Genomic DNA, 56,479 nt, shown 5'->3' on the forward strand with positions numbered 1-56,479 from the left:
GGGACGGCCCGGTCGAGGCCCTGCTGCGCTACCTCGGGCGCTCCCCGTCCTGGACCCCCTGAGACGAGCCTGACGCGCGCAGGAGGCCGGGGTCGTCGTGACCCCGGCCTCCTGCGCGCTTCCTCAGCGTGCGATCAGCTGGCGGTGCAGGTCACCGCGGTCGAGGAGCTCGGTGCGGTGCCGCTGCCCACGAAGCCGTAGGTGGTCGATGCGCCGGAGCCGAGCAGCCCGTTCCAGGCGGCGTTGGACACCGTCACGGTCGAGCCGGACTGCGAGTAGGTGCCCGACCAGCCGCTCTGGACCGATCCGCCCGAGGGGAGGGCGAAGGAGGTCTTCCAGGTGCTGATCATCGCGGTGCCGTTCTTGACGGTGACGGCGGCCTGGTAGCCACCGGGCCAGGTGTTGCTCACCACCAGCGCCGCGGTGCAGCCCTTGCTGGGCGGCGTGGTCGGCGTCGGGGTGGCGGTGGGTGTGGGGGTGACGGTCGGCGTCGGCGTCGGGGTCGCCGTCGGGGTGGGCGTCGGGGTCGGCTGGACGCCGCCGTAGATCTTCGCGGTCACGGCCGTCGACTTGATGCCGTTGGTGCCGTTGAAGATCCGGGTTCCCCAGGACGTCAGCTGCGACGCGTTGAAGCTGGTCACCATGTCGAGGTACTCGACACCGCCACCGTTGCCCGACCAGGACCAGCCGTAGTAGCCGAGGCCGCGCTTCACCGACTCGGACATGATCGTGTCCTCGTCGGGGTCGCCGTCGGAGTGCATGTTGCCGAACTCGCCGATGACCAGCGGCAGGCCCTTCGACTTGAACGCGTCGAGGTAGGCGTTGATGGTCGACGCGTTGTTGTAGACGCCGTACATGTGGACGGAGAACAGGACGTTCTTGTCCGGGTCCGACGCGGCGACGGTCGCGGCGTTGTCCCGCATGATCCCGGCCCAGTCCTGACCCCACGAGGGAGCGTCGATCACGATGTTGTGGTGCAGCCCGGCGTTGCGCAGCTTCTGGATGGCCGCGGAGCTGGCGGAGGCCCAGGTCGCGTTGGTCGTCGCGTTGTTGCCGAAGGGCTCGTTGCCGATGTTGATCTGGACGTAGTCCTCCTGACCCTGCAGGGCCGAGGCGATGCTCACCCAGTAGTTGGCCGCGGTGTCGAGCGTGACGGCACCGCTCTGCTCGCCGTAGCCGGTGGTGTCGTGGTTCTCGAGCATGCAGATGAGCTTGTTGGCCTTGCAGAGGCTGATGATGTTGGCGACGTCGGCGGCGTCGTTCTTGGTCCAGCGGTCACCGCCGGACAGCACGACGCGCAGGGCGTTGGCGCCCGCCGCGCGGATCGCGGGGATCGCGGTCGCGGTCTGGGACGTGTACCAGGTGTGGGCGTGGCTGACGCCGCGCGCGACGAAGGGGGTGCCGTCCTTCTCCACCAGCTGGGTGCCGGAGACGTGCAGACCGGGTGGCGTCGCGGCGTGCGCGGCCGTCGAGATCAGCGTCGTCGCGCCGAGCGCGACGACGGCGGCAGCCAGGGCGGCGCCGGACAGCAGGGACAGTCGAGACCTCATGGGACGTCCTCGTTCCTGGGGCATCGAGCCGGTCGCGGGCACGCGGCGGCCTCGAGGGGTTCGTGTGGTGGAAGCACCCGCCCGCCGTTCCGCCGGCCGGCCGACGGGCGGGTGCGTGGTCACACAACCAGGTCAGGGAGGCGCTCTCCACGGCCCGAAACGCTTCACACCGCACGCGAACCCCTGCCTGACCTCACGACTTGTCGGCGAGGTGCGCCGACGCGAACACCAGGCCGTAGGGGATCGCCTGCCGGGCGAAGTTCAACGTGTGGTCCAGGCCCTGCTCCTCACGGACCACGACGTCCTCACCCCGGGCACGCAGGTCGGCGGCGATCGAGGTGAGGTCGGCGCGGGGCTGGCCGTGGTTGGCGCCCGCGATGTCCACGAACAGGGCCACGGGGTGGGGCAGCGGGACGGTCTTCGCGTACGTCGTGACGTCGTGCTGGTCCCACTGCGCCTGCGTCGCGAGCATCGCCTGCCCGCCCGTGCCTGGGTCGCCGGTGGTGTCCAGCGCCAGGATCGCGCCGTAGAGCTCCGGGTGGCGCAGGCCCTGGTCGAGCGCGCAGAACCCGCCCGACGAGAAGCCGCCGATCGCGCGGTGCCGCCAGTCGTCCGCGGTCCGGTACCGGGCGTCGACCCAGGGGATCACCGTCTCGGAGATGTAGGTCTCGACCTGGGAGCCGCCCGTCGTCGAGTCCAGGCACTCGGTGTCCTCCGCGCTGGGTCCGGTGCCGTTGACGTCCATCCCGACGACGATCATGGGCTCCACCAGGTGGTTCTCGAGGAGCACGTCCATCGCGTGGGGGACGTTCCCGGCCGCGAACCAGTCGCCACCCGCGCCCGGGCTGCCGTGCACCAGGTAGACGACCGGGTACCGGGTGGAGCCGGCCTCGTACCCCGGCGGTGTGTAGATCCACGTCAGGCTGCTGCCCGGCATCCGGTCCGCGGCGGGAGCGGGCACGTGGACGGCCTCGACGCGGCCCGAGCCCGCGCCGCCCGACCGGGCCTCGGCGGAACCGTGCTCCAGCGGCGGAGGCGGGGACCCGATGCCCCAGCTGGCCAGGGACACCCGTGCGGCGGCGACGTTCGGGACGTAGCCGACGATGACGTTCGCCGCGATCCCGAGCGTGAACGCGACCCCCAGCGCGGTGACCACCCACAGCGGCCACGACCAGCGGTCCGCCCGGTGCCTCCGGACCGCCCAGAGCACCACCAGCCCGGCGAGCGCGAGCGCGACGGCGACGGTCCACCACGAGCTGATCCAGTCGCCCCCACCGGCCAGCTGGTCCAGGACCCTGGGTGGGATCGTGCTGCCCGGTGGGTCCTCGGCGCCGACCATGGACACCCCCGTTGCGCCCGACAGCTGTGGGGAACAGCGTCCCATCGACGCGGCCCTCCGGCACGAGAGCGGGCAGACTGGACCGATGACGGGGAGCAGCGTGCGCCTACCGCGCACCACGGGGGCGTCGGCGATCGAGGAGCAGCGCAGGCGGGGGCGGGTCCGCGAGATCGCCTCCCGGGCGACGCTGATCCTGGCGGTGCTCAGCCTGCTGTCGGCGACGATCCACCCGCTCTGGCAGCGGATGGGTCTGGTGCGCGACGTCGTCCCCGAGCTGGTGGTGCACACCGCGCGTCCCTCCCTCGCGCTGGTCTCGGTGGTCCTCCTGCTGACCGCGCGAGGTCTGCGGCGCGGGAACCGGCTCGCGTGGCTGGGCACCCTGGTCGTGCTGGCCTTCTCGGTCGTGATCCACCTGGCCAAGGGTCCCGACGTCCTCCCCGCCCTGGTGATCGCCGTCGGCATCGTGTGGCTCGCCGCGCAGGGCAACGCGTTCCCGGTCCTGCCGACGCGCCGCGCCGTCCGGTGGGCGATCATCTGGACCGTCGCCGCCGTGGTGTTCGTCGTCGTGCTCGTCGTCGGGCTGGCCGTCTGGGCGGTCGCCACGGACGCGACCGACGCGGAGATCGAGCGGCTCGGCCGCATCCTGGTCCCCGTCACGTACGCGCTGACCCTGGTGTTCGTCGCCGCCCTGCTCTGGTCGCTGCTCTCGCCGCGCCGACCCCGCCGGCTCAGCCCCGAGGACCATCGGGACGAGCGGGAGCGCGCCCGGCTCGTGGTGCAGAAGCACGGCAGCGGCACGCTCGACTACTTCGCGCTGCGGGACGACAAGGACTGGTTCTTCACCGGCTCGACGGTGGTCGCGCACTCGGCGCGCGGGGGCGTGTGCCTGGTGTCCCCGGACCCCATCGGCCCGCCCGATGAACGCGGGCTCGCCTGGGCGGAGTTCCTCGACTTCGCCGACGACTTCGGCTGGTCGGTCGCCGTCATCGGAGCAGCCGCGGACTGGCTGCCCGTCTACGAGTCGAGCGGTCTGCGGACGGTCTACCTGGGCGACGAGGCCATCGTCGACTGCCCGACGTTCAGCCTCGAGGGCCGGTCGCACAAGTCCTTGCGGCAGGCGGTCAACCGCATCCAGCGCGCCGGCTACACGACGACCTTCCACGACCCGTCGGCCATCGAGCCCGAGCTGCGCGCGCAGATCGAGGCGATGAGCGAGGAGTCCCGGCACGGCGAGGCGGAACGCGGCTTCTCGATGACGCTGTCGCGGCTGTTCCAGCCCGAGGACACCGGTCTCCTGCTCTCGGTCACGCGCGATCCCGAGGGACGCGTCGACGCCTTCTGCCAGTGGGTCCCCGCGACCGCGATCGGCGGCTGGTCGCTCGACGTCATGCGGCGACGCACCGACACCGAAGGGCTGCCCAACGGCCTCATCGACGCCAACATCGTCGCGACGATCGCTCGCCTCGCCGACACCGGGCAGCGCGGGCTCGGGCTGAACTTCGCGATGATGCGGGAGGTCCTCGAGGGCGATCCCGCCGACGCCTCACGGATCGAGTCGCTCACCCGACCGATACTGCAGCGGCTCTCTCAGGGCACCCAGATGGGCACGCTCAGCACGTTCAACGAGAAGTTCGACCCCGGCTGGGTGTCGCGCTACGTGGTGCTCGACTCGGTCGAGCTCGTCGCGACGCAGGCGCTCGTGCTCGCCGGTGCCGAGGGGGTCACGGAGATCCCGGTGATCGGGCGGTTCCTCGGGAACATCGGCGCGGCCTCGTGACCGTCTCGCTGCTCTGCGCGATCGGGTCCGCGCTGGCCTACGGCGCCAGCACCCTCATGCAGGCGGTCGCGACACGACGCACGCAGGGGCTCGCCGCCGTGATGACGCCGCTGGTCATCGGCGCGTTCGTGGTCGACGGGCTCGGGTTCGTGCTCTCGCTGCTGGCGCTGAACAACCTGCCGCTGTTCGTCGTGCAGTCGATCATGGCGTCGATGCTCGTGGTCGTCGTCATCGGGGCCCGGTTCATCCTGCACGCACGCATGCGGCGCCTGGACGTCGCGGCCGTCGTCGTCGTCATCGCCGCGCTCGTGCTCATCGGCCTCGGCTCCGGCGAACAGCCGGCCGTCGCGCCCCCGGAGTCGTTCGAGCGGGCGATGCTCGTCGCGACCGGCGTGCTCGCCGTCGTGGCCCTCGCGTCCTACCGGTCCGGACCCGGCTGGCTGCTGGCGGCGATCGCCGGTCTCGGCTTCTCCGGAGCAGCGATCGCGGCGCGCGCGTCGCACCACCACGACGGGATCTGGGCGACGATCTGGCAGCCCATGACGGTCTGCATCGTGGTCGGCGGGATCATCGGCGCGCTCTGGTACCTGCGCGCGCTGGAGCGGCTGGCCGTCGGACCCAGCGCCGCGATCCTGTCCGTGATCGAGGTCGTGGTGCCCGGTGCCGTCGGCGTGCTGGTGCTCGGAGACACGATCGCGAACGGCATGCTGCCCGGCGTCCTCGTCGGGCTCGTCCTGGCGGTCACCGGGTGCGTCGTGCTCGCGATGAGCCCCGCCAACCAGGCGGCAGAGGGAGAGCCGGCTCCGCGGGCGGAGCCGGCTCCCGCGTAGACCCTGAGTCTCAGTCCTCCTGCTTGGCGCCGGGCGCGGACAGCCCCCGGGCGATCAGGTCCATGACGGAGGAGTCCGCGAGCGTCGTCGCGTCGCCCACCTGGCGGTTCTCGGCGACGTCCCGGAGCAGGCGGCGCATGATCTTGCCGGACCGCGTCTTGGGCAGCTCCGCGACGACGAGGATCTGCCGCGGCTTGGCGATCGGGCCGATCTCCTTGGCGACGTGGTTGCGCAGCTCGGTCTGGACGGCGTCGGCCTCCTGGTCGCCACCCCCCGCGTCACCGCGCAGGATGACGAACGCGACGACGGCCTGGCCCGTGGTCTCGTCGGCGGCACCCACGACCGCCGCCTCGGCGACCCACGGGTGCGAGACGAGCGCCGACTCGATCTCCGTGGTGGACAGCCGGTGGCCGGACACGTTCATCACGTCGTCCACGCGGCCGAGCAGCCAGATGTCGCCGTCGGCGTCCTTCTTGGCGCCGTCGCCCGCGAAGTACAGACCCTGGAACCGGGACCAGTAGGTGTCGACGTAGCGGTCCGGGTCGCCCCAGATGCCGCGCAGCATCGACGGCCACGGCTCCGTGAGGACCAGGTAGCCACCGCCGCCGTCGGGCACCGGGTGGGCCTCGTCGTCGACGACGTCGGCCGCGATGCCCGGCAGCGGCACCTGCGCGGAGCCCGGCTTGGTCTCCGTGACACCCGGCAGCGGGCTGATCATGATGGCGCCGGTCTCGGTCTGCCACCACGTGTCGACGATGGGTGCGCTGTCCCCGCCGATGACCCGGCGGTACCACATCCACGCCTCCGGGTTGATGGGCTCACCCACCGACCCGAGCACCCGCAGGCTCGACAGGTCGAACTGGTTCGGGATCTCCTCGCCCCACTTCATGCAGGTCCGGATGGCCGTCGGGGCGGTGTAGAGGATCGAGACCTTGTACTTCTGGATGATCTCCCACCAGCGCCCGCGGTGCGGGGTGTCGGGCGTGCCCTCGTAGATGACCTGCGTGGCGCCGTTGATCAGCGGCCCGTAGACGACGTAGGTGTGCCCGGTGATCCAGCCGACGTCCGCCGTGCACCAGTAGACGTCCGTCTCGGGCTTGAGGTCGAACACGTTGCGGTGCGTGTACGCCGCCTGGGTCAGGTAGCCGCCGGTGGTGTGGAAGATGCCCTTCGGCTTCCCGGTGGTGCCCGACGTGTAGAGGATGAACAGCGGGTGCTCGGCCTCGACCGCGACCGGGGTGTGCTGGTCGCTGGCCGCGTCGACGACGTCGGACCACCAGACGTCGACCTCGTCGTTCCAGGCGACGTCCTGGCCGGTCCGCTTCACGACGAGCACGTGCTGCACCGACGGGGTGCCCTTGGTCAGCGCCTCGTCGACGGCCGGCTTCAGCGCGCTGGCCGCCCCGCGGCGGTACCCGCCGTCCGCGGTGACGACGAGCTTGGCCTCCGCGTCGTTGATCCGGGTGCTCAGTGCCTCCGCGGAGAACCCGCCGAACACGACGGAGTGCGGGGCGCCGATGCGCGCGCACGCCAGCATGGTGATGACGGCCTCGGGGATGAGCGGCAGGTAGATGGCGACGCGGTCGCCCGTGCCGACGCCCAGCGCGGTGAACGCGTTCGCGGCCTTGGACACCTCGCGCTTCAGGTCGGCGTAGGTGACCGTGCGGGTGTCGCCGCCCTCGCCCTCGAAGTGCAGGGCGACCCGGTGGCCGTTCCCGGCCTCCACGTGCCGGTCCACCGCGTTGTACGCGGCGTTGAGCGTGCCGTCGGCGAACCAGCGCGCGAACGGCGCCTTCGACCAGTCGAGGACCTCCTCGAACGGCTGCTCCCAGCTCAGCAGCTCCCGGGCCTGCTCCGCCCAGAAGCTGGGCCGGTCGGCGTTGGCCCACGCGTACAGCCCCCGCTGCGCGTTGGCCTGGTCGACGAACTCGGGGCTCGGCGGGAACCGGCGGTCCTCGGTGAGCAGGTTCTCGAGGCCGGGCTCGTGGGTCTCGGGCGTGGTGTCGGTCACGAAGGACCACCTCCTGTGCAGCGACGTCGATGCAGGTGGACCAGGGGTCCGGAACCGCACTCTAGCCGGAGACCCGGCGTGCCCATGCTGGCGGCTCAGACGCGGTGGCGCTCGCGGAACTCCCCGAGCCGGGCCCCGCGACGACGGGCCGACCCGGCGACGATGCCCGCCAGCAGGAGCAGGAATCCGACCGCGAGGACCATCCCTGACGTCCCGGCGACGGTCACCTGCGTGACCGTGAGCCGCCAGCCCGACGACGTGAGGATGTTGAGCGTCTGCTCGCGGGCGATCGACGGCAGGTACAGGTAGACGATGCCCGCGAGCGTCAGCACCGCGCCGCCCGTGATGGGGACCGCCGGCGTCCAGAGCGCCAGCAGCAGCACGCACCCGAGGATCAGCAGACCGAGCGAGACCAGCACGATGCCGAGCACCTCGGTGGACGCGTCCCAGCCCTTGACCTGCGCCTGCAGGATCCGGGACTCGCCCAGCAGCAGCACCGCGACGCCGATCGGGGCCAGGATCAGGCCGACGATGACGCCCAGGATGTGCGACCCGACCGACGTGCTCCGCGGGGCATTCGGGTCCGGGAAGAGCCGGTCGTCCTGCTCGGCCCCGGGGGGCGTCGGCTCGGTGGGTGCGGGGACGGCTGCGACGGGTGCGGCGGCCACGGGTGCGGCGGCGACGGGCTCAGCGGCGGGCTCGGGTGCCGTCGGCGTCGTCGGGGACCGGACCGGGTCCGGCGGGGTCTCGACGGGTGCCGCAGCGGCCGTGGTCGGCTCGTCCGGGGGCGTGGGGGCCGGTCGGACGATCGCGTGCCTGCCGGTGTCCGCGACGGGCTCGCTCGTGCTCGTCGTCCGGGCGGCACTCGCCGCGGTGCCGGCAGCAGCCGCGGTTCCGGCGGTCGTGGCCGCGGGCAGCTCGGCGTCGATCGTGCCTGCGACCGGCTCGGGCTCGGAGGCCGTCGACTGCTCAGCCGTCGCCGTGGCCGGCGGCGGGACGGGAGAGGTCTCCGGCTCGCTCGGCGCCGGCGGGTCGAGGGTCTCGACGGTCGGCGCGACCTCGTGGGTCTGGGGCTCGTCGACGGCGGGTGTCGTCTCCTCGATGGACGTGGTCGGCTCGGTCGTCGCGGCAGTGTCCGCGTCGGTGTCGGGCGTCTCGTCCGGGCGGTCTGTTGCGCCGCCGGGACGGTGCGGGTCGGAGGTGCTCATGCGTGCTCCTCGAAGGGGGCCTGGTCGGGCGCGGTCGGGCGGCGCCGACTGACGCCGCTGTTCCGAGTCACCGTATTGCCAGCAGCTCCCGGTCGCCGTGCAGCGCGCCCGAGCCGGACTCGTCCACATCTGTCTTCCGCGACGCCGGCCTGCTGCCGTACGCGTAGGCCGCGCCGACGAGGAGGGCACCACCGACGAGGTTGCCGAGGCCGACGAGGGTGAGGTTCCTGGCCATCTCGATCAGGTCGGCGCCGGGCAGGCCACCGTAGAGGCCGAGCGAGAACGTGGTCATGTTGGCGACGACGTGCTCGAAGCCGGACGTGATGAACACCATCACGCACCCGAACACCACGACCAGCCGCGCACCCTCGCTGCGCAGTCGTGCCGCGCCCCAGACGGCCAGGCAGACGAGCAGGTTGCACAGGATCCCGCGCGTGAACAGCTGGATCGACGTCGCGTCGGCCTTGTGCTCGATCATCCCCGCCAGCGTGGTCCCGCCGGGGGTGCCGGGCGCGACGACCCCGGAGACGTGCACGAGGAACGCGAACAGCATCGCGCCGAGCAGGTTGCCGCCGAGGCAGGCGAGCAGCGTCAGCCCGGCTCGCCCCCAGCCGATGGCGCCGCGCAGCGCACCCTGCGTGAGGATCATCATCGCGGAGGTGGCCAGCTCGGCCCCCGCGACCAGGACCACGGTCAGCGCGACCCCGAACACCAGCCCTTGGACCAGGGGCGCGAACGGCGACCCGGCCACGACCAGCGGACCGCCCGCGGTGGCCATGATGAGCACGCCGATGCCGATGTACGCGCCGGCGAGCATGGTGCGCACCAGGAACAGGCCGGGCGTGCGCAGGAGGTCGACCTTGTGGCGCGCGCCTGTCGCCTGGGCGTCGACCGTGTCGGGGATGCTCAGCACCTGTCCATGGTCGCGTCCGCCCGCGGCCCGCGTGGAGGGCCGAAAGGCCCAGGGAATCCACGGCACCCCACCGCGGTTGCGACCGCACGTGACCCTTCTCTTCTCGCCGCTGACCATGCGCGGCACCACGTTCCCCAACCGTGCGTGGCTGGCGCCGATGTGCCAGTACTCGGCGGTGGACGGCAGCCCGAACGACTGGCACCTGGTGCACCTGGGTTCCCGGGCGGCCGGCGGCTTCGGCCTGCTGATCGCGGAGGCCACGGCGGTGGTCCCCGAGGGGCGGATCTCGCCGCAGGACACCGGGCTGTGGCACGACCTGCACATCGCCGAGTGGCGCCGGATCACCGACTTCGTGCACGAGCGCGGCACGCTGATCGGGGTGCAGCTGGCGCACGCGGGCCGCAAGGCGTCCACGTTCGCCCCGTTCGCGGCCGGGCGGGGCTCCGTGCCGGTGGACCAGGGCGGCTGGACGACGGTCGGCCCGTCGGCCACCGCGTTCCCCGGTCTCGAGGCGCCCCACGCGCTGACCCTCGACGAGATCGCGGGCATCCCTCGGGCCTTCGCCGCGGCCGCCCGCCGGGCCGACGACGCGGGCTTCGACGTCGTCGAGCTGCACGCCGCCCACGGCTACCTGCTGCACCAGTTCCTCTCGCCGCTGTCCAACGACCGCGACGACGAGTACGGCGGCTCGCTGGAGAACCGCGCGCGGCTGCTCGTCGAGACGGCCGATGCGGTCCGCGCCGCCTGGCCCGACCACAAGCCGCTGTTCGTCCGGCTCTCCGCGACCGACTGGGTCGAGGGTGGGCTCACGGTGGACGAGGTCGCGCAGGTGGCCAAGGAGCTGGGTGGCCACGGCGTGGACCTGGTCGACGTCTCCACCGGCGGCAACGCGCCCGCGGACATCCCCGTCGGCCCCGGTTACCAGGTGCCGGCCGCGCGCGAGGTGCGCGCGACGTCGGCGCTGCCGGTCGCGGCCGTCGGTCTCCTCACGGACCCGGCGCAGGCGGAGGCGGTGCTGGCGGACGGATCGGCGGACGCGATCCTGCTGGGCCGCGAAGGGCTGCGTGACCCGTTCTGGCCGCTGCGTGCCGCGCACGAGCTGGGTGTCGCCGACTCCGCGGCCTGGCAGCCGCAGTACCTCCGGGCGACCTGGGCCTAGAGGCTCAGCCCGCGCGCGATCGGGACGCCCGGGCGGTACGCCAGGTGGCGGTAGCTGGGCGCGTCGAGCACGGCGAGGTCCGCGCGGGCACCGAGGTGCAGGTGGCCGACGTCGTCGCGCCGCAGCGCGTGGGCGCCGCCGAGCGTGGCCGCCCGGAGCGCCTCGGCGACGGTCATCCGCATCTCGCGGACGGCGAGCGCGATCATCAGCGGCATCGACGTGGAGAAGCAGGTGCCGGGGTTGCAGTCGCTGGCCAGCGCCACCTCGACCCCGGCGTCGAGCAGACGGCGCGCGTCGGGGTACGGGGACCGCGTGGAGAACTCGACGCCGGGCAGCAAGGTGGCGACCGTGTCGGAGCCGGCCAACGCGTCGACGTCGGAGCCGCTCAGGTAGGTGCAGTGGTCGACGCTCGCGGCACCCAGCTCGACGGCCAGCCGCACGCCGGGACCGGGCGTGAGCTGGTTGGAGTGCACGCGCAGCCCCAGGCCCGCCTCACGGGCAGCGACCAGCACCGACCGGGCCTCGTCGCCGTCGAACGCCAGCGGGCTGCCGGGCTCGCAGAAGACGTCGGCCCAGCGCGCGTGCGGCAGGCAGGCCGCGAGCATGGGGCCGGTGACCAGGGCGAGGTAGTCCGCGCGGTCGATGCCGGGTGGGACGACGTGCGCGCCGAGGAACGTGGTCTCCGTCGTGACCTCGCGGGCCAGCCGGAGCAGGCGTTCCTCGCCTGCGACGTCGAGGGCGTAGCCGCTCTTCACCTCGATCGTGGTGGTGCCCTGGGCTCGCGCCTCCGCCACGAGTGCCACGAGACGTCGGCGCAGGTCGTCGTCGGACGCCGCGCGCGTGGCTGCGACCGTCGTTGCGATGCCCCCGCCTGTGTAGGTCTGGCCCGCCATCCGGGCCTCGAACTCGGCCGCGCGGTCGCCCGCGAAGACCAGGTGCGTGTGGGAGTCGACGAAGCCCGGGACCACCGCGGCGCCGCCGAGGTCCGTGCGGGTGTCGGCGGCGGGCTGCCCCGACGCCGGTCCGACCCAGACGACGACACCGTCCTGCGCGACAAGTGCCGCGTCCAGGAGCGGCCCGTCGAACCGCGGGTCGTGGGTGACCAGCTCGCCGATGCCGGTGACCAGGTGGGACGTCATCGAGCCTCCTCCCATGCCGCGCGGACCGCCGAGCCGAGCATCGCCCCGACGTCGCCCAGCACGTGCCGGCCGCCCTCGACCCGCACGACGCCGCCGATCACGACGGTGTCGACGTCGGCGCTGCCCGCGACCAGCACGAGCTGTGCGGGGTCCGCGCCGGCGGTCCGCGGGGTGTCGGTGCGGACGGCGACGAGGTCGGCCGGGGCGCCTTCTACCAGACGGCCACCCGTCGGGTCGCCCAGGCTGGCGTGGCCGCCGGAGGTGAGCAGCTCCATCAGCTCGGCGGGGGCGAAGCTGCCGCGCTCCTCGCTCGCCAGCCGCTCGTGCAGCTCGACCGAGCGGGCCTCGGCGAGCAGGTCGGTGCGGACGTGCTGGTCGCTGCCGACGCTGAGCCGGGCACCCGCCGCGTGCAGGAGGCCGCCGGGCGCGATCCCGTCGCCCAGGTCCTGCTCGGTCGAGGGGCACAGGCACACGCCCGTGCGCGTCGAGCCCAGGATCGCGACGTCCTCCGGGGTCAGGTGGACCGCGTGGATCGCCGTGGTGTCGGGGCCGAGCGCGCCCGCGTCCTCCAGGAGCCGGGTCGGGGTGACGCCGAACGTGGCCAGCGACTGCTCGTTCTCCAGGCGCTGCTCGGACAGGTGCACGTGCAGGGGCCGGCCAGTGGCGTGCGCGGTGATGACCGGGATGGCGTCCAGCGGGACCGCGCGGACCGAGTGGATCGCGGCGCCGACCGTCAGGGTGTCGTCGGGGCGGATCGCGGCCACCCGGTGGGCCCAGGCGTCGGCGTCATGGTCGCCGAACCGGCGCTGCGCACCCTCGAGCGGGGCGTCGATGCCACCCGTCAGGTACGCGGTGTCCAGCAGGGTGATCCGTAGGCCGGCGTCCCGGGCGGCCGTGCGCAGGGCCTCGGCCATGACGTTCGGGTCGTCGTACGGGGTGCCGTCCGGCCCGTGGTGCAGGTAGTGGAACTCGCCGACCGCCGTGACGCCCGCGAGCACCATCTCGGCGTAGGTGGCGCGCGCCAGATCGAGGTACGTGTCCGGGGTCAGGGTCGCCGCCAGCGCGTACATGCGCTCGCGCCAGGCCCAGAACGTGCCGCCGCCGTCGTGGGTGCGGCCGCGCAGCGCCCGGTGGAAGGCGTGGGAGTGCGTGTTGGCGAAGCCGGGCAGGACGACGCCGGGGAGGCGGTGGTCGTCCGGCTCTGGGGGACCGACGGTCACGGCGGAGATCCGCCCGTCGGACACGGTCATCCGGACGTTCTCGGCCAGGCCGTCCGGCAGCCAGGCGTGCGCCGCCCAGTACGTCGTCACGTCAGCAACCGTTCCAGCACCGTGGCCAGCGCGTCGATGCCCGCCAGGCAGTCCGCCTCGTCGGCGTCCTCTGCGGCGGCGTGCGAGATGCCCGACGGGTTGCGCACGAAGAGCATCGCGGTCGGGATGCCCGCGGCGGCGAGGATCCCGGCGTCGTGGCCGGCACCGGTGCTCATCGTCGGCGGCCCGCCGAGCGCGTCGACCACCGTGTCGGCCAGGTCGGCGTCGAGGACGGTGACCGGGGTCCACGACTCCTCGGCGGGCGCGTACTCCTGCAGCGCCCTGAGGACCGCGCGGACGGCCGACTCGTCCTCGGCGCGGACGTCCAGCCAGGCCGTGACCTGCGACGGGATCGCGTTCACACCGTTCGGGTCGACGCGCAGCTTGCCGACGGTGGCGAGCGCGCCCGCGTCATGGGCGGCCCGGCGCACGTGCGCGATGAACGCCGCGAGGTCGAGCATCGGGTCGTGGCGGTCGGCCAGCGGCGTGGTGCCGGCGTGGTTGGCCTGGCCCCGCAGCTCGACGCGCCAGCGGCCGTGCGGCCAGATCATCCGGCCCACGCCCACCGGGTCGCCCGTGTGCACCAGCCCGCGGCCCTGCTCGACGTGCAGCTCGACGAACGACGCGATGCGGCGGAGGGTCTCGTCGTCCCTGCCCAGCGACCTCGGGTCGCGACCTGCGCTGGTCAGGGCGTCGGCCATCGTGGTCCCGTCGGCGTCGCGGAGGCCGCGGGCCTTGTCGGCGTCGAGCGCCCCGGTGATGAGGCGGGAGCCCGCGCAGGCGATGCCGAAGCGGGCTCCCTCCTCGTCGACGAAGCTCGCGATGCCGAGCGGCCGTCTCGGAGCGACGCCCTTCGCCCGGAGCGCGTCCAGCGCCGCGAAGCCGCTGACCACGCCGAGCGGCCCGTCGAACGCGCCGCCGCCCGGCACCGAGTCGAGGTGACTGCCGGTGACGATCCCTGGTTGCGTGTCGGGGTCGCCCCACCAGGCCCACTGGTTGCCCGCGCGGTCGGTCGTCAGCGCGAGCCCGCGGGCCGCCGCCTCGCCGGCGAACCACTCGCGCAGCACGTGGTCCTCCGCGGTCCACGCGAACCGGCGGTAGCCGCCGTCGGACGCCCGGCCGACAGGGGCGAGGTCCGACCACATCCGGGCGAAGGTCACGCGCCGCCCTCCCGCATCGGCACCCGCAGGCCGTTGGCCGTCGCGACCTCGTCGGCCCGCGGGTAGCCGGCGTCCACGTGCCGCAGCACGCCCATGCCCGGGTCGTTGGACAGCACCCGCGCGAGCTTGCGCGCGGCGAGCTCGGTCCCGTCGGCGACGGACACCTGCCCGGCGTGGATCGAGCGGCCCATGCCGACGCCGCCACCGTGGTGGATCGACACCCAGGTGGCACCCGACGACGCCGCGACCAGCGCGTTCAGCAGCGGCCAGTCGGCGATGGCGTCGGACCCGTCGGCCATGCCCTCGGTCTCCCGGTACGGCGACGCGACCGAGCCGGCGTCGAGGTGGTCGCGGCCGATGACGAGCGGCGCACTGACCTCGCCGGACGCGACGAGCTCGTTGAACCGCAGCCCCGCGCGGTCGCGGTCGCCGTGCCCGAGCCAGCAGATCCGCGCCGGCAGGCCCTGGAACGCGACCCGGTCCTGGGCCGCCCGGATCCAGCGGTGCAGGTGGTCGTCGTCGGGGAACAGGTCGAGCACCGCCTGGTCGGTCACCGCGATGTCGTGCGGGTCGCCCGAGAGGGCGGCCCAGCGGAACGGGCCCTTGCCCTCCGCGAACAGCGGGCGGATGTACGCGGGGACGAAGCCGGGGAAGTCGAACGCCCGGTCGTAGCCGCCCTGGCGGGCCTCGTCGCGGATCGAGTTGCCGTAGTCGAACACCTCGGCGCCCGCGTCCATGAACCCGACCATCGCCTCGACGTGCCGGGCCATCGACTCGCGCGCGCGGTCGGTGAACTCCTCCGGCTTCGCGGCTGCGTAGGACGCCCAGTCGGCCACGTCGACGCCGACGGGCAGGTAGGACAGCGGGTCGTGCGCGGAGGTCTGGTCGGTGACGACGTCGACCTCGACGCCACGGCGCAGCAGCTCGGGGAGGACCTCTGCCGCGTTGCCGACGACGCCGACCGACAGGGCGGTCTTCTGGGCTCTCGCTTCGCTGACCAGCGCAACTGCTTGGTCGAGACTCGTCGCCACCCGGTCCAGGTAGCGCTCGCGGACCCGGCGGTGCAGGCGGTCGCCGTCGACGTCGACGATCAGGCACGCGCCCCCGTTGAGCGTGACGGCGAGGGGCTGCGCGCCACCCATGCCGCCGCAGCCGCCCGTCACCGTCAGCGTGCCTGCCAGCGTCCCGCCGAACCGCTTCGCGGCGACCGCCGCCAGGGTCTCGTAGGTGCCCTGGAGGATCCCCTGCGTGCCGATGTAGATCCACGAGCCGGCCGTCATCTGCCCGTACATGGTCAGCCCGAGCTGCTCGAGCCGACGGAACTCGGGCCAGGTCGCCCAGTCGCCGACCAGGTTCGAGTTGGCGATCAGGACGCGCGGCGCCCACTCGTGCGTCGTCAGCACGCCGACCGGCTTGCCCGACTGGACCAGCAGCGTCTCGTCGTCGCCCAGCGTCGTCAGCGTCCGCACGATCGCGTCGTACGCGTCCCACGACCGGGCCGCCTTGCCGGTGCCGCCGTAGACGACCAGGTCGTCGGGCCGCTCGGCGACCTCGGGGTCCAGGTTGTTCATGAGCATGCGCAGCGGCGCCTCGGTCTGCCAGCTGCGGGCCGTGAGCGTGGTGCCGCGGGGGGCGCGGACGGGGCGGGGGCCGGCGGTCATGCGCGTGCTCCTGTCAGGACGGCGGCGATCTGCCCGTCGCGGACGGCGTCGGCCGCCGTCTCGAGATCGGGGGAGAGGTACGTGTCCGGGCCGGGACCGGGGATCCCCGCCGCGCGCAGCAGGTCTCGGACGGCCCCGGTGACCGGCGACGGTTCCAGGGGGGCACGCAGGTCCATCGCTCGGGCAGCCGTCAGGATCTCGATGCCGAGCACCCGGGTCAGGCCGTCGATGGCGCGACGGAGCTTGCGGGCCGCGTGCCAGCCCATCGACACGTGGTCCTCCTGCATGGCCGACGACGGGATCGAGTCGACGCTCGCCGGGACCGCCAGCCGCTTGAGCTCCGAGACCAGCCCGGCGGCCGTGTACTGCGCGATCATCAGGCCGGAGTCGACTCCGGGGTCGTGCGCCAGGAACGGGGGCAGGCCGTTGCTGCGCGCGACGTCGAGGAACCGGTCGGTGCGGCGCTCGGACATGCTCGCGACGTCCGCGACGGCGATCGCCAGGAAGTCGAGCACGTAGCCGACGGGGGCGCCGTGGAAGTTCCCGTTGGACTCGACGCGACCGTCGTCGGTGATCACCGGGTTGTCGATCGCGGCGGCCAGCTCGCGCTCCGCGACGGCCGTCGCGTGCGCCACGGTGTCGCGCGCGGCTCCGTGCACCTGCGGGGCGCAGCGCAGCGAGTAGGCGTCCTGCACGCGGGTGCACTCCGGCGTCTGGTGGCTGGCCATGATCCCCGAGCCGTGCAGGACCGCGCGGATGTTCGCGGCGGACTCTGCCTGGCCGGGGTGCGGGCGCAGGCCCTGAAGGTCTCGTGCGAAGACCGCGTCGGTGCCGAGCAGCGACTCGACGCTCATCGCGGCGGCGACATCGGCCGTGTCGAGGAGGTTCGCCAGGTCGTGCAGGGCCAGCGCGAGCATGCCGAGCATGCCGTCGGTCCCGTTGATGAGGGCGAGGCCCTCCTTCTCGGTCAGCGTGTACGGGGGGAGGTCGTGGACCAGAGCCCCGCTGGCGTCGCGGACCTCGCCCTCGCCCATGAGCGCCAGCGCGCAGTGGGCCAGCGGCGCCAGGTCGCCCGAGCAGCCCAGCGAGCCGTACTCGCGGACCACCGGCGTCAGGCCGGCGTCGAGCAGCGCGGCGTACGCGCTCGCGGTCTCCGATCGGACGCCCGTGTGGCCCGTGGCCAGCGTCGAGAGGCGCAGGAGCATGAGGGCGCGGACCACCTCGCGCTCGACCTCCGGGCCCGTGCTGGCGGCGTGCGATCGGACCAGGCTGCGCTGCAGGTCGCGACGCTTCTCCGCCGGGATCGACAGGGTGGCCAGCGCGCCGAAGCCGGTCGAGATGCCGTAGTGCGGCGCGGTATCGGCGGCGAGCTCGTCGACGACCGCACGGCCTCTCGAGATCGCGGCGAGGGCCTCGTCGGACAGCCGGACGCCCGCCCCGTGACGGGCCACGGCCACGACGTCCGCGATCGAGACAGGACCGGTGCCCACGACGACGGTGGCGGTGGTGGTGCTCATGGTTCATGACACCGCCTCACGCGCGCCGCTCCTAGGGTGTCCGCGGCGATTCTGTCTGGTATCCCAGACACCATGAGCACCGTCCCCGCCGCCGACGCGACCCTCCGGCTGCTGCACCACCTCTCGCGGACCGGCCCGCTGCCTGCCGGTGCGCTCGCGCTCGCGCTGGACCTGCCGCGGTCGACCACGTATCACCTGCTCACCGTCCTGACCGAGCACGGCTTCGTCGTCCACCTGCCCGAGGAGCACCGCTACGGCCTCGGCCTCAGCGCCTTCGAGCTGGGCTCCGCCTACTCCCGGCAGGCACCGCTGGCTCGCGCTGCGCGACCGGTGCTGGCCCGGCTCGTCGACCACGTCGGCGAGAGCGCGCACCTGGCCGTCCTGCACGGGCGCGACGTCGTCTACGTCGTCGAGGAGCGCGCCGCCGGCCGGCCGTCGCTGGTGACCGACGTCGGGGTCCGGCTGCCCGCGCACCTCACGGCGAGCGGGCGCGCGATCCTCGCCGGGCTGCCGGCGGCGCAGGTGCGAGCACTGTTCCCCGGTCGGGAGGCGTTCGTCGACCGCACCGGAGTCGGCCCGCGGCGGCTGTCCGAGCTGCGCGCGATCCTCACCGAGGTCCGCCGCGTCGGGTGGGCGTCCGAGCGCGGGGACGTCACCGCGGGGTTCGCGTCCGTCGCGTCGGTCGTGCGCGACCGCACGGGCCACCCCATCGCCGGGCTCGCGGTCACGTTCGCCGACGGGCCGGCACCCGACGGGCTGGTCCGTGCGACGCAGCGCGCCGCTCTCGAGCTGTCCCGGCGGGTCTAGACCTCGATCGGGGTCTGCGCGGCCTTGGTCACCGCGGCGGCGACGACCGTCGTGACCTCCGGGTTGAACACGCTGGGCACGATGTACGTCGGGTTGAGCTCGTCGTCCGTGACCACCGACGCCAGCGCGTACGCCGCCGCCAGCAGCATCGCGCTCGTGATCCGGTGCGACTGCGCGTCGAGCAGCCCGCGGAACACGCCCGGGAACGCGAGCACGTTGTTGATCTGGTTGGCGAAGTCCGAGCGGCCCGTGCCGACGACCGCCGCGTACTGCGCCGCGTCGTCGGGGTCGACCTCGGGGCGGGGGTTGGCCAGCGCGAACACGATCGCGTCCTTCGCCATCGTCGAGACGTCCTGGCCCGTGATCACGTCGGGGGCGGAGACGCCGATGAACACGTCCGCGTCCCGGAGCGCGTCCGGGATGCTGCCGGAGATGCCGCGCGGGTTCGTCATCGACGCCGTCCAGAACAGTGACTCGTCCAGGCCCGGCCGGTCCGCGCGCACGACGCCCTCGATGTCCGCGACGACGACGTCCTTCGCGCCCGCCGCGAGCAGCAGCTTGAGCACCGCGGTACCTGCCGCGCCCGCGCCCGACAGCACGATGCGGACCGTCGCCAGGTCCTTGCCGACGACCTTCAGCGCGTTGGTCAGCGCCGCCACCACCACGATCGCGGTGCCGTGCTGGTCGTCGTGGAAGACCGGGATGTCCAGCCGCTCGCGCAGCCGCCGCTCGATCTCGAAGCAGCGCGGCGCGGAGATGTCCTCGAGGTTGATCCCCGCGAACACCGGGGCGATCGCGCAGATCGTCTCCACGATCTGGTCCACGTCCGTGGTGTCCAGCGCGATGGGGAACGCGTCGATCCCCGCGAACCGCTTGAACAGCACCGCCTTGCCCTCCATGACCGGCAGGCTGGCCAGCGGACCGATGTTGCCGAGCCCCAGCACCGCGGTCCCGTCCGTGACCACCGCGATCGTGTTGCGCTTGATGGTCAGCCGGCGGGCGTCCTCCGGGTGGGCGGCGATGGCCTCGCAGACGCGCGCGACGCCCGGCGTGTACGCCATCGACAGGTCGTCGCGGTTGCGCAGCGGCACCTTCGACTCGATCGAGAGCTTGCCGCCGATGTGCATGAGGAACGTGCGGTCGCTGACCCGCTCGACGACCACGCCGTGCAGACCCTTGAGCGCCTCGACGATGTCCGCGGCGTGCTGCTCGCCCCGCGTCGCGCACGTGACGTCGACCGTCATCTGCTCGTGGCCCGACGCCGTGACGTCCAGGGCCGTGACGATGCCGCCGGCCTTCTCGATCGCCGTGGTGAGCTCGCTGACGGCGGTCGGCCGGGCCTGCACCTCCAGGCGCGCCGTGATGGACGAGGAGACGCTGGGGGAGACCATCCGGACATTGTGCCGCGCTCACTAGGGTGACGGCGTGACCGACGCCCTGGCCCCGCTCCTCGACCTGCCGGGGGTGGCCGATGCCGTCGACCGCGCCCGGGTCGCGTGCGAGGAGCTCCGCTGGCACGAGGCGTACCGGCGGCGGTGGCGCGAGGTCCGTGCCGAGGCGGGCCTGCGGGCGACCCGCGCGTCCTGCGAGATCGAGGGGGTGCGCGTCCCGCTGTCGTTGGTGCGGTCGCTCGCGACCGGCGGCGGGAACGAGCCCGTCGTCGTCGGTGCGCTCCGCGCGACCGCCCTGGTGGAGCGCTGGATGCCCGCTCTCGGCGACCGCGGGTCCGTGGCGCTGCCCCCGCTGGGCCAGCTGCTCGCTCAGGTGCACGTCGCCGCGACCGGTGGCTGGCTGCCCGACGCCGCCGTCGGCCGGCTGCGGTCGACCGAGCAGCCCGGCGACCTGCGCGGTCTCGGTCCGGCACCCGTCGCCGACGAGCTGGCCGCCCGCGTCGAGCTGCTCGGCCGGACCGTGCGGGAGTCCGCGGCGCCCGCCCTCGTCGTCGCCGCCGTCGTGCACGGTGAGCTGCTCACCCTGCGGCCGTTCACCGCCGCGAACGGGGTGGTCGCCCGCGCGGTGGCGCGGCTGCTGCTGACCGCGCGCGGCCTCGACCCGACCGGGTCGCTGGTCAGCGAGTCGGCCTGGGCCGCCGCGCTCAACCCGTACCTGGGTGCGGCTGCGGGGTTCGCGACGGGTTCACCGGAGGGTGTGGCCGCCTGGGTGCGCGCGTACGGCGCGGCGGTGGAGGTCGGGGCGGCGGAGGCGCGCGTCATCGCGGACGGGGTGCTGGCGGGCTCGTTGGGGTCGTCGTAGCTCAGCCTGCGCGTGGCGCGTCGCATCGTGTCGTGTCCCGCGTCGTCGCTCGTCGAACAAGCCCTCAGCGACGTCTCGTGGCTTCCGTGCGTCACCCATGGCTTGGTCGGCGCCGGGCCGGTCCGTTATCCCAGGACGAACGACGGCGCCCCTGGGGGCGCCGTCGCCAACAGCCGACCGAGAAGGTGATCAAGCGTGCACCGGTGTCGGTCGCGACGGGTCCAGCCCGGTCGACCTGCCCATAGGTGGGCTCTCCTGCGCGTGGGTGCCTTCTCGGTCATGCAGTTGTGACCCCTGTCGTACCCCACATCCCGGACCAGCGAAACCCGGCGCGACGACACCGCAGGCCACGTCGGTGGGCCCGCCGGATGCTGGGACAGATGTCCGTGATGCGGGACAGGTTCACGCGCCCCGGCGGCGCCGTCGCACGGCGACCCAGGTGACCACCACGGCCACCACGACGACGGTGACGACGCCCGCCGTGGCGATGCGTGCCCGGCGCGGGAACAGCGGCACGGGGCGGACGAACGACAGCGTCCCCCACCCGCGCTCGATCGCGAGCCTGCGCAGCGCCCGGTCCGGGTTCACGGCGAACGCATGGCCGACAGTGCCGAGCATCGGGGCGTCGGTGATTGAGTCCGAGTACGCGTAGCTGGCCCCGAGGTCGTAGCCCTCGACCTCCGCGAGCTCCCGGATGGCCGACGCCTTGTTCTCCCCGTACGCGTAGAAGTCGATCTCCCCGGTGTACCGGCCGTCGACCACGGTCATGCGCGTCGCGATGACGCGGTCCGCGCCGAGGATCGCGGCGATGGGCTCGACGACCTCGGCGCCCGACGCGGACATCACCACGACGTCCCGGCCCGCCGCGTGGTGCGCCTCGATCAGTGCGACGGCCTCCGCGTACACCGTCGGGTCGATCGACTCGTGCAGGGTCTCGGCGACGATCGAGGACACCAGCGACACGTCCCAGCCGGCGACCATGCGGGACAGCTGCGCCCGCAGGCGCTCCGTCTGGTCCTCGTCCGCGCCGCCGACCAGGTAGAGCAGCTGCGCGTACGCCGTGCGCAGGACCGAGCGCCGCGTGAGCAGGCCCCGGGCCAGGAACGGGCGAGAGAAGGCCGTGGCGGACGACGTCGCGATGATCGTCTTGTCGAGGTCGAAGAAGGCAGCCTCACGCGGCACGTCGTGCTGCGTCGGGTCCTCGTCCATGCTGCTCCGGGGCGGTCGTCGTCGGTGGAGGCGTGCCCGTGTCTGGGGTGCCTGGCGGCTCGGCGCGAGCCTAGTGGGCGGGGCCGACAGGACGGGGGCCGACGGGGCAGTGCTGATTGCTCGGATGTCGACCGGGCGGGGCGGACGGCGCCGGGCCCGGTGGAGCTGGCTACCGAGCCGCCCACAGCCCCGTCGAGCGGGGCGATGTCCACCGAGCACGCTGCTGGTCGGTGTCGAGCCCGCGGTGCGCGGCAGTGTTCGTCGTGCGCCGGCGGTCAGGTCGGCAACGACGGAGAGGCGACACCGATGACCCCCCTCGCCGGTACGCGTCCCGTCCATCCGACCTGGCCGTCGGTCGCCTCACCCCCGCAGCGCGCCCTCGTCGTCGGCGTCGTGGCCGGGCGTGGTGGCGCGGGGGCGTCGACGCTCGCCGCGACCATTGCCCGGCACCTCGCCCGACGCACGGCGACCGTCCTGGTCGACCTCGACCGGGCGTCCGCGGGGATCGACGTCCTGCTCGGGCTCGAGGCCGCCGACGGCGTGCGGTGGCCGGACCTGGCGGACGCGCGGGGCGAGGTGTCCGGCGCGGACGTGCTGGCGCTGCTGCCGCGCTGGGGATCGTGCGCGGTGCTGAGCGCCGACCGGGCACGACCCGGCGCCCCGGAGCCGGCCGTAGTCGCCGACGTCCTGCATGCGCTGACCGTGGAGGCGGGCGCCCTCGTTCTTGACCTCGACCGTGCCGCGGTCGTGGCGGGGGAGTCGCTCGTGGGTGCGTGCGACGCGGTGCTCGTCGTCGCGCCCCGCGACCTGCGGACGGTCGCGGGTGTCCTCGCGATGCGACCCCACCTCGGCGAGCCGGACGTCCCGACGTGGCTGGTCGTCCGCGGCCCGGCACCCGGCGGGCTCGGCTCGACCGAGCTCTCCGACGCGGTCGACCTGCCGATCCTGGTGTCGCTCTCGACCGACCGCACCCTGGTGGCCGCCCTCGAGCGCGGCGGGATTCCAGAGGCCGGGCGAACGGCCCGCTCGGCGGCCCGCGTCGTCGGCGCCCTCCAGCGGGTCCTGACATGAGCACCCTGGTGCGGGGGGTCGGACCGGACTTCCTCGACGCCGTCCGGACACGGCTCGGCGCGCACGGCGCGTCCGACAGCTCCCTCGGCGTCGCCGTCGAGGGAGCCGCGCGGGACGCCGGCGCGGTGCTCGGCTCGAGCGCGCTGCGCTCCGTCACCCGGACCGTGCGCGACGAGCTCTTCGGGGCCGGCAGGCTGCAGGTGCTCCTCGACGACCCCGCCGTCACCGACGTGCTGGTCAACGGTCCGCGTGACGTCTGGGTGGAGCGCGCCGGGCGGCTGAGCCGCGTCGACGTGGACCTCGGCGGTGCCGACGACGTCCGGGCGCTCGCGGTCCGGCTCGCGGCCGCGGGCGGGCAGCGGCTCGACGATGCTTCTCCCGCGGTTGACGCCCGGCTGCCGGACGGCACCCGGCTGCACGCCGTGCTCCCACCGGTGGCAGGAACCTGCGCGCTGATCAGCCTGCGGGTGGTCCGGTCCCGCGCGTTCACCGTGGAGCAGCTGGTCGCGTCCGGGACGCTCGCGCCCGCGGTCGTGCCCGTGGTCCGCGCGCTCGTCGCCACCCGCGCGAACCTTCTCATCTCAGGGGCGACGGGCTCCGGCAAGACGACCCTGCTCGCGGCGCTGCTGTCACTGGTTCCGCACGACGAACGGCTCGTGATCGTCGAGGAAGCCGGCGAGCTCGCCCCGGCGCACCCGCACGTCGTCCGGCTGCTCGCGCGGCACGCGAACGTCGACGGCGCCGGGCGGGTGGACCTGACCGACCTCGTCCGGCACGCACTGCGCATGCGACCCGACCGCATCGTCCTCGGGGAGTGCCGCGGCGCCGAGGTCCGCGAGGTGCTCGCCGCGCTCAACACTGGGCACGACGGTGGGTGCGCCACCGTGCACGCCAACGCCGCCGCCGACGTGCCCGCACGCCTGGAGGCGCTCGCGGCCCTGGCGGGGCTGTCCCGGGAGGCGGTCGCCGCGCAGGCCGCGAGCGCGTTCGACGCCGTCCTGCACCTGCGCCGGGCGGACCATCGGTACGTCGCCGAGGTCGGAGTGGTTCGCCGGGGACACGCAGGCGACCTCGAGGTGGCGTGCGCGATCCGGGTCGACCCGTCCGGTGCCACGGTGCCCGGCCCGGCGTGGTCGGCGCTCGCCGATCGCCTCGGTCTGCCAGGGGCGCGCGCGGAGCTCGGACCGTCTCGGTGATCCTCCTGGTCGGAGCGCTCGTGGCGCTCGCGGTCGTCGCGGTGGCCGGGACCGGAGGTCGCCCGGTCGGCGGGGGCGCGCGTGACCTGGAGGTCGGCCGGCCGGCGACTGCGCGGACCGCGCCCGACCTGTCGGCTGTCCTCCTTGCTGTCAGCGCTCAGCTTCGTGCCGGGGCGGCGCCCGGTGAGGCGTGGTCCCGGGCACTCGGCATGCCGGGTGCCGGACCGGCGCCGAGCGTCGACGCGCTGCTCACAGCGACGGGCCGACCGGCACGGTTGCGGTTCCCCACACTGTCCGAGCTCCGCGGGCGCACCACGTCCCGAGGGCGGCGGGCAGCGTTCCGTGGATGCGCCGAGGACGGAGCCGTGCAGCGCGCTCGTGCGGTGCTGGCGGCGACCCGGCTCGCCGACGAGCTCGGCGCACCCCTGGCCGGTGTGCTCGACCGGATCGCGTTCGCCGTCGCCGCCGACGAGGAGGCGGACGGAGAACGGCGGGCGGCCCTGGCCGGACCGAGGTCGACCGCGCAGGTGCTCGCCTGGCTCCCGCTGCTCGGGGTGGCGCTCGGCGCGCTCCTGGGCGCCGATCCGGTGGCGGTGGTGCTCTCCGGCGGCCTCGGGACGGCGTCCGCGGTGCTCGGCGTGACCATGCTCCTGCTGGGCCGCTGGTGGACGGCCGCGCTCCTGACGCGCGCAGGTCGGGCCGGCGACGAGCGAACCAGCACGACTCGGTCGGGTGCGGTGCTCGACGCCGCATTTCGCACGTGTGCCGCTTTCACGGGTGCGTCCCGAGCGGGTGGTGCCTCTCCTGCGGATCCCCCTCGTGCTCGTGCCTCCCGAGCGGGTGTGCCTCGTACGGACGCCTCGCGTCCGGGCGCTTCTCGTGCGGGTGCCTCCCGCGCGCGTGCCACGCGCTCCACGGTCACCACAGACGACGCCGCCGGTGAACGAGCGTGACGCCCGCTGGACTCGCGGTGCTCGTCGCACTCTCGTGGGGTGCGGCGACCAGCCCGTGGTGGTGGAGACCTGTGCCGCGGGTCCGGGAACGAGCGCAGCCGGATGATCCTGCGCTGGTGCCCGGACTGATCGACGCCGTGCTTCTGCTCGACCTGCTCGACGTCGCCATCGGCACCGGTGCGCCCCTCCCGCGGGCGCTGTCGGCAGTAGGGGCGGCCGTGGGTGGTCAGCAGGGCGACGAGCTGGCGCGGGGTGGGGCCGCGCTGCTGCTCGGCGCGTCGTGGCAGTCGGCGTGGGCGGGGACCGCGCTGTCGGCTGTCGTCGGCGCGCTCGAGGCCAGCTGGAGCACCGGGACAGCGCCCGGACCGGCGCTGCGCGCCCGCGCGGACCAGCTGCGACGGGACCGCCGCACCCGCTCCCGCACCGCGGCGGGAGCGCTCGGGGTGCAGCTGGTCCTGCCGCTCGGGCTCTGCTTCCTGCCGGCGTTCATCCTGCTCGGCCTCGTACCGATGCTCCTCAGCCTCGCGGGAGACCTGTTCGGGTGACGCGGTCGCCGTGAGCGACCTACCCGAGTCCCGCCCAGTCCGCGGCGCCCCCACCGCCTCCGACGCGTCCGCGATCGCGTGCCGCCCGATTCGCCGTCGACTCGAGCTGCTCCGCTGCCGTTGCCTTCGCTGCGGGGGCGAGCGCCTCCGCCCAGTCACTGCTTCGCCCCGCCAGCCGTAGCTCCGCAACGTCCGCGCATCGGGGGTTGGCGGGACGCGCGGGCGTGCGGACGTTGTTGCCCGCGGAGCGTGACGTCCGCGCGATCGGTCGCTGGGACGACCGGATGTGCGGACGTCGTGGGGGTCCCTCCAGACGCAGGACGTGCACCTGACTCGTGCGGCGGACGTGGCGTCCGAGGCGTCCACAGCCCCGCCCGTCAGCGCCCGTCCCACTGATCCGCCGGAGGGCCGTCGGCGCCGCGACCGCGCGGTCGACGCTGGCGGGGCGCCGGACAGTCCGCGCCACATGAGAGGAGAGGTCATGAACCAGCACGCCACGGTCCCGGGGCCGGACCGCACCAACCGGCAGGACGATGACACCAACCCGCAGGACGATGGCAGGGGTCCCGCGGACGCCGCAGGTGCCGCTACATCACCCGCCAACCTGAACCGGGCGGTCGGTCGCTCGGTGGTGCTGATGAGCGATCGGCCCGACGGTCGGCGCCGGTCCGGCGCTCGTGGACGCGGCCGGGTCCCGGGGGCGGTCCTGGCGTGGCGCGAGCGTGGCCGGCGCGCTCGCGCCGAGCTGGCGGAGGTGGGGATGGCGACCGCCGAGTACGCCATCGCGACGCTCGCGGCGGTCGGCTTCGCGGGGCTGCTCGTCGTGATCCTCAAGGGGAACGAGGTCAAAGGGCTGCTCCTGGGGATCGTCCGCCAGGCGTTGTCGCTGTGACCGTCGCGAGCCGGTGGGATCGCGGCAGCGTCACCGCCGAGCTCGCGATCGGTCTGCCGGCGGTCGTCCTCCTGGTGGTCGCGCTGCTCACGGTCGCGTCGGCGGCCATCGCGCAGACGCGGTGCACCGACGCCGCACGGGCGGGGGCCCGCGCGGCCGCCCTCGGGGAGCCGGACCGGGAGGTCGCGACGACGGCTCGGCGGCTGGCCGGTGCGGACGCGTCGATCTCGGTGTCACGCGCCGCGGAGTGGGTGACCGTCGAGGTGTCGTCGCCGGTCGTGTCGGCGTCGTGGGCCGGTTCGGTGCTGCGCGCCCGAGCGACCGCGGTGGCTCGGGTGGAGCCGTGAAGGTCTGGCGTCACCGGGTTGCCGGGCGCAGGTCCGACCGGGGTTCGGGCACGGTCCTGCTGCTCGCGCTCGTCGCTGTCGCACTGGTCGTCGCCACCCTGCTCGGGCTGCTGGCCTCCGCGCAGCTCGGTCGCGGCCGCGCGCAGACGGCGGCCGACCTCGGCGCGCTCGCCGGGGCGGCACGGTTGCTGGCGGGGCAGCCGGGCGACCCGTGCCCGACGGCCGCGGAGGTCGTCCGCCGCAACGGAGCGAGGCTCTCGTCGTGCACGGACGAGGGTGCAGGGGTGGTCACGGTGCGGGTCCTCGTGCGGGGTGCTGCCGGATCCGCGACGGCGTCCGCTCGGGCCGGTCCGACGTCGGCCCGCCGGTGACCGGTGTCCCGCTGGTCGGCGACGGACCGGCCCAGCGGGCCGTCGGCGCGTGGGGCGAGGACCACGCAGGTGACGAGGCCTCGACCCGTGAACGCCTCGCGCTACGTGGCCCGTCGCGACTCGCTGGTCTGCCCACGGACCCCGGCACCTGCCGAGCGCCCGCGTGGACCCGGTACCAGGGCATTTGGTCCCTATCACGTCGTGTCCGACCGGCGGACCGTTGGTCTGGGAGGAGCCATGGGCGGACCCCGAGCGGCACGAGCAGGTAGCGGGCTCGCGCTCGTCGTGGGAGATGCCGCCCCGGGGAAACGGACGCTCCGAGGTCGACTCGTCGACGTCCCGGCAGCCGCCTCCATGACCAGGGACGAGACCCGCGTGCGGTGCAACGTCACGCCGTGGCTCCGTCGTGCTGCGGCTCGAACGACACGGTGAGCAAGGAGAAGGAGAGAAGGAGAAGGACATGGTGCGCAAGATGACCCTCGGATTCATCGCGCTTCTCGTGGCAGCGATGTCGGGGCTCGCGGCTCAGCCGGCTGCAGCGGTGCCAAGACAACCAGTGGCTGTGTGACGATCCTGCCGACAGCGCACCTCACCGACGGAGGGGCTGCGATCACCGTCCGGCTTCTCGTCCGGTGCCGGCCGGTCGACGGTGTCCAGTGGGAAGGCTTCGTCAATGTCACTCAGGGCGACGTCGTCGCCTGGGCGGAACTCCCGCTCGTCTGTGACGGACGTCGGCACCTGGTGCACGTCGTGCTCCCGGTCAGCGGGCCTCCCGGCACTGCGTGGTTCACGGGTGGTGCGGCTGAGGTGTCCGCCGTGATCATGGACGAGAACACTCTCGTCGAGTACGCCGACGACGCGCGCTCGGTGAAGGTGTTCGCGATGTGCCACCGCATCGCCTGACAGACGCTCGTCGACCGGGACCGGACCGACTCTAGGAGTGCCGTGGACTTCACCTACGACGACCAGCCGACCGCGTTTGTCGCCGTCGTACGCGAGCGGGTCGCCTTGGACGCCCTGGCGGCCTTCTACGACCGCGCCTACCGTGCGGTGCTCGAGGAGGTGGCGGCGGCAGGGCTGGCCGTCACCGGCCCTGCGTTCGGCTGGTACCGCGACATGCCGACGGACTCGGTCGACCTCGCCGCGGGCTTCTGGGTCGACGCGGATTCCGTCAGCTCCCTCGGGGGCGGAGTCGAGGTCGTCGAGCTGCCGGGCGGCCCCGCCGTGGTCGGGACGCACGTCGGCAGCTACGACGGACTTTCTGGAGCGTGGGCCGAGCTCCGCACGTGGATGTCGGACCACCCCGCCCAGATGCGTGGCGACTTCCTCGAGGTGTACGTCACGGACCCGTCGGAAGCAGCCGATCCGAGCCAGAACGAGACGCGCCTCGTGCTGCCGATCGTCCCGTGAGCTGACGGGACACCGCACCGTCGCTCCACCCGTCGGCCGGTGCGACGTCCGCCCCAGGTGACCGGTCGCTCGGACGGCCGGGCGCATCCTGGCTCAGGAGGCCGTCGGTGCGTGGGCGAGGACCGCGGTGAGCAGGCGGATCGCGGCCGCCTTGTCGAGCGGGTTGTTCGCGTTGCCGCACTTCGGTGACTGCACGCACGCGGGGCAGCCGGCGAAGCAGCGGCAGGCGGCGATGGCGTCCCGCGTGGCCCGCAACCAGGTCGCACCGAGCGCGAAGCCTCGTTCCGCGAACCCCGCCCCACCGGGGTAGGCGTCGTGGACGAAGACGGTGGCCTGCTCGGTGTCGACGTGCAGCGCGGTCGACAGGCCGCCGAGGTCCCACCGGTCGCACGTCGCGAGGAGGGGCAGGAGGCCGATGGAGGCGTGCTCGGCGGCGTGCAGGGCGCCCGGGGTGGCCTCGACGGTGACTCCGGCGGCGAGCAGGACCTCGGCGGGTGCGGTCCACCAGACGGCGGTGGTGCGCAGCATGCGGGCGGGCAGGTCGAGCTCCTCGGTGCCGAGCACCTGCAGGTCGGGGATGCGTTTGCGCTGGTAGCCGAGGACCTGGGTGGTCACGTCGACGGACCCGAACCCCCATGTGACCGGACCCCAGGGCACCTCGGCGTCGACGGACTGGATCTCCGTCGTCGTGACCCAGCGTGCCCAGGTGCCGTAGTCGACGTCGCGACGGGTCACCAGGGCGACGCCGTCCTCGAGCCGGAGCTCGTCGACGACGAACGAGGCGCCCTGGTGCACGTAGACGGCTCCGTCGTGGACGGTGGAGTCGGCGGAAGCCGCGTCGACGGTGCCGAGCAGGCGGCCGGTGACCGACTCGACGACGCGGACGGGGTCACCGCCGGAGCCGCGCAGGTCGGTCAGGCGGCTGGCCTGCTCGTTGTGCGTCCAATACCAGCCGGAGGGGCGGCGCCGCAGGGTCCCGCGCTCGACAAGCTCGGCGAGCAGGTCGGCGGTGCGGGGCCCGAAGAGGTCCAGCTCCTCGGACCGCAGGGGGAGCTCGGCCGCGGCGGCGCACAGGTGCGGTGCCAGCACGTAGGGGTTGGTGGTGTCGAAGACGGTTGCCTCGACGGGTGCGTCGAAGATCGCCTCGGCGTGGTGCACGAGGAACGTGTCGAGCGGGTCCTCGCGGGCGACGAGGACGACGAGCCCGTCGGTGCCGGCGCGGCCGGCCCGGCCGGCCTGCTGCCAGAGCGAGACGCGGGTGCCGGGCCAGCCGGCGATGAGGACGGCGTCGAGCCCGGAGATGTCGACGCCCAGCTCGAGCGCGTTGGTCGTCGCGAGGGCCCGCAGGTCGCCGGACCGGATCGCAGCCTCCAGTGCTCGGCGCTCCTCGGGCAGGTAGCCGCCGCGGTAGGCCTGCACGGACGTCGCGAACGTCGGGTCGATCTCCAGCAGGTGCGCGCGCGTGGTGGCCGCGACGGACTCCGCTCCTCGTCGCGACCGCGTGAAGGCCAGCGAGCGGGCGCCCGCCGCGGTGAGGTCGGCCAGGAGGTCGGCGATCTCGGCGGTCGCGGTTCGCCGTGGGCGGTCGGAGGGCTCAGCGACGAACCGCTCGCCGGTGCCGAGCGGGCCAGACCCTTCGCCTGTGGCGAGCGGACCGGGACCGGGGTGGGCGCCGGGGAGCAGCCCGGCGAGGAGCTCCCCCAGGGCGACGGGGTCCTCGGCGCCGGGGAACGCGGGCGACGACGCACCACTGGCCGGGGCGGTCGCGGGGCCGTCCCCGGCCGATCCCCAGATGTCGTCCGGCGCGGGCGGGCTGAGGTCGTCCGCGCTGCGGGTCACGTGGCGGGGGAGCGCGAGCGGGGTGGCCCAGGGGTCGTCCTCGGGCAGGAGGGCGGACCAGGGGGCGTCGGAGCCGGGCAGCTCGGGCGGCTGCCACAGGACGAACGTCTTGCGACCCGCGGGGGAGGCGTCGGTGGTGACGGCGGTGACCTCGGACGGGTCGACGCCGATCAGCCGCGCGGCGCTCACGGCGGGGTCGGACGTGGTGGCGGACGCGAGCAGGAACGTCGGCGTCGCACCGTAGGACGCAGCGAGCCGGCGCAGTCGCCGGAGCACCAGGCCGACGTGCGCACCGAACACCCCACGGAACGCGTGGCACTCGTCGACCACCACGTACCGCAGCGAGCCGAGCAGCCGTGCCCACCGACGGTGCTGGGGCAGCAGCGCGAAGTGCAGGAAGTCGGGGTTGGTCAGGACGACGTCGGCATGCTCCTGCACCCAGCGGCGTTCGTCGAGGGACGTGTCGCCGTCGCAGGTGGACACCCGGACGTCGCGCGTGCGGCCGGCCACCAGGAGCCGGTCGAGAGCGGCGAGCTGGTCGGCGGCGAGGGCCTTGGTCGGGCACAGGTAGAGGGTCGTGGCGCGACGGGTCAGCGACTCGATGCGGCCGGGGTCGAGCAGCGACCGGGCGCTCGCAGCGCGGGCGGTGGACAGGGCGGGGAGCCAGAACGCGAGGGACTTGCCGGAACCGGTCGAGGTGGCCAGGACGGTGTGCCGGCCGGACCACGCCGCGTCGGCGGCCTCGACCTGGTGCAGCCAGGGGCGGTCGACGCCCAGGGCGCGGTATCCCTGGACCAGGTCCGCGTCCGCCCACGACGGCCAGTCCGCCTGCGTGCCCGCTCGCGCGGGCAGGTGCCGGACATGGGTCATGCGGTCCGAACGGCCTCCGGCGGCGAGCAGCACGTCGAGCAGCGCGCCGGGTTCCACCACGCGCCCATCCTCGCACCGGGTCCGGGTCGGGCAGGATCGGGTGCATGGCGGACCGGATCGACCTGAACTGCGACCTCGGCGAGGAGTTCGACGCCTGGGAGCCGGGCGTCGACGGCCTCGACACGCTGCTGCTCGACGTCGTGACCAGCGCCAACGTCGCCTGCGGGTTCCACGCGGGCGACGAGCGCACCATGGCCGCCGTGTGCCGGGCGGCCGCGCGACGCGGGGTGGCCGTCGGCGCGCACGTGTCCTATCTCGACCGCGAGAACTTCGGCCGCCGCTTCGTCGACGTCCCCGCCGACGTGCTGCAGGCGCAGGTGACCCAGCAGATCGACCTGCTGCAGGGGATCGCTCTCGGCGCGGGTACGCGGGTGGCCTACGTGAAGCCGCACGGGGCGCTCTACAACGCGGTCGTCCACCACGAGCAGCACGCGCGGGCCGTCGTCGCCGCGATCACGGACCTGCCGGTGCTGGGGCTGCCCGGATCCGCCGTGCTGGCCGCGGCGAGCGCCCGTGGGCTGCGTGCGGTGCCGGAGGCGTTCGCCGACCGCGGCTACCGAGCCGACGGGACGTTGGTGCCGCGATCGGAGCCCGGGGCACTCGTGACGGACGCGGACGAGGTGGCTGCCCGGGTGCTGCGTCTGGCGACGGACGGGGTGGTCGTCGCCGTCGACGGCACGGAGGTCACCGTGGCGGCCGAGTCGGTGTGCGTGCACTCGGACACCCCCGGGGCCGCGGGGCTGGCGCGCACGGTCCGGACCGCGCTCGTCGAGAACGGCGTGGCGATCCTGCCCTTCGTCGCCTGACGGCCGCGCCTGTCGGGCCGGACGGCCGGCCAGCCCGATCATGGCCCCAACGAAACGGTGCGCTCGTCCGTCATGGTCGATGTCGGGCCCATCGGCCGGCACGGACCGAGCAGCGAGGCGGGCACGCGAGGTGGACTGGCAAGACGTGCTGGACACGCTCGTTCGTGACCGCGGACCCGCGCTGCTCCGCTACGGGTACCTGCTCACCGGTGACCCCGGCGACGCCCAGGAGCTGGTGCAGGACGCGCTGGTCTCGGTGCTCGCGCGCAAGGCGAGGCTCCGCGAGCCGGCCGCGGTCGAGGGGTACGTCCGCCAGACCATGCTGTCGTCCTACATCGACGGGTACCGCCGCCGCCGACGGTGGCTGGGGCTGCGGCACCTGGTGGCGTCCCCGGAGGTCAGCGACGACCATCGGCACGGCGTGGACGCCCGGCGTGACGTCGTGGCCGCGCTCGCGGTGCTCGCGCCGCGGGTGCGCGCGTGCGTGGTCCTGCGGTACTTCGAGGACCTCACGGTCGCGGAGATCGCGGACCGGCTGCAGCTGTCCGACGGCACCGTGAAGCGGTACCTCAGCGACGGGGTGCACGGGCTGGAGCGGGTGCTCGGTCCCGTCGAGCCCGCAGCGCCGACCGAGTCCCACCTGATCACCACCAGGAGCACACGATGAGCCTCGACCTGTATGCGGCGTTGCGGGATGCCGCCGAGCACGCCCCGGTCGGCACGCTCGAGCCGACGGCCCTCGGCCGTCGGATCCGTCGTCGTCGGGCGACGCAGACCGCGGTCCGGTCGGCCGGCGGCGTCGGGCTGGCCGGCGTGATCGCCCTGACCGCGACACAGACCCCCGGGCTGCTGGGCCGGTTCCCGTGGAGCGCGGCCGGGGGCACGGTGACGGGGCTTCCCGCCGACGAGGTGGCAAGCGAGCTGCCCGCCGCGGACCCAGCGGCGGCGGCGGGTGCGTGCGGATGGATCGTGGAACCGCCCGCCGATGCACCGGAGATCGAGCTCGGCGTCTCGCTCGACACGTACCAGCAGCGGAGCTACCTGGCGCTGCCGGTGTCGCTGACCGTGCACGTGCCGGACGGCGTCACCCTGCAGGACCCGGTCGACGTGGTGGTGGCGAAGGACGGCGTGGTCGTCGCGAGGGCCTATGAGGGCCACGACCTCGCCGTGGCCGACGACCCGGGGCCGCACTCGATGGGCAGCTGGAGCGAGATGGCGCTCACCACCTGTGGCGGGCCCGACGCGACCAAGGCGCTGCCCGACGGGAAGTACACGATGTACGGGGTGCTCCCAGGCGCCGACGGGCCGGAACCGGCCGCGCTCAGTCCTGGTCAGCCGCTCGTCGTCGCGGGCAACGCGCGTGAGTCCTGGTGCGGTGCAGGCACCTCCGTGATCCCCCGGGGTGACGACCGGGTGCAGCTCGACGTGAGCGTGCTCGATGACGTGAGCATGAGCCTCTGGCTCGTCTGGAAGGGCGACGCCGAGGCGTCGATGGTCAGCGAGCGGACGCTCCTCGTGGACGACGAGACAGGTCGGATCGTCGGCGACTCGGACACCTGGGACTCGGCACTGGGCCGCACGACGGCCGACCTCGACCCCAGCTCCCCGCTGGCTCTCACCCCGACGATCAGGACGACCTCGTGCGTGGACGACGCGCCGCTGCCGGCGGGGACCTACCGGGTGTACAGCGTGGTGACCGTGGCACCCACGTGGAGCGACGCCGGCGAGGGACTGTCGACCAACGCGACGGGCGTCGCGGAGGCGACCGGGACGGTCACCGTGCCGTAGGTCCGGCAAGATCGGCCCATGACCGACGCACGCGCGCCGCGGGTGGTGCCCTACGGGGACGACGCCGTCCTCGTGGAGCTCCCCGGGCTCGCCGAGGTCCGGGCGCTCGACGACGCGGTGCGTGCGGCGCGCGCGACGGACCCGGACGCGGCAGGCATCGTCGACCAGGTCCCGGCCGCGCGCACGCTGCTCCTGCGGGTGCGGGAGGACGCCGACCCCGGTGCGCTGCCGGTGGAGCGCTGGTGGGCCGCACGGTCGTCCCGAGCTGCCGAGGCGGACGCCCGCGACGTCACGATCACGGTCGACTACGACGGTCCCGACCTCGCCGACGTCGCCCGGCTGACGGGACTCACTGTCGACGAGGTCGTCGCGCGGCACACGGGCGCGCAGTACACGGTGGCGTTCGGTGGCTTCATGGCCGGCTTCGCGTACCTGGTCGGTCTGGACCCGGCGCTGCGGGTGCCGCGGCTCGACAGCCCGCGCGAGCGCGTCCCCGCGGGGTCGGTGGCGATCGCCGACGAGTTCAGCGCGGTGTACCCGGCCGCGACGCCGGGCGGCTGGCGGCTCCTGGGCCGGTGCGAGCAGACGCTCTTCGACGTGGACCGCGAGCCCCCGGCGCTGCTGCAGCCGGGTACCCGCGTGCGGTTCGTAGCGTCATGACGGGCGGCGCGCTGGAGGTGCTCGAGCCGGGTCTGCTCACGCTCGTCGAGGACCTGGGCAGACCCGGCTGGGCGCACATCGGGGTCGGCCGGTCGGGCGCCGCCGACGCGGGGGCGCTGCGGCTGGCCAACCGGCTGGTCGCCAACGACGAGGGTGCGGCGGGGCTCGAGGTCCTGCTGGGCGGGCTGCGGCTGCGCGCGGTCGGGGACGTGACGGTCGCGCTCGCGGGTGCGCGGGGGCCGACGTGGCTGGACGACCGGCCGGTCGGGCACGAGGCGGTGCTGGAGCTGCGGTCGGGTGCGGAGCTCCGGCTCGGCACCGTGACCTCCGGCCTGCGGACGTACGTCGCCGTGCGGGGCGGGATCGACGTCCCGGCCGTGCTGGGGTCCCGGTCCACGGACCAGCTCGCGGCCCTGGGGCCGGCACCGTTGCGGGCCGGTGACGTCCTGGCGGTGGGCCCCGCACCGGCGGGCTGGCCGGTGGTGGACCTCGCGCCCGTGCCCGACCTGCCGGACCGCGTCGAGCTCCCGGTGGTGCCGGGGCCGCACGCGGACTGGTTCGACGACGTGCTGGCGCGGTTGCAGGCCGGCGAGTGGCACGTGACCCCGGCGACGAACCGCGTGGCGGTCCGGCTCACGGGACCCGTTCTGGCCCGCACCTCGGACGCCACCGGCCGGGAGCTGCCGTCGGAGGGACTCGTGCTCGGCGCCGTGCAGGTGCCTCCCGACGGGCAGCCGGTCGTGTTCGGTGTCGACCACCCGGTCACGGGCGGCTACCCCGTGGTCGCCGTGGTCCGCCGGTACGCGCACGGCCGGCTCGCCCAGGTCAGGCCCGGGGACCGGGTGTCCTTCGTGCACGGCCGCGCGTCTGTTTGAATGCACGGGAGGGAGGGGACCCGATGGACGTGCGTGTGACCAGCCGGGACGTCGGTCCCCGGACCGTCGTGGAGGTGGACGGCGAGATCGACGTGTCGTCGGCCGACGCGCTGCGCGACCAGCTCGCGGAGCTGCTCGACCGGGACCGGACCGATCTGGTCATCGACCTGCGGGCGGTCCGGTTCATGGACTCGACGGGCCTCGGCGTCCTCGTCGGCACCCTGAAGAAGGTCCGGCTGGCGGGTGGTCAGCTCCAGCTCGTGATCGACTCCGAGCGGCTGCTCAAGGTCTTCCGGATCACCGCGCTGCTCCAGGTGTTCACCGTGCACGACACGGTCGAGGCGGCCCTGGACGCCTGATCGGGTGCCCTCGGCGACGGCTCGACAGGGACCGCCGTGGCGGTCGCAACGATCGGCTGACGGGTCAGTTCGGAAGGATCGAATAGGCGACGGTCTGCTCTCCGTCCTCCGACGTCGACGCCGCGACGCCGACCTCCCAGCCCGCCACGGAGAAGGTGATGCCGGGCGGGGGCGCCAGCGCCGGGTAGGTCGACCAGTCGTCGCCGAGCAGCCGGACGGCCTCCTTGGCGGCGTCGTCCCCGTCGACGGCGATCACGACGCTCCACCCTTCGCCGCTCGCCCCACGCATCGGGCTGACCGACACCAGCCGACCGCCGACGAGGGGGACGTCCTCGACGGGGAAGCCCTCGGGGAGGCCGGTCGGTGCCGGGGGCATGTCGAGCAGGGTCAGGGACCAGGGGCCTGCCACGGCGCGGTCGTCGGCCTCCGCATAGCTCACGTAGACCGAGTACTCACCGGCGGGCAACGGCACGCCCCCGGGGTCCCCGTCCGTCGCGCAGGTGATCAGCTCCGTGCTCGTCAGGCCCGAGACCACGGAGCGGTCGGGCGAGGACATCCACGAGTACCGCGGGTCCGGCGACGGGTCGGCGTCGGACGCCACGACGGTGCCGTCGTGGGTGATCAGGATCTGGCTGTCGAGCTCGTCGCCGGTGCCGCTGATCCGCTCCGAGCTCTCCGCGGCCTCGAGCTGCTGGCGCGCGACCTCTACCCCACGGTCCAGTGCGTCGACCTGGCCGGCGGTGAGCGGGACAGCATCCGGCGGATCCTCCATCACGGCCGCGCGACGCTCCTCCGCGGCGGCCAGCGTCTCGGTCGCGCTGCGCACCAGGTCGGCGACCGCGGCGTCCCGAGCACGCGGGGACAGCTCGCGGACGAGGACCGGGTTCATGGCGCGCCCGAGCAGGGTTCCCAGGTGGCTGCCCTGCTGGGGGACGACGGAAGGGTCCTCCTGGTACCAGGAGCCGTCCGTCGACGGCAGCAGACCGACACGACCGGGGTCGGCCATGGGCAGCAGCCCGATGTCCGAGCCGCACGTCCCGGGCGCTGCGTCGGCCCGTGCCTCGGGGAGCACCGACAGGGGCTGCCGCCCTCCGACGTACACGGCGCCGAACGCCACGGCTCCGACGGCCCCGACGGCCACCCCGCCGCGCACCCCCGCGCGCACCGTCCGGCGGCGCCGGATGCGGCCGGTCAGCGTCGCGACGTCGAACGGCGAGTCGTCCGGTCCCGTGTCGACGGCATCGTGCAGGGAACGGGTCAGGTCGGGGCTCATCGGGTCACTCCTGTCGGGACCAGCTGGATGTCGATCGTGTGCGCGTCGGGCAGCGGACCCAGCAGGGTCTCGAGCTGGCCGATCGCGTCGAAGAGGTACCTCTTGACGGTGCCGTCCGAGATCGCGAGCCGGCGGGCGATCTCGGGCACGGTCAGGTCGTCGTAGAACCGGAGCACCACGCAGGCCCGCAGCCGGGGCCGGAGCGTGAGCAGCGCGGTCTGCACGTCGAGCCGTGCCGTGCTGGCGGGCCCGTGGTCGGCGGTGTCGTCGTCCCGGGCCAGCAGGTGGCGGACCGCGGTCCAGCGCGCCTTGCGGCGGTAGGCGTCCAGGAAGATCGTGAGGACCGCCTGCCGCACGTACGACTCCGCCGCGCCCGGGTCGCGGATCGGGCGGCCCTGGCTGAAGCAGCGCACCAGCGCGTCCTGGACCAGGTCCTCGCCCTCGCGCTCGTCGCCGGTCAGCAGCGTCGCGTACCGCACGAGCGCACGCCCCCGCGCCCGGACGAGCTCGTCCAGAACCTGTTCCCAGGTCGTCATGCCACCTCCTCGTGGTGCCGTCATCTTCCTGGACGACTGGGAGGAGCGAACCGTTGGTCAGGTGAGGGTGACAGGGAACGGCGTGCCCAGGGTCACCGAGTAGCCGGCGTCCGGGCCCTGCAGCTCCACGACCTCCGACAGCGTCCGGACGACCGGGGACGTGAAGATCCACGCCGGGTACACCGTGTACTCGCCGGCGGGCAGCGGGTCCCCGGTGCTCAAGGGCGAACCTCCGTCGGTGCGGCACGACGTCAGCACCCGTTCGGCGTCCGCGAAGCCCAGGACCGCACCGGCGCCCAGGTCCATCGAGGAGAACGCGTCGTTGGGCTGCACGGTCGTCCCGACGACCACACCGTCACGCACCACCCAGTACTCGACGGCGTAGTAGCCGAAGGCGCGGAACCGGCCGGGCCCGGTGTACAGCACGGTCGCCGTCGCGTGCAGGGGGGAACCCGCTGCGAGGACCGTCGCTGCCGGGAACACCTGGAGGTCGAGCATCGCCGAGCGGACAGGCGCCACCGGTGCGGGTCCTTCGCACGCCGGGGTCGCCGCGAACGTGGTCCGGTCGAGCGCGACGTCCGACCCCGGCAGCGGAGGTTGCGTCTCGGCCTCGCCGGTGACGGTGATCGTGACAGGCTCGCCGACGGCGGTCGCCCGTGTGCCGCCCAGCGCGGCAGCCTGGTCGAGCGTGCGCGGCTCCTGGAAGAGCTCGGCAGGAGGCTCCTGGAGGTCGTCGTACGTGACGACGCTCGCCCACGGACGCAGCTCGTAGGTGCCGGCCGGCAGCGGCCGGCCGACGGTCGCCGGTCTGCCGTCGCCCGGGTCGCAGACGACGAGCTCGAGGGGGCCACGGAACGAGGTGAGCTCGCCGTCGTTGCCGCTGCGGCCGGCCATCACGTCGTAGGTGGCGGGGTAGAAGCCCGCGGTGCCGACGACGACGCCGTCCTTGAGCACCGCCACGCGAGGCCCGCCGTCGGGCACCGCGGAGGCGAGGAAGCCGCTGTCGGGCGCCCGGTCGATGACGCCGCCGGCCGGCAGCGTCCCGCCCGCGAGGAGCGTGGGCGCGTCCGGCACGACCCAGGCGACCAGCCGGTCGTCGACCGGGTAGGCGGGCGCGGCGTCGACAAGGGCGCCGCAGGTACCGAACGGCAGCGCGGGGTCGCCGGTGGGCAGGACGACGGACGTCGGTGAGGTGACCGTCGGCGTCGGCGTCGGCGTCGGCGTCGACGTGACGGCCGGCGGAGCGGGCGTCGGGTCCGGGAGGAGGGCGAACGCCGTGCCCGCGACGAGGACGACGGCCGCCGCCGCGCCCGCGACCGTCCACGCGGCCCGCGTCCGGCGGTGCCGGCGGGCGAGCGCGGTGATCCGGTCGACGGGCAGGGGTGCCCTGACGGTGCCGTGGTGCAGCTCGACGCGGTCCGCCAGCTCGCCCAGGGCCGACTCGAGGTCGCGGTTCATCGCGAGCCTCCCTTCGTGATCGTCGCGACGTCCTCGGAGGCCAGCCCCGGCTGGGGGCCGAGCAGCGGCTCCAGCTTGTGCCGAGCGTCGGACAGGTAGCGCTTGACCGCTCCCTCGGAGACGCCGAGCCGGAGGCCGATCTCGGGGAGCGTGAGGTCGTCGTAGAACCGGAGCACGACGCAGGCGCGCTCGCGGGGCGAGAGCACGGTGAGAGCGCGGGCGACGTCGGCCCGGTCACCGGCCGCCGTGTTCGGGTCGTCCGTCACGTCGGACGTCGCCAGCAGCGGGGTGACGGCCGCGAGACGCGTCCGGGCCCGGTAACCGTCGAGGTAGGTGTTCAGGATGGTGCGCCGGACGTACGCCTCGACCCAGGTGACCTCCTCGGGCCGGCGTCGCGAGTAGGTCCGGACGAACGCGTCCTGGACCAGGTCCTCGGCCGATGCCATGTCGCCGGCGAGCAAGTACGCGTACGCGACCAGCGCCGACCCGCGCTCGGTGACGAGCCGGTCGAGATCCGACTCCCAGCTCATGCTCGTCCCCCTCGGTCGGTGCAGATGTGCCCTCATCTGTCCAGACGCCTCCCGCCCGCGAACGGTTGGGGTCCCTACGAATCGTCCCGCGGACGACGCTTCGGTTCCCGCTCGCGTCGTGGTGCGATCCACGTCACATCTGCTGGCTAGACTCACCGGGTCGCGCAGCAACGGGGCTGTGGGACGGGCGTGGTCAGGGGGGCCTCGCTGATGTCCGAGGAGGATGCATGGTCGAGCTCGGGTCCACGAGCATCACGATCGTCAGTGTCATCGCGGCCGTTGCGGTCGCGTCCCTGCTCATCGCCGTTGTCCTGCGCCGCCAGGTGCTCGCGGCCGGTGAGGGGACCGAGTCCATGCGCGAGATCGCGCGCGCGGTCCAGGAAGGGGCGTCGGCGTACCTGAGCCGGCAGTTCCGCACCCTGGCCCTCTTCGCGGTCGTCGTCTGTGCCCTGCTGTTCCTGCTGCCCGGCGACGGCGGCGTCAAGCTCGGCCGGTCGGTGTTCTTCCTGGTCGGGGCCGGTTTCTCGGCCGCGATCGGGTACCTGGGCATGTGGCTCGCCACGCGGGCGAACGTCCGGGTCGCGGCTGCCGCGTCGGAGCCAGGTGGGCGTGCAGAGGGCGCGCGCATCGCGTTCCGGACCGGCGGGTTCGTCGGCATGAGCGTCGTGGGCCTCGGCCTGCTCGGCGCCGCGTCGGTCGTCCTGATCTACCGGGCGGAAGCGCCCGCGGTGCTCGAGGGCTTCGGCTTCGGTGCCGCGCTGCTCGCCATGTTCATGCGCGTCGGCGGCGGCATCTTCACCAAGGCGGCCGACGTGGGCGCCGACCTGGTCGGCAAGGTCGAGCAGGGCATCCCGGAGGACGACCCGCGCAACGCGGCCACCATCGCGGACAACGTCGGCGACAACGTGGGCGACTGCGCGGGCATGGCGGCGGACCTCTTCGAGTCCTACGCCGTGACCCTGGTCGCCGCGCTGATCCTGGGCAAGGCGGCGTTCGGCGAGCAGGGGCTCGTGTTCCCGCTCATCGTCACGGCCATGGGTGCCATCGTCGCCGTCCTGGGCGTATTCATCACCCGGGTGCGGGGCGCGGAGAGCGGCCTGGCGGCCATCAACCGGGGCTTCTACATCTCGGCGCTCGTCGGCGTGGCTCTGTCCGCGATCGCGGCGTTCATCTACCTGCCGTCGTCCTTCGCGGACCTCACGGGCGGCACCGCCGGCCTCGAGACGCACGGCGGTGACCCGCGGCTGATCGCCTCGGTCGCCGTGGCCATCGGCGTCGTGCTGGCGGGCATCATCCTCTGGGTGACCGGGTACTTCACGGGCACGACGAGCAAGCCGACGCTCCACGTGGCACGCACCACCCTGACCGGCGCGGCCACCGTGGTCCTGTCCGGCATCGGGGTCGGCCTGGAGTCCGCCGTCTACACCGCCGGCATCATCGCGGCGGCCATCTGCGGCGTGTTCCTGCTTGCCGGTGGCTCGGTGGCGCTCTCGCTGTTCCTCATCGCGCTCGCCGGCTGCGGCCTGCTGACCACGGTCGGCGTCATCGTCGCCATGGACACGTTCGGCCCGGTGAGCGACAACGCGCAGGGCATCGCGGAGATGTCCGGCGACGTCACGCCCGAGGGCGCGCAGATCCTCACGGACCTCGACGCCGTGGGCAACACGACGAAGGCCGTGACCAAGGGCATCGCGATCGCGACGGCAGTGCTGGCCGCGACCGCGCTGTTCGGGTCGTACGCCGACGCGGTGGCGTCCGCGCTGCGCACGGCGGGCGAGGTGGGCGACGAGCTCACCGCGTCGATGCTGAACTACAGCATCATCAGCCCGGTCACCCTGGTCGGTGTGATCCTCGGTGGGGCGACGGTGTTCCTGTTCTCGGGCCTGGCCATCGACGCGGTGACCCGGGCAGCCGGAGCCATCGTCTTCGAGGTCCGTCGCCAGTTCCGCGAGAACCCCGGGATCATGACCTACGAGGTGCGGCCGGAGTACGGCAAGGTCGTCGACATCTGCACCCGCGACTCCCTGCGGGAGCTGGCGACGCCGGGTCTGCTCGCGGCGTTCGCACCGATCGCCGTCGGGTTCGGCCTGGGCGTCGGCCCGCTGGCCGGGTTCCTCGGTGGGGCCATCGCGACCGGCGTGCTGATGGCGGTCTTCCTGGCCAACTCGGGCGGTGCCTGGGACAACGCGAAGAAGATCGTCGAGGACGGCAACTTCGGCGGCAAGGGCTCCGACGCCCACGCCGCGGCGGTCATCGGCGACACCGTCGGCGACCCGTTCAAGGACACCGCCGGTCCCGCGATCAACCCGCTGATCAAGGTCATGAACCTCGTGGCCCTGCTCATCGCACCGGCGGTCGTCGCCATCTCGGTGGGCGACGACGCCAACCAGACGGTCCGGCTGTCGATCGCCGTCGTCGCCGCGCTCGTCGCGGCCGGCGCGGTCGTGGCGTCCCGGCTCCGGGCGGCGCGCGACGACAAGCACGACCTGACGCGCGAGGCCGAGAAGGCGCTCGCCTGACGGGCAGTCGACCGCTCCCTCGTCCTCAGGACGGGGGAGCGGTCGACTCCCGGATCATCAGCTCGGGTGTGACCGTCACGCGGTGCACGGCCCGGGCCGGATCGCCCAGCCGGCCCACCAGCAGCTCGACCGCGGTCCGGCCGATCGAGCGTCGCGGCGGGCGGACGGCCGTCAGTGGCGGGTTGGCCAGCCCGGCGACCTCGTCGTCGTACGCGACCACGGACAGCTGCCCCGGTACGCGGATGCCCCGCTCCTCGCAGCGCTCCACCAGCGAGATCGCCTCCGGGTCGGAGTGCACCAGCAGCGCGGTCGTCCCGGCCGCGAGGCACGCGTCGAGGATGCGGTCGACCTCCGCGCGCCACTGCGGGTCGCGGTAGTTCACCATCGCCAGGTCGGGTGCGGCGTCCAGCCCGAGCTCCTCGCACGCGCCCAGCCAGCCGGTGCGGACCTTCGGTGCAGTGGGGCTGGCCTGGGAGTACGCCAGCCCGATGCGGTGGTGGCCCAGCGACGCCAGGTGGTGCACGGCGATGCTCGCGCCGAGGGCGTGGTCGGACACCACGGACTCCATCGGTGCGTTGTGCGGCGGGATCGTCGCGGTCCGCTCCAGCAGGACCACGGGGATGTCGAGGCCGGCCAACCGGGCCAGCAGGGCGTCGCCGCCGGGCCCGGACAGGTTGGGCGCGATGAGCAGGCCGTCGACGCCGACCGTCTCGACGAGCCCGGTGACCTGCCGCTCGTCGTCCTCCACCTGGTACGACGAGCCGCGCAGCACCAGCCGGACCCCCAGGCGCGCGGCCGCCTCGCGGGCGCCCTGGAGCACGCCGGGGTAGTAGTAGTCGAGCGACGGGACGACCATGCCGAGCGTCGCGACGACCGGGGCCTCGTCGCCGTCCGGTGCGGCCAGCAGCGTCGCGCCACCGTGCACCCGGCGGACCAGGCCCTCGTTCGCCAGCTGCGTGATGTCGCGGCGGACGGTCACGGGGGTGACGCCGAGCGCAGAGGCGATGTCGCTGACGCGGACCGTGCCCTCGCGGCGCAGGACGTCGAGCAGCTGGTCGCGGCGGGTCACCGGCAGGGACGTCATCGGTCCACCTCGACCGTCACGGCCAGGGAGCCGTGCCCGGCCGAGTCGTCGACCGCCAGCTCCAGGCGCGTGAGGTGGTCGCCCCACACGTCGGAGAGCATCGGGTCGTCCAGGGGTCGGACGGTCAGCGACGAGGTCACGGTGGCAGGGTCCCAGGTCAGGCGGGTCGGGCGCGCGCCATCGAGCGGGTGGATCGTGACGAGTCCCGGTTCCATGATCTCCACGGACCCCGCGAGCATCCAGTGCACGACCGTGCCGGTCCCGTCCGGGCTCACCTCCCAGTCGTCCGCCACGAGCACCCGCGACGCCCCTCGATCGAGGGTGACCGTGCGGGTCCAGCGGGTCAGGTTCGTGGTCGGGTAGGCCGCCGTGAGGTCGAGCTGCAGCCGGTCCCCGTCGGCCGACGCCTGGGTAGCCCGGAACTCCCGGCCATCGCACTGGGGGGTGCCGCGGACCTCGGGCACGGAGTGCCACGAGCTCTGCATCGTCCAGATCTCGTACCGGTCGGGGCCGAACGTCTGCGCGGTGTAGGTGGGGCGACCCGGGTCGACGACCACCGGCACTCCGTCGACCGCAACGACGACCGAGCCGAGGTCGTTGTGGTTGTGCGACTCGGCGTTGTGCCCGCCCTTGAGCGCGACGGCCAGCCCCCGCGACGACCCGGCGGTCTCGCGCAGCAGGCCCACCTCCGTGCTCGGGAACCACACGTGCGCGGGGAGCGGGGACGGCGGAGTGGTCGCCGGCCACCCGGTGTAGACCAGCGCCTCCAGCGTGCGGCCGATGCCGCCACGCTCGGGCAGGGCCGCGTGCGCGTGCTCCGCGGCGGCGTGCTCGGCGGCCGCCACCGAGCCGGTGCGCAGCGCCCAGGAGTGCAGGACGTGCCACGGGAGGTCGGCCGGGGGAGCCGCGGTGCCGTCACCGACGCCGAGGTACCAGGGGCCGCCGAGCTGCATCGTGTGCGGGTAGTCGACCATCGCCCGCACGATCGGCCAGGTCGAGGCGTCCTCGCCGGTCGCGTGCTCCAGCAGGGTGAGGGCCTCGAGCGCGCGGCAGGCGCCCTGCCACCAGTAGGAGTAGCCCTCGTCGATCGCGCCGTCGGCCGGCAGGGACGCCAGGTAGTCGCCGAGGCCGGTGGCCACCCGCGCCACGACCGCGTCGCGCTCCGGCGGCTCCAGGAGCACCAGGGCTGCGGTCAGCACGTTCGTGTGGATCCACGCGGTCCAGTTGCTCAGCGGCGGCTGGAGCCAGCCCCAGTCGTCGCGGGCGACGAACGGGTCGAGCACGCGCGTGCGCACCTCGTGCCGGATGCGCTGCCGCAGACCGGGGACGCGCGCGTCGAGCTGCTCGCCGAGCACGTGGTCGATCCAGGCCAGCCGTGCGGCCACCTCGCCGGCGCCGAGATCGAGCACGGGCTCGGTCATCACCGGGACGACCGTGCCCAGGGCGGCCGCTGCGACGTCGTGCGCGGGCCAGCACCAGGTGCTCTGCTCGCACAGCAGGGTCGCGCCGTCGGCGACCTCGTCGACCCACGCCGGGTCGTCCGTGACGAGCGCCGCGACCACCGCCCGGGTCAGCCGGTCCTCGCGCTCGAACACGCGGGTCTCGTACTGGACCCGGTCGCCGTCGCGGCGGTAGCGCGCGTACTGGCCGGCCAGGGGCTGCGGCCAGGGTGTGCCGAGCTCGGCCTGAGCGCGCGCGAGGAGGCCACGGTTGTCGACGGAGGCCCAGAGGGCGCGGTCTGTCGGCAGAGGAAGCCCTCCACGCACAGCTGTCGTCATGACTCCTCGATCCGGATCGGCGATGATCGAAAATGATCGTACCTCATCGGGGAAGCGCTTGACGAAGATCGTTTGTGTGCGTTTAACTCCTCCTCGCCGGGTCGAACCGATCAAAGACGACATCGACCCGCGACGCCACTTCGATGAGGAAGGACGACGCGTGACGCACCCCAGCACCCCCGCAGCCGCGCGGCCCCACGTCCTGCTGCTCATGAGCGAGGGCACCTTCGACCTCCAGTTCCACGCGGAGCAGGTCGACCGACTGCGCGAGCTGGCCGAGGTCGGGGAGCCCCTGCGGCTCGACGACCTGGACGGTGTCGACGGTCGCGCGCAGCTGGCCGAGGCCGACGTGATCGTCACCTCGTGGGGCGCACCGCCGATCACCCCGGCACACCTCGCCGCCGCGCCCCGGCTGCGGGCCATCCTGCACGCCGCCGGCACCGTCCGCGGCCTGGTGCCGGACGAGGCGTGGGCGCGGGGGATCGTCGTGACCTCCGCCGCCGACGAGAACGCGCGGCCGGTAGCCGAGTACACGCTCGCCGCGATCATCCTGGCGGGCAAGCGTGCACCGTTCCTCGCCGCCGAGGCTCGCACCCGTCGCGACCGCTGGTCGTTCGCCGACGAGCGCGGCGACCTCAGCAACCGGGGCCGGACCATCGGCATCGTCGGCTGGTCCCGGATCGGGCGCCGCACGGTCGAGCTGCTCGACGTCCTGGAGACCGACGGCGTCCTGGTCGCCGACCCGACGATCACCGCGGACGACCTGGTCGGCACCGGCGCGGAGCTGGTGGACCTGCCCGAGCTCCTGCGCCGCAGCGACATCGTCAGCCTGCACGCCCCCGCACTGCCGGAGACGCGCCACCTCATCGGGGCCGAGGAGCTCGCGCTCATGCCCGACGGAGCGACGCTGATCAACACCGCCCGCGGCGTGCTCGTCGACACGGTGGCCCTGGAGCGCGAGGCCTCCAGCGGGCGTCTGTCGGCCGTCCTCGACGTCACCGACCCCGAGCCGCTGCCGGCCACGTCGGTCCTCTACGACCTGCCCAACGTCATGCTCACCCCCCACATCGCGGGGTCGCTGGGCTCGGAGGCGCGACGCATGAGCGACCACACGCTCGACGAGCTGGAGCGGCTGATCCTCGGGCGGCCCGTCCTGGCACCCGTCACGCGCGAGCACCTGGTGGTGGGCGCATGACGGCGGCGCGCGAGATCCGCACCCGGGAGCAGTGGGCGGCACTGGCCGACGAGATGCTGCTCGCGGTGCGCCCTTACGCCTCGCCGCACCACGCCCTGATCACCCTGCCTGGGGCGCCGGGCGGGTACGGCACGGCGGTCGACGGGCTCGAGGGCTTCGCGCGGACGTTCCTGCTGGCCGGGTTCCGGCTCGCGGGCGAGCGCGGCGCCGACCCGTTGAACCTCGCGGAGCTCTACGCGGCCGGCTTGGCGGCGGGGACCGACCCGTCGTCGCCGGAGCGCTGGGTGCGGCCGGAGGAGCACGGCCAGGCGAAGGTCGAGGCCGCGTCGCTGGCGCTCATCCTCGACCTGACGCGTCCGTGGCTCTGGGACGGCCTCGACGCCGGGGTGCAGGAGCGCGTCGTCGACTACCTGTCGTCCGTCGTCGGGGATCGTGGCTACCCGCGCAACAACTGGCTGTGGTTCCGGATCGTCGTCGAGACGTTCCTGAGGTCGGTCGGCGGACCGTGGTCTGCCGAGGACCTCGAGGAGGACCTCGCGCTGCACGAGTCGTTCGCGCGCGCCGACGGCTGGTTCTCCGACGGCGACCAGCGCTCCTACGACCACTACGTCGGCTGGGCGATGCACCTGTACCCGGTGCTGTGGGCGCGGATGCAGGGGGCGTCGGTCGAGCCCGACCGGCAGGCCCGGGACGTCGCCCGCCTCGACCGGTACCTGCAGGACGCCATCCGCCTGGTCGGCGCCGACGGCAGCCCCCTGATCCAGGGCCGCAGCCTCACGTACCGGTTCGCCGCCGCCGCGCCCTACTGGGCGGGCGCGATCGCGGAGGTGCCCAGCACGTCGCCCGGGCAGCTGCGCCGGGCCGCGTCGAGCATCGTCACGCACTTCGTGCAGCACGGCGCCCCCGACGAGGACGGTCTGCTGACCCTCGGCTGGCACGGTCCGTGGCGGCCGCTCGCCCAGAGCTACTCCGGCACCGGCTCCCCGTACTGGGCGGTGAAGGGGATGCTCGGGCTCGCGCTGCCGGCCGACCACCCCGTGTGGACCGCCGCCGAGGAGCCGCTGCCGCTGGAGGTGGCGGACGACCTCGTCGCCGTCGCGGCGCCCGGCTGGATCGTCAGCGGGACGCACGACGACGGCATCGTGCGGGTTGTCAACCACGGCACCGACCACGCGCTCGAGGGCTCGCTCGGCGGCGACTCGCCGCTCTACGCCCGGCTCGGGTACTCCACCGCGACGGCGCCGCTGCTCGACGACGAGGCGTGGGCCGAGCCGTTCGACCAGGCGGTCGTGCTCGTCGACGCCGACGGGCGTTCCACCCACCGCTCGGGGATGACCCTGCTGGGGTGCGCGGTCGTCGACGGCATCGGCGTCGCCTCGTCGCGGAGCGTCGCGCATCGCGTCGAGGTCGATCCGTCGGTGCAGACGCACGGGTCCGGCCTCGTCGGCGCCTCCGTCGTCGTCGGCACCCTCACCGTCGTGTCCGTCGTGCGCGGAGCGTGGGAGCTCCGGGCCGTGCGCGTCGACGACGCCGACCCGGGTCTCACGCTCCGCACCGCGGGCTGGCCCGTGTCCGGCGAGCCGGCATTCCTGGCGCACGGCGTGCGCAGCGACGGGCTGACGTCGTTGCTCGTGGCCGAGGGGCTCGACACCGAGGTCCGGCTGGACAAGGACGCCAGCCCGCTCGGCACCTGGACCGCGACCCCGTGGGTCTCCACCCCGGTGGTCGCCGGCAGCTGGTGGGTCACCGCCGTCTGCCTCGCGCAGCACCCGAACGACCCCCCGACCGCTGCCGTCACCGAGCAGCTGACCGTCACCTGGCCCGACGGCCTCGTGACCACGACCCACCTGCCCCACCAGCAGTAGCACGCGGGCGACGGCGCCCGGCGTGATGACGACCCAAGAGGAGAGCACCATGAACAGGAAGGCCCTGGCCGCCATCGGCGCCGCCGCGGCTCTCTCGCTGACGCTCGCCGCGTGCGGCAGCAGCAGCGGGGACGCTCCGGAGGACGAGGCCACCGAGTCCGGACCGGTCGAGCTGTCGGTCGCCGTCTGGAGCATGGACCAGACGCCCGAGTTCCAGGCCCTCTTCGACGCGTTCGAGACGGCCCACCCGGACATCACCATCAAGCCCGTCGACATCCTCGCGGACGACTACCCCGAGAAGGTCACCACGATGCTGGCCGGTGGCGACACCACCGACGTCCTGACCATGAAGACCCTCACGGACTACTCGCGCTACGCCGGTCGCGGCCAGCTCGAGGACGTCACCGACCTGGTCACCGACTACCCGGACGGCAAGCTCGCCGGCACCGACGGCTACGACGTGGACGGGAAGTACTTCGCGGTCCCGTACCGGCAGGACTTCTGGGTCCTCTACTACAACAAGGCCCTGTTCGACGCGGCCGGCCTCGACTACCCCGACCACGTCACGTGGGACGAGTACGCCGACCTCGCGCAGAAGCTCACGGGCACCGACGCGGCCGGGCAGAAGGTCTACGGCACGTACAACCACATCTGGCGCTCGGTCACGCAGGCCGCGGCGCAGGCGCAGAACGAGGGCGCCGACCTGCTCAGCGGGGACTACGGGTTCCTCAAGGACCAGTACGACCTCAACGTCGGCCTCCAGAAGGACGGCTACGCGCTCGACTACTCGACGGCCAAGACCCAGCAGGTCAGCTACCGGACGATGTTCGAGACGCAGGCCACCGCGATGATGCCGATGGGCACCTGGTACATCTCCGGGATCCTGCAGGCGAAGAAGGACGCCAAGTCCACGGTCGACTGGGGCATCGCGCCGATGCCGCAGATCGACGACGTCGACCAGACCACGACGTTCGGCGGACCGACCGCGTTCGCGGTGAACAAGGCGTCGAAGCACAAGGACGCCGCCAAGACGTTCTTGGCGTTCGCCGCGTCGCTCGAGGGTGCCAAGGCGATCTCCGCGATCGGCGTGGTCCCCGCCCTGCAGAGTGACGAGGTCACCACCGCGTACTTCGCGCTCGAGGGCATGCCCACGGACGAGCTGTCCAAGGAGGCGTTCGCGCCCGACGACGTGGCCCTCGAGATCGCCCCGTCGGACATCACGGCCGACGTCGACGTGATCCTCAACGAGGAGCACGACCTGATCATGGTCGGCGAGAAGACGGTCGACCAGGGCATCGCCGACATGGAGAGCCGGGTCAAGCAGGACGTCCTCGACTAGCAGTCGTTTCGCGCGGGCCGACTCCCACGGGTCGGCCCGCGCGGACCGGCGAAGGAGCACCATGGCCATCACCGCAGCGCCACCGACGGCGCCGACAGCGACGTCCGCGGGGTCCGGCACCACCGGGCGGCAGTCCCGCCGCAACACCCTCATCGGCATCAGCTTCATCCTGCCGAACTTCCTCGGGTTCGCCCTGCTCACGCTGGTGCCCGTCGTGGCGGCCTTCGGGCTGGCGTTCATGGAGTGGGACTCCTACAACCCCGCCGAGTTCGTGGGCCTGGACAACTTCCAGAAGATGTTCGGCAACGACACCTTCTGGATCGCGCTGCGCAACACCCTGTACTACGGCATCGGCCACGTCCCGCTCACGCTGCTGTGCTCGCTCGGCCTGGCCCTCGTGCTCAACCGCAAGCTCCGCGGGGTGCGGTTCTTCCGGACGGCCGCGTTCTTCCCGTACGTGACGTCGATGGTGGCCGTCGCGGTGGTCTGGAACATGCTGTTCAACCCGACGATGGGGCCGGTCAACCAGCTCCTCACCACCCTGGGCGTCGCCAACCCGCCCGGCTGGACGTCCAGCTCCGACTGGGCGATGCCCGCCGTCATCATCACGAGCGTCTGGCGGGACATGGGCTACTACATGATCCTGTTCCTGGCCGGCCTGCAGACCATCCCCGTCGAGTACTACGAGGCCGCGCGCGTCGACGGCGCCAACGCGTGGCAGCGGTTCTGGCACATCACGCTGCCGACCCTGCGACCCACCACGTTCCTCGTCCTGATCCTGCTGACCGTCGGCTCGTTCAAGGTCTTCGACCTGATCGTCGTCATGACCGACGGCGGCCCCGGCCGCGCCACCCTCGTGCTCTCGCAGCTGATCTACCGGGAAGGCATCGCGCAAGGCGAGTTCGGGTACGCGTCGGCCATCTCCCTGGTGCTGTTCGTCATCGTGCTCCTGGTGACGGTGCTGCAGTTCCGCCTCGGTGAGCGGAAGGAACGCTGATGAGCGTCGTCGAAGCCCCCACCGCCACGGTGTCCCTGGACCCGCCGGACGTCCCGTCGCCCGGGCCGGAGCGCCACCCCGTGCGGACCGCGGTCATGTACCTGCTGATCACCGTCATCGCGCTCGGCGTGCTCGTGCCGTTCGTGTGGATGGTCTCCTCCTCGCTGAAGAACAACAACGAGGTCTTCACCGTCCCGACGCAGTGGATCCCGCGCGACTTCCAGTGGCACAACTACGTGGACATCTGGTCGCGCATCCCGATGACCACCTACCTGCGCAACTCGCTGTTCCTGTCGCTGGTCATCACGTTCCTGCAGGTGCTCACCGGCAGCTTCGCGGCGTACGGGTTCTCCAAGGTGCGCTGGCGTGGGCGTGACGCCCTGTTCGTCGCCTACATCGCGACCATCGCCGTGCCGTGGCAGGCGTACATGGTGCCGCAGTACGTCATGCTGCAGAAGGCGGGCCTGGTCAACACGTTCTGGTCGCTGATCCTGCTGCAGGCGTTCGGCGCGTTCGGGGTGTTCCTGCTGCGGCAGTACTACCTGACCATCCCCGACGAGCTCTGCGAGGCCGCCCGCATCGACGGCCTGTCCGAGTACGGCATCTACCGGCGGATCATCCTGCCGCTGTCCAAGCCGGCGCTCGCCAGCCTCGCGCTGCTCACGTTCGTCGCCACGTGGAACGACTACATGGGGCCGTTCATCTACCTGACCAGCAACGAGCTGTGGACCGTGCAGCTGGGGCTCAAGTCGTTCGTCGGCCTCTTCGACGGCGACTACGCGATGATCATGACCGGTTCCGTGATCTCGGTCGTGCCGATCCTCGTGATCTTCCTGCTCGGGCAGAAGTACTTCATCCAGGGCATCGCGACGAGCGGGCTGAAGGGATGAGCACTCTGTCGGTGACCACCTACGAGCGCGGGTTCCGTGGCCTGTGGATCGGGCTCGTCGTCAACCTGCTCCTGGCCGTGGCGTGCGCGCCGCTCCTGCTCGCGCTCGTCCTGGTCGAGGATCCGCTGGCGGCGCTGCCGTTCTTCGCGGTGCTGTCGTGCGTGTGCGGGCCGGCGCTCATGGGTGCCTTCGGGGCGTTCGCCGCCGACGACCGTCCGGCCGCTGCGTTCGTGGCCGCCTACCGGCGTGGCTTCCTGCAGGGTCTGCTGCTCTGGGCGGGCGGGGCCGCGGTCCTGGGGGTGCTCGCTGTGAACACCGTGGGCGCGCTGTCCGGCGACGTCGCGTTCGCGCGACCGCTCCTGCCGATGTTCGTCGTGCTCGCGGCGCTCGTCGTCGCCGTCGGGTCGTTCTCGCTCGTCGCCGTCGGTCACCGGCCGGGCGTGCCGTTCGGCGAGCTTCTCCGGGAGTCGGCGGCGCTCGCCGTCCGGCGCTGGTACCTGTCGGCGCTCAACGTCGTCGTGCTCGCCGTCCTGGTCGCGGTCCTCCTGGTCAAGCCCGGCATCGGGGTCCTGATCGCGTGCGCGCCGCTGCTCTATGTGGTGTGGTCGAACGCCGGCTACGCCCTGACCCCGCAGGAGGACCGATGACTCACGCGCTCGTGCTCGCCGGACACGGACGCTACGAGGACCCGTGGCACGACGGCGCGGCGATCGCCCACCGGGTGGCGCAGCTGCTGGCGGACGAGGGCATCGACACCACGATCCGCGGCACGCTCCCGGACGCCCTCGACCACATCGAGCCCGACCTAGTCGTCGTCGCCTCCGGCCGTGGTCGCCCCGACCCCGACTTCGACGGGACCGACGAGGACTGGCTCCCGTTCCACGCGCGGCTCACCGCGCTCGTGGCCTCCGGCGTCCCCGTGCTCGGGCTGCACCAGGCGACGAACACGTTCCTCGACTCGCCGTCGTGGGGTCCGCTGCTCGGCGGCCGGTGGATCGAGGGCACCACCTGGCACCCTCCGCTCAGCGCCGCGACGTTCCGGGTGGTCTCTCCGGACCACCCTGCGGTCTCGGGCCTGTCCGAGATCTCCGTCGAGGACGAGCAGTACCTCGCGCTCGAGGTCTCGCCCGACGTGCAGGTGCTCGTCGTCGCCGACCACGAGGGGACCGCGCACCCCGTCGTCTGGGTCGCCCCCGGACCGGGCCGGATCGTCTACGACGCTCTCGGTCACGACGTCCGCTCGTACGACTCCCCGTCGCGCGTCGACCTGTTCCGCCGCGAGGTCCGCTGGCTGCTGAGCCGCTGACACCGGAGCGTCGCGCCCGCCAGGAGCACACCCCACACGAGGAACCAGGGCTCCCACAGGAACAGCCGCCACATGAGCGCCCGCTCGGACAGGGGTTCCTCGGGGACGACTGCGCCCGCCGCCACGAGGGCGACCGACGTGGTCTGGAGCGCGCCGTAGAGCACGAGCACGCCGGCGCCGAGCCAGCCCAGGACCAGGAGGGGTCGCCGCGGCAGGTGCCGACCCCACGGCTGGACGAGCGCCAGCGCGAGGAGGCCGCCCATGACCTTCAGCACGAGTGCGACAGCGTTCGCGGCCAGCAGCGCTGGGTCGCCGGCCCGAGCCATCCGCTCGATGGCGCCGCCGAGGGTGTCCAGGCCAACCGTGCTGCCGAGAGCCCACGCGAGGCTGACGCCTGCGAAGGCGAAGGCCACCACGGCAGCTCCCCACGCCACCCACGGCGGTGGGACCCAGCGGTCGGACGGCGCCTCCATGACGGACCACGGTAGCCCGCGGCTACCGGACGCGGCGCTGAGACAGTGCCCGTTGTGCCCCGCCACTGGTCCTCGCAAGGATGTGTCGATGACCACCGAGCCTGACCGCGCCCGGCTGCGGGTCATGACGTACAACGTCAAGGGCCTGCAGCTGTCCCGGCCCGACGTCGTCGCCGTCGTGCGCGCGGCGGCGCCGGACGTGCTCGGCGTGCAGGAGCCGCCACGTGGCCCCCTCGGCTGGTGCCGCACATGGAAGTTCGCGCACGACGTGGGGATGCGGGCCGTCGTGAACGGTCGGGGCGCTCGCACGACGGCCCTCCTCGTCGCGCGGGGCCGGTCGGTGACCGGTCACGCTGCGGTGCGGCTGCCGAACCTGTCCGGCCGGACCGGCCGCGGCGTCGCCGTCGCGACCGTCGACGGGATCCGGTTCGTCGTCCTGCACCTGTCGCTGGTCCGCGACGAGCGCGCCGCCCACCTGTCGGACCTCCTGGTCCACCACGTGCCGACGACGCGGACCGTGGTGCTCGGCGACCTGAACGAGCCCCCCGGCGGGCCGGCCTGGACGAGCCTCACCAGCGTGCTGGTCGACGTCGACCCGATGGGTGACCCGACGTTCTCCGCGATCGAGCCCCGGCTGCGCATCGACGCGATCCTGCGGTCGCCGGACCTGGTGTCGGGGACCGCCCGGGTCCCGTCCGGCCAGCCCGCCCAGGTCGGGAGCGACCACCGCCCGGTCGTCGTGGACCTCCAGCTCCTCCGCGCGGTCTGACTGCCCCCGCCGGCGGACGTCCGCGGATTCGAGCGTCCGGACGACCGGATGTGCGGACGCTGTCGGCTTGATCAACCGCGGGACGGGGATGATGGCGGGGTGTCTCTCGAACCTGCGCCCGGTGCGCCCCTGACCGATCCGGCGCTCGTCGCGCGGCTCCGCGACGACCTCGCCGCTGCTGGCTACGGCGTCGCCGGCGTCGAGGAGGTGCTGGGGGCGGTCGCCGCCGACGCGCTGCACCGCGAGGAGCCGCTGCCGGCTCTGCGGGCGACGGAGGCGGCTGCCGACGACGTCGTCGCGGCGCTGGTCCGCACGTTCCTGCTCGGCGTCACCACCGACCGGAGGCTGCTCGACCGTGCGTTCCCGACGCTGACCGTCGGCGGCGCCGAGCGGCTCGGCCTGGTCGAGACCGACGGCGACCAGGTGCGTGCCCGCGTGGACCTGCGCCCGTACACGGCCGTCGACGGGGGCGGGGAGGTCGACTGGTGGATCGCCTCCGACCTCGGCGAGCTGGCCACCGGTCAGGCGCTGCGGACCGACCACGTGCTGGGCGTCGGCGGTGCGTCCACGACGCTCGCGCAGGTCACCGTGCGCGACGAGCGGGACCTCGTGCTCGACCTCGGCACGGGCTGCGGGATCCAGGCGCTGCACGCGTCGCGGCACTCGCGCCGCGTGGTCGGCACCGACATCTCGCGGCGGGCGCTCGCGTTCGCGCGGTTCAACGCGGCGCTCGCTGAGCTCGACGGGGCCCAGCTCGATCTGCGCGAGGGGTCGATGCTCGAACCCGTCGCCGACGAGCGGTTCGACCTCGTCGTGAGCAACCCGCCGTTCGTCATCACGCCCCGGACGCCGGGGATGCCGTCGTACGAGTACCGCGACGGCGGCCGTTCCGGGGACGCGATCGTGCGCGAGCTGATCGAGGGCGTCGGCGCGGTGCTGGCACCCGGAGGCGTGGCGCAGCTGCTGGGCAACTGGGAGGTGCGGCGCGGCGAGGAGTGGCACGAGCGCGTCGGCTCCTGGCTCGACGCCTCCGGTCTGGACGGGTGGGTGGTGCAGCGCGAGCTGCAGGACCCCGCGCAGTACGCCGAGACGTGGATCCGCGACGGCGGCACGACGCCCGACCGGGACCGGGCCGCGTGGGCCGTCCGCTACGGGCAGTGGCTGGACGACTTCGCGTCGCGGGACGTCGAGGGCATCGGGTTCGGCTTCGTGACCCTGCGCAAGCCGCTCGGCGCGCCGACGTTGCGCCGGCTGGAGGAGGTCACCGGAACCGTCCGGCAGCCGCTCGGACCGGCCGTCGCGGCCTCGCTCGTCGCCCACGACTGGCTCGCGATGAGCGACGACGACCTGGCAGACCAGCGGCTCGTCGTCGCGCCCGACGTGACCGAGGAGCGGTACCTGACGCCCGGGGACCCGGACCCGCAGGTGGTGCTGCTGCGCCAGGGCGGTGGCTTCGGTCGCGCTGTGCAGGCCGGGACCGCCCTCGCGGGGTTCGTCGGCGTCTGCGACGGGGAGCTCACGGTCGGCCAGATCGTCAACGCGCTGGGCGCGCTGCTGGAGGTCCGCGGCGACGCGGTCGCCGCGGACGTCCTCCCGTCGACCCGCGGCCTGGTCCTCGACGGCCTCCTGCTCCCGGCGGACTAGAACAGCAACGTCCGCGCTCGAGCGGGCCTGAGCCCACCGGAGTGCGGACGTTGCTGGGCCTGTGGTGCTGACGTCCGCACTCCGAGGGGGAGGGGCCCTCAGGAGTGCGGACGTCAGCGGGGGTGACGCGCGGGCACACGCATCCGTCGGTCAGCGGATCTCGACGTCGTCGATCACGTGGGTGCCTGCGTTGAAGTACAGGTTCACCTTCTTCACGTCGGCCAGCTGGACGCCGCACTCGGCGCTCAGCGTGGCCAGGTCGACCAGCACGTCGGACGTCGGCGCGGAGATCCACCCCACCTGCGCGGTCTCGCACCAGGTCCACGACGACCCCAGCTGCAGGGCCGCCTTGGTGTCGAAGCCGGTGGTGGACACCACGTCGAACCGCAGCTCCGTGCGCCCGGTCCAGTCACCGGTCGACGGACCGAACCCGAACCAGCCGCCGTCCGGCGACGCGGCGGCGATCGTCAGCGCCCCACCGTCCGCCGTGGCGGTCCCGCCGGCCCCGTCGAGCGGACCCCAGCCCTGGGTGCCGTCGGCGAAGTCGGAGAGCACGACGGGCTCCAGCGGCGTCGGTCGGTGGTCGTACCGGTCGAGGTACCCGGCGAAGTCACCGCGCGTGACGACCTTGAGGACGCCGAACCTGGTGGCCGACGTCGGCACGACGATGCCGGTCTCGGTCGCCCAGGCGATGGCCTTGCTGAACGGGTGCCACGACGGGACGTCGGTGAACGCCTCCGGCGCCGCGGGCTCGGGCGACCCCGCCAGCCGCCAGAGCAGCTCGACCGCGGACGAGCGGTCGAGCGGCGCCTTCGGCAGGAACAGCGGGATGGTCGTGTCGACGAGCTTCTCGTGCGCCAGCCACTCGATCTCGTTGTACAGCGCGTGCTTCTTGGGCACGTCGAGGAACGTCGGCTTCTTCGCCGTGGGGACGAAGG

52 protein-coding genes (2 of these 52 only partly in view) are annotated in these 56,479 nt (G+C 73.5%); 31 read left to right on the forward strand and 21 right to left on the reverse strand.

The features are described from left to right. Positions 1–62, forward strand: the final stretch of a protein-coding gene (locus J2X26_RS17360; protein WP_307493958.1) for a TIGR03086 family metal-binding protein. It extends 529 nt beyond the left edge of the window; the window shows 62 of its 591 coding nt (coding positions 530–591); its start codon lies beyond the left edge, outside the window; it ends in the stop codon at positions 60–62. 72 nt (positions 63–134) lie between these two features. Here the strand turns inward: J2X26_RS17360 and J2X26_RS17365 are convergent, their stop codons facing one another. Both J2X26_RS17365 and J2X26_RS17370 read right to left on the reverse strand, forming a co-directional pair. Then, positions 135–1,550, reverse strand: coding sequence for a cellulase family glycosylhydrolase (locus J2X26_RS17365; RefSeq protein ID WP_307493959.1), 1,416 nt, complete (start codon positions 1,548–1,550; stop codon positions 135–137). A 193-nt stretch (positions 1,551–1,743) separates the two neighbouring features. Beyond that, entirely contained in the window at positions 1,744–2,889 is a 1,146-nt protein-coding gene (locus J2X26_RS17370; RefSeq protein ID WP_307493960.1) for an alpha/beta hydrolase, read from the reverse strand. Between the two features lie 85 nt (positions 2,890–2,974). On the opposite strand from J2X26_RS17370, the gene J2X26_RS17375 reads away from it, so the two are divergent. Continuing rightward, a complete protein-coding gene (locus tag J2X26_RS17375) occupies positions 2,975–4,666 on the forward strand; it encodes a bifunctional lysylphosphatidylglycerol flippase/synthetase MprF (protein WP_307493961.1) in 1,692 nt (563 codons plus the stop codon). Next, complete coding sequence (locus tag J2X26_RS17380) at positions 4,663–5,496, forward strand: hypothetical protein (RefSeq protein ID WP_307493962.1); 834 nt, start codon at positions 4,663–4,665, stop codon at positions 5,494–5,496. Before J2X26_RS17375 ends, J2X26_RS17380 begins: the two co-directional genes overlap by 4 nt. A 10-nt stretch (positions 5,497–5,506) precedes the next feature. On the opposite strand, the gene acs is transcribed toward J2X26_RS17380, so the two are convergent. The 3 genes from acs to J2X26_RS17395 form a co-directional block, all read right to left on the reverse strand. Then, the gene (acs, locus tag J2X26_RS17385; RefSeq protein ID WP_307493963.1) at positions 5,507–7,507 is read right to left on the reverse strand and encodes an acetate--CoA ligase; all 2,001 of its coding nucleotides are present in this window, start codon (positions 7,505–7,507) and stop codon (positions 5,507–5,509) included. Positions 7,508–7,602: 95 nt separating this feature from the next. Continuing rightward, complete coding sequence (locus J2X26_RS17390) at positions 7,603–8,715, reverse strand: hypothetical protein (RefSeq protein WP_307493964.1); 1,113 nt, start codon at positions 8,713–8,715, stop codon at positions 7,603–7,605. A gap of 67 nt (positions 8,716–8,782) precedes the next feature. Next, on the reverse strand, positions 8,783–9,628 hold the full coding sequence (locus tag J2X26_RS17395; RefSeq protein ID WP_307493965.1) for a formate/nitrite transporter family protein: 846 nt from the start codon (positions 9,626–9,628) through the stop codon (positions 8,783–8,785). Between the two features lie 88 nt (positions 9,629–9,716). Here J2X26_RS17395 and J2X26_RS17400 point away from each other — a divergent pair, with 88 nt between their 5' ends. Then, the gene (locus J2X26_RS17400) at positions 9,717–10,787 is read left to right on the forward strand and encodes an NADH:flavin oxidoreductase/NADH oxidase (RefSeq protein ID WP_307493966.1); all 1,071 of its coding nucleotides are present in this window, start codon (positions 9,717–9,719) and stop codon (positions 10,785–10,787) included. Here the strand turns inward: J2X26_RS17400 and hutI are convergent. From hutI to hutH, 5 genes are read right to left on the reverse strand one after another with little or no spacing between them, the layout of a single operon-like run. Further along, positions 10,784–11,926 (reverse strand): imidazolonepropionase, encoded by a 1,143-nt coding sequence (hutI, locus tag J2X26_RS17405; protein ID WP_307493967.1) that lies wholly within the window; start codon positions 11,924–11,926, stop codon positions 10,784–10,786. The two genes, J2X26_RS17400 and hutI, sit on opposite strands and share 4 nt — an antisense overlap. Beyond that, positions 11,923–13,236, reverse strand: coding sequence for a formimidoylglutamate deiminase (locus J2X26_RS17410; protein ID WP_307493968.1), 1,314 nt, complete (start codon positions 13,234–13,236; stop codon positions 11,923–11,925). The genes hutI and J2X26_RS17410 overlap by 4 nt, the downstream gene beginning before the upstream one ends. Then, on the reverse strand, positions 13,233–14,381 hold the full coding sequence (locus J2X26_RS17415; RefSeq protein WP_307494155.1) for an allantoate amidohydrolase: 1,149 nt from the start codon (positions 14,379–14,381) through the stop codon (positions 13,233–13,235). The genes J2X26_RS17410 and J2X26_RS17415 overlap by 4 nt, the downstream gene beginning before the upstream one ends. A gap of 11 nt (positions 14,382–14,392) precedes the next feature. After that, on the reverse strand, positions 14,393–16,057 hold the full coding sequence (gene hutU / locus J2X26_RS17420) for a urocanate hydratase (RefSeq protein ID WP_307493969.1): 1,665 nt from the start codon (positions 16,055–16,057) through the stop codon (positions 14,393–14,395). Next, positions 16,054–17,574, reverse strand: coding sequence for a histidine ammonia-lyase (hutH, locus tag J2X26_RS17425; protein WP_307493970.1), 1,521 nt, complete (start codon positions 17,572–17,574; stop codon positions 16,054–16,056). Before hutH ends, hutU begins: the two co-directional genes overlap by 4 nt. Positions 17,575–17,646: 72 nt before the next feature. Here hutH and J2X26_RS17430 point away from each other — a divergent pair, with 72 nt between their 5' ends. After that, positions 17,647–18,381, forward strand: a complete 735-nt coding sequence (locus tag J2X26_RS17430; protein WP_307493971.1) for an IclR family transcriptional regulator — start codon at positions 17,647–17,649, stop codon at positions 18,379–18,381. Here the strand turns inward: J2X26_RS17430 and J2X26_RS17435 are convergent. Next, the gene (locus tag J2X26_RS17435; RefSeq protein WP_307493972.1) at positions 18,378–19,772 is read right to left on the reverse strand and encodes an NAD-dependent malic enzyme; all 1,395 of its coding nucleotides are present in this window, start codon (positions 19,770–19,772) and stop codon (positions 18,378–18,380) included. The genes J2X26_RS17430 and J2X26_RS17435 overlap by 4 nt on opposite strands. A 34-nt stretch (positions 19,773–19,806) precedes the next feature. Between J2X26_RS17435 and J2X26_RS17440 the strand changes: the two genes are divergently transcribed. Then, a complete protein-coding gene (locus tag J2X26_RS17440) occupies positions 19,807–20,634 on the forward strand; it encodes a cell filamentation protein Fic (RefSeq protein ID WP_307493973.1) in 828 nt (275 codons plus the stop codon). Between the two features lie 402 nt (positions 20,635–21,036). Here the strand turns inward: J2X26_RS17440 and J2X26_RS17445 are convergent, their stop codons facing one another. Beyond that, entirely contained in the window at positions 21,037–21,843 is an 807-nt protein-coding gene (locus J2X26_RS17445) for an HAD family hydrolase (protein ID WP_307493974.1), read from the reverse strand. A 306-nt stretch (positions 21,844–22,149) separates the two neighbouring features. Between J2X26_RS17445 and ssd the strand changes: the two genes are divergently transcribed. The 9 genes from ssd (at position 22,150) to J2X26_RS17490 (ending at position 28,628) form a co-directional block, all read left to right on the forward strand. Continuing rightward, positions 22,150–22,914 carry a septum site-determining protein Ssd gene (gene ssd / locus J2X26_RS17450; RefSeq protein ID WP_307493975.1) on the forward strand — a complete coding sequence of 255 codons (765 nt, stop codon included), beginning with the start codon at positions 22,150–22,152 and terminating at the stop codon, positions 22,912–22,914. Continuing rightward, the gene (locus tag J2X26_RS17455; RefSeq protein WP_307493976.1) at positions 22,911–24,110 is read left to right on the forward strand and encodes a TadA family conjugal transfer-associated ATPase; all 1,200 of its coding nucleotides are present in this window, start codon (positions 22,911–22,913) and stop codon (positions 24,108–24,110) included. Before ssd ends, J2X26_RS17455 begins: the two co-directional genes overlap by 4 nt. Next, entirely contained in the window at positions 24,107–25,063 is a 957-nt protein-coding gene (locus tag J2X26_RS17460) for a type II secretion system F family protein (protein ID WP_307493977.1), read from the forward strand. Before J2X26_RS17455 ends, J2X26_RS17460 begins: the two co-directional genes overlap by 4 nt. Before the next feature lie 116 nt (positions 25,064–25,179). Further along, a complete protein-coding gene (locus tag J2X26_RS17465) occupies positions 25,180–25,608 on the forward strand; it encodes a type II secretion system F family protein (RefSeq protein WP_307493978.1) in 429 nt (142 codons plus the stop codon). Positions 25,609–26,089: 481 nt separating this feature from the next. Continuing rightward, positions 26,090–26,500, forward strand: coding sequence for a DUF4244 domain-containing protein (locus J2X26_RS17470; RefSeq protein WP_307493979.1), 411 nt, complete (start codon positions 26,090–26,092; stop codon positions 26,498–26,500). Next, complete coding sequence (locus tag J2X26_RS17475) at positions 26,497–26,847, forward strand: TadE family type IV pilus minor pilin (protein WP_307493980.1); 351 nt, start codon at positions 26,497–26,499, stop codon at positions 26,845–26,847. Before J2X26_RS17470 ends, J2X26_RS17475 begins: the two co-directional genes overlap by 4 nt. Continuing rightward, positions 26,844–27,218 carry an Rv3654c family TadE-like protein gene (locus J2X26_RS17480; protein WP_307493981.1) on the forward strand — a complete coding sequence of 125 codons (375 nt, stop codon included), beginning with the start codon at positions 26,844–26,846 and terminating at the stop codon, positions 27,216–27,218. Before J2X26_RS17475 ends, J2X26_RS17480 begins: the two co-directional genes overlap by 4 nt. 564 nt (positions 27,219–27,782) lie before the next feature. After that, a complete protein-coding gene (locus tag J2X26_RS17485) occupies positions 27,783–28,121 on the forward strand; it encodes a hypothetical protein (protein WP_307493982.1) in 339 nt (112 codons plus the stop codon). Between the two features lie 42 nt (positions 28,122–28,163). Beyond that, positions 28,164–28,628 carry a GyrI-like domain-containing protein gene (locus tag J2X26_RS17490; RefSeq protein ID WP_307493983.1) on the forward strand — a complete coding sequence of 155 codons (465 nt, stop codon included), beginning with the start codon at positions 28,164–28,166 and terminating at the stop codon, positions 28,626–28,628. 93 nt (positions 28,629–28,721) lie between these two features. Here J2X26_RS17490 and J2X26_RS17495 read toward each other — a convergent pair whose 3' ends face one another. Further along, entirely contained in the window at positions 28,722–31,337 is a 2,616-nt protein-coding gene (locus J2X26_RS17495; protein ID WP_307494156.1) for a DEAD/DEAH box helicase, read from the reverse strand. 104 nt (positions 31,338–31,441) lie between these two features. Here J2X26_RS17495 and J2X26_RS17500 point away from each other — a divergent pair, with 104 nt between their 5' ends. The 6 genes from J2X26_RS17500 to J2X26_RS17525 all read left to right on the forward strand — a co-directional run bounded on the left by J2X26_RS17500 (position 31,442) and on the right by J2X26_RS17525 (position 35,885). Next, complete coding sequence (locus tag J2X26_RS17500) at positions 31,442–32,203, forward strand: LamB/YcsF family protein (RefSeq protein WP_307493984.1); 762 nt, start codon at positions 31,442–31,444, stop codon at positions 32,201–32,203. 145 nt (positions 32,204–32,348) lie between these two features. Next, complete coding sequence (locus J2X26_RS17505) at positions 32,349–32,870, forward strand: sigma-70 family RNA polymerase sigma factor (protein ID WP_307493985.1); 522 nt, start codon at positions 32,349–32,351, stop codon at positions 32,868–32,870. Beyond that, a complete protein-coding gene (locus J2X26_RS17510; protein WP_307493986.1) occupies positions 32,867–33,991 on the forward strand; it encodes a hypothetical protein in 1,125 nt (374 codons plus the stop codon). The genes J2X26_RS17505 and J2X26_RS17510 overlap by 4 nt, the downstream gene beginning before the upstream one ends. 18 nt (positions 33,992–34,009) lie before the next feature. Further along, the gene (locus J2X26_RS17515; protein ID WP_307493987.1) at positions 34,010–34,651 is read left to right on the forward strand and encodes a 5-oxoprolinase subunit B family protein; all 642 of its coding nucleotides are present in this window, start codon (positions 34,010–34,012) and stop codon (positions 34,649–34,651) included. Further along, positions 34,648–35,526, forward strand: coding sequence for a biotin-dependent carboxyltransferase family protein (locus J2X26_RS17520; RefSeq protein ID WP_307493988.1), 879 nt, complete (start codon positions 34,648–34,650; stop codon positions 35,524–35,526). Before J2X26_RS17515 ends, J2X26_RS17520 begins: the two co-directional genes overlap by 4 nt. A 23-nt stretch (positions 35,527–35,549) precedes the next feature. Continuing rightward, positions 35,550–35,885: an STAS domain-containing protein gene (locus J2X26_RS17525; RefSeq protein WP_307493989.1), complete on the forward strand. Its 336-nt coding sequence runs from the start codon at positions 35,550–35,552 to the stop codon at positions 35,883–35,885. 64 nt (positions 35,886–35,949) lie between these two features. Here J2X26_RS17525 and J2X26_RS17530 read toward each other — a convergent pair whose 3' ends face one another. The 4 genes from J2X26_RS17530 to J2X26_RS17545 are packed head-to-tail and all read right to left on the reverse strand — an operon-like array spanning position 35,950 to position 39,682. Next, positions 35,950–37,158, reverse strand: a complete 1,209-nt coding sequence (locus J2X26_RS17530; RefSeq protein WP_307493990.1) for a hypothetical protein — start codon at positions 37,156–37,158, stop codon at positions 35,950–35,952. After that, on the reverse strand, positions 37,155–37,694 hold the full coding sequence (locus J2X26_RS17535; protein ID WP_307493991.1) for a sigma-70 family RNA polymerase sigma factor: 540 nt from the start codon (positions 37,692–37,694) through the stop codon (positions 37,155–37,157). The genes J2X26_RS17530 and J2X26_RS17535 overlap by 4 nt, the downstream gene beginning before the upstream one ends. 57 nt (positions 37,695–37,751) lie before the next feature. Beyond that, positions 37,752–39,152 (reverse strand): hypothetical protein, encoded by a 1,401-nt coding sequence (locus J2X26_RS17540; protein ID WP_307493992.1) that lies wholly within the window; start codon positions 39,150–39,152, stop codon positions 37,752–37,754. Further along, positions 39,149–39,682 carry a sigma-70 family RNA polymerase sigma factor gene (locus J2X26_RS17545; protein ID WP_307493993.1) on the reverse strand — a complete coding sequence of 178 codons (534 nt, stop codon included), beginning with the start codon at positions 39,680–39,682 and terminating at the stop codon, positions 39,149–39,151. The genes J2X26_RS17540 and J2X26_RS17545 overlap by 4 nt, the downstream gene beginning before the upstream one ends. Before the next feature lie 227 nt (positions 39,683–39,909). Here J2X26_RS17545 and J2X26_RS17550 point away from each other — a divergent pair, with 227 nt between their 5' ends. Beyond that, on the forward strand, positions 39,910–42,201 hold the full coding sequence (locus J2X26_RS17550; RefSeq protein WP_307493994.1) for a sodium-translocating pyrophosphatase: 2,292 nt from the start codon (positions 39,910–39,912) through the stop codon (positions 42,199–42,201). A 25-nt stretch (positions 42,202–42,226) separates the two neighbouring features. Here J2X26_RS17550 and J2X26_RS17555 read toward each other — a convergent pair whose 3' ends face one another. Further along, positions 42,227–43,285 carry a substrate-binding domain-containing protein gene (locus tag J2X26_RS17555; RefSeq protein ID WP_307493995.1) on the reverse strand — a complete coding sequence of 353 codons (1,059 nt, stop codon included), beginning with the start codon at positions 43,283–43,285 and terminating at the stop codon, positions 42,227–42,229. Then, entirely contained in the window at positions 43,282–45,063 is a 1,782-nt protein-coding gene (locus tag J2X26_RS17560; RefSeq protein WP_307493996.1) for a heparinase II/III domain-containing protein, read from the reverse strand. Before J2X26_RS17560 ends, J2X26_RS17555 begins: the two co-directional genes overlap by 4 nt. Before the next feature lie 160 nt (positions 45,064–45,223). Between J2X26_RS17560 and J2X26_RS17565 the strand changes: the two genes are divergently transcribed. The 7 genes from J2X26_RS17565 (at position 45,224) to J2X26_RS17595 (ending at position 52,655) form a co-directional block, all read left to right on the forward strand. After that, positions 45,224–46,258 carry a hydroxyacid dehydrogenase gene (locus J2X26_RS17565; protein WP_307493997.1) on the forward strand — a complete coding sequence of 345 codons (1,035 nt, stop codon included), beginning with the start codon at positions 45,224–45,226 and terminating at the stop codon, positions 46,256–46,258. Next, positions 46,255–48,123 (forward strand): DUF2264 domain-containing protein, encoded by a 1,869-nt coding sequence (locus tag J2X26_RS17570; protein ID WP_307493998.1) that lies wholly within the window; start codon positions 46,255–46,257, stop codon positions 48,121–48,123. The genes J2X26_RS17565 and J2X26_RS17570 overlap by 4 nt, the downstream gene beginning before the upstream one ends. A 49-nt stretch (positions 48,124–48,172) precedes the next feature. After that, on the forward strand, positions 48,173–49,462 hold the full coding sequence (locus J2X26_RS17575; RefSeq protein WP_307493999.1) for an ABC transporter substrate-binding protein: 1,290 nt from the start codon (positions 48,173–48,175) through the stop codon (positions 49,460–49,462). 61 nt (positions 49,463–49,523) lie between these two features. Next, positions 49,524–50,459, forward strand: coding sequence for a carbohydrate ABC transporter permease (locus J2X26_RS17580; protein WP_307494000.1), 936 nt, complete (start codon positions 49,524–49,526; stop codon positions 50,457–50,459). Next, entirely contained in the window at positions 50,459–51,349 is an 891-nt protein-coding gene (locus J2X26_RS17585) for a carbohydrate ABC transporter permease (protein WP_439897870.1), read from the forward strand. Before J2X26_RS17580 ends, J2X26_RS17585 begins: the two co-directional genes overlap by 1 nt. Beyond that, on the forward strand, positions 51,346–51,996 hold the full coding sequence (locus J2X26_RS17590; protein WP_307494001.1) for a ferredoxin-NADPH reductase: 651 nt from the start codon (positions 51,346–51,348) through the stop codon (positions 51,994–51,996). The genes J2X26_RS17585 and J2X26_RS17590 overlap by 4 nt, the downstream gene beginning before the upstream one ends. After that, positions 51,993–52,655, forward strand: a complete 663-nt coding sequence (locus J2X26_RS17595; protein WP_307494002.1) for a ThuA domain-containing protein — start codon at positions 51,993–51,995, stop codon at positions 52,653–52,655. Before J2X26_RS17590 ends, J2X26_RS17595 begins: the two co-directional genes overlap by 4 nt. Here the strand turns inward: J2X26_RS17595 and J2X26_RS17600 are convergent. Next, complete coding sequence (locus J2X26_RS17600) at positions 52,577–53,128, reverse strand: DUF3995 domain-containing protein (RefSeq protein ID WP_307494003.1); 552 nt, start codon at positions 53,126–53,128, stop codon at positions 52,577–52,579. The genes J2X26_RS17595 and J2X26_RS17600 overlap by 79 nt on opposite strands. Before the next feature lie 88 nt (positions 53,129–53,216). On the opposite strand from J2X26_RS17600, the gene J2X26_RS17605 reads away from it, so the two are divergent. After that, entirely contained in the window at positions 53,217–53,897 is a 681-nt protein-coding gene (locus J2X26_RS17605; RefSeq protein ID WP_307494004.1) for an endonuclease/exonuclease/phosphatase family protein, read from the forward strand. Between the two features lie 99 nt (positions 53,898–53,996). After that, positions 53,997–55,541 (forward strand): DUF7059 domain-containing protein, encoded by a 1,545-nt coding sequence (locus J2X26_RS17610; RefSeq protein ID WP_307494005.1) that lies wholly within the window; start codon positions 53,997–53,999, stop codon positions 55,539–55,541. 150 nt (positions 55,542–55,691) lie between these two features. Here the strand turns inward: J2X26_RS17610 and J2X26_RS17615 are convergent, their stop codons facing one another. Further along, positions 55,692–56,479, reverse strand: the 3' end of a protein-coding gene (locus J2X26_RS17615; protein ID WP_307494006.1) for a glycosyl hydrolase. 2,158 nt of this gene lie beyond the right edge of the window; the window shows 788 of its 2,946 coding nt (coding positions 2,159–2,946); its start codon lies beyond the right edge, outside the window; its stop codon occupies positions 55,692–55,694.

It is taken from the genome of Cellulomonas humilata (assembly GCF_030814415.1).
Lineage (GTDB): Bacteria > Actinomycetota > Actinomycetes > Actinomycetales > Cellulomonadaceae > Cellulomonas > Cellulomonas humilata_A.

Bases quoted from the DNA above. Each gene is read 5' to 3' on its own strand.
- J2X26_RS17365 (WP_307493959.1), bottom strand. From the start codon at position 1,550: ATGAGGTCTCGACTGTCCCTGCTGTCCGGCGCCGCCCTGGCTGCCGCC.
- J2X26_RS17370 (WP_307493960.1), bottom strand. From the start codon at position 2,889: ATGGTCGGCGCCGAGGACCCACCGGGCAGCACGATCCCACCCAGGGTC.
- J2X26_RS17375 (WP_307493961.1), top strand. From the start codon at position 2,975: ATGACGGGGAGCAGCGTGCGCCTACCGCGCACCACGGGGGCGTCGGCG.
- J2X26_RS17390 (WP_307493964.1), bottom strand. From the start codon at position 8,715: ATGAGCACCTCCGACCCGCACCGTCCCGGCGGCGCAACAGACCGCCCG.
- hutI (WP_307493967.1), bottom strand. From the start codon at position 11,926: ATGACGTCCCACCTGGTCACCGGCATCGGCGAGCTGGTCACCCACGAC.
- J2X26_RS17415 (WP_307494155.1), bottom strand. From the start codon at position 14,381: ATGTGGTCGGACCTCGCCCCTGTCGGCCGGGCGTCCGACGGCGGCTAC.
- hutU (WP_307493969.1), bottom strand. From the start codon at position 16,057: ATGACCGCCGGCCCCCGCCCCGTCCGCGCCCCCCGCGGCACCACGCTC.
- hutH (WP_307493970.1), bottom strand. From the start codon at position 17,574: ATGAGCACCACCACCGCCACCGTCGTCGTGGGCACCGGTCCTGTCTCG.
- J2X26_RS17430 (WP_307493971.1), top strand. From the start codon at position 17,647: ATGAGCACCGTCCCCGCCGCCGACGCGACCCTCCGGCTGCTGCACCAC.
- J2X26_RS17435 (WP_307493972.1), bottom strand. From the start codon at position 19,772: ATGGTCTCCCCCAGCGTCTCCTCGTCCATCACGGCGCGCCTGGAGGTG.
- J2X26_RS17445 (WP_307493974.1), bottom strand. From the start codon at position 21,843: ATGGACGAGGACCCGACGCAGCACGACGTGCCGCGTGAGGCTGCCTTC.
- ssd (WP_307493975.1), top strand. From the start codon at position 22,150: ATGACCCCCCTCGCCGGTACGCGTCCCGTCCATCCGACCTGGCCGTCG.
- J2X26_RS17455 (WP_307493976.1), top strand. From the start codon at position 22,911: ATGAGCACCCTGGTGCGGGGGGTCGGACCGGACTTCCTCGACGCCGTC.
- J2X26_RS17470 (WP_307493979.1), top strand. From the start codon at position 26,090: ATGAACCAGCACGCCACGGTCCCGGGGCCGGACCGCACCAACCGGCAG.
- J2X26_RS17495 (WP_307494156.1), bottom strand. From the start codon at position 31,337: ATGACCCATGTCCGGCACCTGCCCGCGCGAGCGGGCACGCAGGCGGAC.
- J2X26_RS17500 (WP_307493984.1), top strand. From the start codon at position 31,442: ATGGCGGACCGGATCGACCTGAACTGCGACCTCGGCGAGGAGTTCGAC.
- J2X26_RS17510 (WP_307493986.1), top strand. From the start codon at position 32,867: ATGAGCCTCGACCTGTATGCGGCGTTGCGGGATGCCGCCGAGCACGCC.
- J2X26_RS17515 (WP_307493987.1), top strand. From the start codon at position 34,010: ATGACCGACGCACGCGCGCCGCGGGTGGTGCCCTACGGGGACGACGCC.
- J2X26_RS17520 (WP_307493988.1), top strand. From the start codon at position 34,648: ATGACGGGCGGCGCGCTGGAGGTGCTCGAGCCGGGTCTGCTCACGCTC.
- J2X26_RS17525 (WP_307493989.1), top strand. From the start codon at position 35,550: ATGGACGTGCGTGTGACCAGCCGGGACGTCGGTCCCCGGACCGTCGTG.
- J2X26_RS17530 (WP_307493990.1), bottom strand. From the start codon at position 37,158: ATGAGCCCCGACCTGACCCGTTCCCTGCACGATGCCGTCGACACGGGA.
- J2X26_RS17535 (WP_307493991.1), bottom strand. From the start codon at position 37,694: ATGACGACCTGGGAACAGGTTCTGGACGAGCTCGTCCGGGCGCGGGGG.
- J2X26_RS17540 (WP_307493992.1), bottom strand. From the start codon at position 39,152: ATGAACCGCGACCTCGAGTCGGCCCTGGGCGAGCTGGCGGACCGCGTC.
- J2X26_RS17545 (WP_307493993.1), bottom strand. From the start codon at position 39,682: ATGAGCTGGGAGTCGGATCTCGACCGGCTCGTCACCGAGCGCGGGTCG.
- J2X26_RS17550 (WP_307493994.1), top strand. From the start codon at position 39,910: ATGGTCGAGCTCGGGTCCACGAGCATCACGATCGTCAGTGTCATCGCG.
- J2X26_RS17555 (WP_307493995.1), bottom strand. From the start codon at position 43,285: ATGACGTCCCTGCCGGTGACCCGCCGCGACCAGCTGCTCGACGTCCTG.
- J2X26_RS17560 (WP_307493996.1), bottom strand. From the start codon at position 45,063: ATGACGACAGCTGTGCGTGGAGGGCTTCCTCTGCCGACAGACCGCGCC.
- J2X26_RS17570 (WP_307493998.1), top strand. From the start codon at position 46,255: ATGACGGCGGCGCGCGAGATCCGCACCCGGGAGCAGTGGGCGGCACTG.
- J2X26_RS17575 (WP_307493999.1), top strand. From the start codon at position 48,173: ATGAACAGGAAGGCCCTGGCCGCCATCGGCGCCGCCGCGGCTCTCTCG.
- J2X26_RS17580 (WP_307494000.1), top strand. From the start codon at position 49,524: ATGGCCATCACCGCAGCGCCACCGACGGCGCCGACAGCGACGTCCGCG.
- J2X26_RS17585 (WP_439897870.1), top strand. From the start codon at position 50,459: ATGAGCGTCGTCGAAGCCCCCACCGCCACGGTGTCCCTGGACCCGCCG.
- J2X26_RS17590 (WP_307494001.1), top strand. From the start codon at position 51,346: ATGAGCACTCTGTCGGTGACCACCTACGAGCGCGGGTTCCGTGGCCTG.
- J2X26_RS17595 (WP_307494002.1), top strand. From the start codon at position 51,993: ATGACTCACGCGCTCGTGCTCGCCGGACACGGACGCTACGAGGACCCG.
- J2X26_RS17600 (WP_307494003.1), bottom strand. From the start codon at position 53,128: ATGGAGGCGCCGTCCGACCGCTGGGTCCCACCGCCGTGGGTGGCGTGG.
- J2X26_RS17605 (WP_307494004.1), top strand. From the start codon at position 53,217: ATGACCACCGAGCCTGACCGCGCCCGGCTGCGGGTCATGACGTACAAC.